Annotated in this window: 52 protein-coding genes (2 of these 52 running past the window's edge); 24 read left to right on the top strand and 28 right to left on the bottom strand. The window is 67.0% G+C overall.

The genetic code is table 11. The features are described from left to right. Positions 1–459 carry the 3' portion of a DMT family transporter gene (locus AC07O0_RS04045; RefSeq protein WP_494620249.1) on the top strand. It extends 384 nt beyond the left edge of the window, so only the last 459 of its 843 coding nucleotides appear in the window; the start codon falls outside the window, past its left edge; the stop codon is at positions 457–459. 108 nt (positions 460–567) lie between these two features. Further along, positions 568–1263, top strand: coding sequence for a DUF930 domain-containing protein (locus AC07O0_RS04040; protein WP_494620247.1), 696 nt, complete (start codon positions 568–570; stop codon positions 1261–1263). A 16-nt stretch (positions 1264–1279) separates the two neighbouring features. On the opposite strand, the gene AC07O0_RS04035 is transcribed toward AC07O0_RS04040, so the two are convergent. Beyond that, the gene (locus AC07O0_RS04035; RefSeq protein ID WP_494620245.1) at positions 1280–1657 is read right to left on the bottom strand and encodes a VOC family protein; all 378 of its coding nucleotides are present in this window, start codon (positions 1655–1657) and stop codon (positions 1280–1282) included. A 17-nt stretch (positions 1658–1674) separates the two neighbouring features. Then, positions 1675–2175, bottom strand: a complete 501-nt coding sequence (locus AC07O0_RS04030) for a hypothetical protein (protein ID WP_494620243.1) — start codon at positions 2173–2175, stop codon at positions 1675–1677. Between the two features lie 87 nt (positions 2176–2262). Here AC07O0_RS04030 and AC07O0_RS04025 point away from each other — a divergent pair, with 87 nt between their 5' ends. After that, entirely contained in the window at positions 2263–3072 is an 810-nt protein-coding gene (locus AC07O0_RS04025; RefSeq protein WP_494620241.1) for a helix-turn-helix domain-containing protein, read from the top strand. Positions 3073–3078: 6 nt separating this feature from the next. Here AC07O0_RS04025 and AC07O0_RS04020 read toward each other — a convergent pair whose 3' ends face one another. The 3 genes from AC07O0_RS04020 to AC07O0_RS04010 all read right to left on the bottom strand — a co-directional run bounded on the left by AC07O0_RS04020 (position 3079) and on the right by AC07O0_RS04010 (position 4564). After that, positions 3079–3498, bottom strand: coding sequence for a DUF1801 domain-containing protein (locus AC07O0_RS04020; protein ID WP_494620239.1), 420 nt, complete (start codon positions 3496–3498; stop codon positions 3079–3081). A 38-nt stretch (positions 3499–3536) separates the two neighbouring features. Then, positions 3537–4022 carry a PaaI family thioesterase gene (locus AC07O0_RS04015; RefSeq protein WP_494620237.1) on the bottom strand — a complete coding sequence of 162 codons (486 nt, stop codon included), beginning with the start codon at positions 4020–4022 and terminating at the stop codon, positions 3537–3539. A 71-nt stretch (positions 4023–4093) separates the two neighbouring features. Further along, positions 4094–4564, bottom strand: a complete 471-nt coding sequence (locus AC07O0_RS04010) for a MarR family winged helix-turn-helix transcriptional regulator (RefSeq protein WP_494620235.1) — start codon at positions 4562–4564, stop codon at positions 4094–4096. A gap of 218 nt (positions 4565–4782) precedes the next feature. Here AC07O0_RS04010 and groES point away from each other — a divergent pair, with 218 nt between their 5' ends. The 5 genes from groES (at position 4783) to AC07O0_RS03985 (ending at position 10564) form a co-directional block, all read left to right on the top strand. Next, positions 4783–5070 carry a co-chaperone GroES gene (groES, locus tag AC07O0_RS04005; RefSeq protein WP_137883337.1) on the top strand — a complete coding sequence of 96 codons (288 nt, stop codon included), beginning with the start codon at positions 4783–4785 and terminating at the stop codon, positions 5068–5070. 47 nt (positions 5071–5117) lie between these two features. Beyond that, positions 5118–6755: a chaperonin GroEL gene (groL, locus tag AC07O0_RS04000; protein WP_494620233.1), complete on the top strand. Its 1638-nt coding sequence runs from the start codon at positions 5118–5120 to the stop codon at positions 6753–6755. A gap of 151 nt (positions 6756–6906) precedes the next feature. Continuing rightward, positions 6907–7821 (top strand): phosphate/phosphite/phosphonate ABC transporter substrate-binding protein, encoded by a 915-nt coding sequence (gene phnD / locus AC07O0_RS03995; protein ID WP_494620231.1) that lies wholly within the window; start codon positions 6907–6909, stop codon positions 7819–7821. 127 nt (positions 7822–7948) lie between these two features. Beyond that, positions 7949–8332 (top strand): DoxX family protein, encoded by a 384-nt coding sequence (locus AC07O0_RS03990; RefSeq protein ID WP_494620229.1) that lies wholly within the window; start codon positions 7949–7951, stop codon positions 8330–8332. Between the two features lie 132 nt (positions 8333–8464). Further along, on the top strand, positions 8465–10564 hold the full coding sequence (locus AC07O0_RS03985) for an SbmA/BacA-like family transporter (RefSeq protein ID WP_494620227.1): 2100 nt from the start codon (positions 8465–8467) through the stop codon (positions 10562–10564). A 225-nt stretch (positions 10565–10789) separates the two neighbouring features. On the opposite strand, the gene AC07O0_RS03980 is transcribed toward AC07O0_RS03985, so the two are convergent. From AC07O0_RS03980 to hisS, 4 genes are all read right to left on the bottom strand, one after another. After that, positions 10790–11275 carry an META domain-containing protein gene (locus AC07O0_RS03980; protein ID WP_494620225.1) on the bottom strand — a complete coding sequence of 162 codons (486 nt, stop codon included), beginning with the start codon at positions 11273–11275 and terminating at the stop codon, positions 10790–10792. Between the two features lie 167 nt (positions 11276–11442). Beyond that, positions 11443–12420: an ATP phosphoribosyltransferase gene (gene hisG / locus AC07O0_RS03975; RefSeq protein ID WP_494620223.1), complete on the bottom strand. Its 978-nt coding sequence runs from the start codon at positions 12418–12420 to the stop codon at positions 11443–11445. Between the two features lie 14 nt (positions 12421–12434). Continuing rightward, complete coding sequence (locus AC07O0_RS03970) at positions 12435–13541, bottom strand: ATP phosphoribosyltransferase regulatory subunit (RefSeq protein ID WP_494620221.1); 1107 nt, start codon at positions 13539–13541, stop codon at positions 12435–12437. A gap of 92 nt (positions 13542–13633) precedes the next feature. Then, positions 13634–15208, bottom strand: coding sequence for a histidine--tRNA ligase (gene hisS, locus AC07O0_RS03965; protein ID WP_494620219.1), 1575 nt, complete (start codon positions 15206–15208; stop codon positions 13634–13636). 260 nt (positions 15209–15468) lie between these two features. Here hisS and AC07O0_RS03960 point away from each other — a divergent pair, with 260 nt between their 5' ends. Continuing rightward, positions 15469–16170, top strand: a complete 702-nt coding sequence (locus AC07O0_RS03960) for a DUF3053 family protein (RefSeq protein ID WP_494620217.1) — start codon at positions 15469–15471, stop codon at positions 16168–16170. A gap of 6 nt (positions 16171–16176) precedes the next feature. Here AC07O0_RS03960 and glcF read toward each other — a convergent pair whose 3' ends face one another. The 4 genes from glcF to AC07O0_RS03940 are packed head-to-tail and all read right to left on the bottom strand — an operon-like array spanning position 16177 to position 20803. Then, positions 16177–17544: a glycolate oxidase subunit GlcF gene (gene glcF / locus AC07O0_RS03955; protein ID WP_494620215.1), complete on the bottom strand. Its 1368-nt coding sequence runs from the start codon at positions 17542–17544 to the stop codon at positions 16177–16179. A gap of 3 nt (positions 17545–17547) precedes the next feature. Further along, the gene (locus AC07O0_RS03950; protein WP_494620213.1) at positions 17548–18183 is read right to left on the bottom strand and encodes a DUF2585 domain-containing protein; all 636 of its coding nucleotides are present in this window, start codon (positions 18181–18183) and stop codon (positions 17548–17550) included. Further along, positions 18183–19370 (bottom strand): FAD-binding protein, encoded by a 1188-nt coding sequence (locus tag AC07O0_RS03945; protein WP_494620656.1) that lies wholly within the window; start codon positions 19368–19370, stop codon positions 18183–18185. Before AC07O0_RS03945 ends, AC07O0_RS03950 begins: the two co-directional genes overlap by 1 nt. After that, positions 19367–20803: an FAD-binding oxidoreductase gene (locus tag AC07O0_RS03940; RefSeq protein WP_494620211.1), complete on the bottom strand. Its 1437-nt coding sequence runs from the start codon at positions 20801–20803 to the stop codon at positions 19367–19369. Before AC07O0_RS03940 ends, AC07O0_RS03945 begins: the two co-directional genes overlap by 4 nt. A 162-nt stretch (positions 20804–20965) precedes the next feature. On the opposite strand from AC07O0_RS03940, the gene AC07O0_RS03935 reads away from it, so the two are divergent. Continuing rightward, positions 20966–21871, top strand: a complete 906-nt coding sequence (locus AC07O0_RS03935) for a LysR family transcriptional regulator (protein ID WP_494620209.1) — start codon at positions 20966–20968, stop codon at positions 21869–21871. A 205-nt stretch (positions 21872–22076) separates the two neighbouring features. Further along, a complete protein-coding gene (locus AC07O0_RS03930; RefSeq protein ID WP_494620207.1) occupies positions 22077–23006 on the top strand; it encodes an SMP-30/gluconolactonase/LRE family protein in 930 nt (309 codons plus the stop codon). A 3-nt stretch (positions 23007–23009) separates the two neighbouring features. Here AC07O0_RS03930 and AC07O0_RS03925 read toward each other — a convergent pair whose 3' ends face one another. The 5 genes from AC07O0_RS03925 to AC07O0_RS03905 all read right to left on the bottom strand — a co-directional run bounded on the left by AC07O0_RS03925 (position 23010) and on the right by AC07O0_RS03905 (position 28339). Then, positions 23010–24080: an AbrB family transcriptional regulator gene (locus tag AC07O0_RS03925; RefSeq protein ID WP_494620205.1), complete on the bottom strand. Its 1071-nt coding sequence runs from the start codon at positions 24078–24080 to the stop codon at positions 23010–23012. Between the two features lie 100 nt (positions 24081–24180). After that, positions 24181–25371 carry a pyridoxal phosphate-dependent aminotransferase gene (locus AC07O0_RS03920; protein ID WP_494620203.1) on the bottom strand — a complete coding sequence of 397 codons (1191 nt, stop codon included), beginning with the start codon at positions 25369–25371 and terminating at the stop codon, positions 24181–24183. A gap of 153 nt (positions 25372–25524) precedes the next feature. Further along, complete coding sequence (gene mscL / locus AC07O0_RS03915; protein ID WP_126113226.1) at positions 25525–25941, bottom strand: large conductance mechanosensitive channel protein MscL; 417 nt, start codon at positions 25939–25941, stop codon at positions 25525–25527. A 230-nt stretch (positions 25942–26171) separates the two neighbouring features. Then, positions 26172–27305, bottom strand: a complete 1134-nt coding sequence (locus tag AC07O0_RS03910; protein ID WP_494620201.1) for an L-dopachrome tautomerase-related protein — start codon at positions 27303–27305, stop codon at positions 26172–26174. A gap of 20 nt (positions 27306–27325) precedes the next feature. Further along, positions 27326–28339 (bottom strand): zinc-binding alcohol dehydrogenase family protein, encoded by a 1014-nt coding sequence (locus tag AC07O0_RS03905; protein WP_494620199.1) that lies wholly within the window; start codon positions 28337–28339, stop codon positions 27326–27328. Positions 28340–28435: 96 nt separating this feature from the next. Between AC07O0_RS03905 and AC07O0_RS03900 the strand changes: the two genes are divergently transcribed. Together AC07O0_RS03900 and AC07O0_RS03895 are read left to right on the top strand one after the other, a co-directional pair. Beyond that, on the top strand, positions 28436–28792 hold the full coding sequence (locus tag AC07O0_RS03900; protein WP_494620197.1) for a winged helix-turn-helix transcriptional regulator: 357 nt from the start codon (positions 28436–28438) through the stop codon (positions 28790–28792). A 77-nt stretch (positions 28793–28869) separates the two neighbouring features. Next, on the top strand, positions 28870–32442 hold the full coding sequence (locus AC07O0_RS03895; protein WP_494620195.1) for a PAS domain-containing hybrid sensor histidine kinase/response regulator: 3573 nt from the start codon (positions 28870–28872) through the stop codon (positions 32440–32442). Positions 32443–32563: 121 nt separating this feature from the next. Here AC07O0_RS03895 and AC07O0_RS03890 read toward each other — a convergent pair whose 3' ends face one another. Further along, on the bottom strand, positions 32564–33127 hold the full coding sequence (locus AC07O0_RS03890; protein ID WP_494620193.1) for a thioesterase family protein: 564 nt from the start codon (positions 33125–33127) through the stop codon (positions 32564–32566). 291 nt (positions 33128–33418) lie between these two features. On the opposite strand from AC07O0_RS03890, the gene AC07O0_RS03885 reads away from it, so the two are divergent. The 4 genes from AC07O0_RS03885 to AC07O0_RS03870 all read left to right on the top strand — a co-directional run bounded on the left by AC07O0_RS03885 (position 33419) and on the right by AC07O0_RS03870 (position 36043). Continuing rightward, entirely contained in the window at positions 33419–33883 is a 465-nt protein-coding gene (locus AC07O0_RS03885) for an Lrp/AsnC family transcriptional regulator (protein ID WP_171019692.1), read from the top strand. Positions 33884–33945: 62 nt separating this feature from the next. Continuing rightward, positions 33946–34203 (top strand): exodeoxyribonuclease VII small subunit, encoded by a 258-nt coding sequence (locus AC07O0_RS03880; protein ID WP_152017142.1) that lies wholly within the window; start codon positions 33946–33948, stop codon positions 34201–34203. A gap of 23 nt (positions 34204–34226) precedes the next feature. After that, a complete protein-coding gene (locus AC07O0_RS03875; RefSeq protein WP_494620191.1) occupies positions 34227–35477 on the top strand; it encodes a YcxB family protein in 1251 nt (416 codons plus the stop codon). After that, entirely contained in the window at positions 35474–36043 is a 570-nt protein-coding gene (locus AC07O0_RS03870) for a hypothetical protein (RefSeq protein ID WP_494620189.1), read from the top strand. Before AC07O0_RS03875 ends, AC07O0_RS03870 begins: the two co-directional genes overlap by 4 nt. Here the strand turns inward: AC07O0_RS03870 and AC07O0_RS03865 are convergent. Continuing rightward, the gene (locus tag AC07O0_RS03865) at positions 36027–36947 is read right to left on the bottom strand and encodes a LysR family transcriptional regulator (protein WP_494620187.1); all 921 of its coding nucleotides are present in this window, start codon (positions 36945–36947) and stop codon (positions 36027–36029) included. The genes AC07O0_RS03870 and AC07O0_RS03865 overlap by 17 nt on opposite strands. An 85-nt stretch (positions 36948–37032) precedes the next feature. Here AC07O0_RS03865 and AC07O0_RS03860 point away from each other — a divergent pair, with 85 nt between their 5' ends. After that, the gene (locus AC07O0_RS03860; RefSeq protein WP_494620185.1) at positions 37033–37581 is read left to right on the top strand and encodes an NAD(P)H-dependent oxidoreductase; all 549 of its coding nucleotides are present in this window, start codon (positions 37033–37035) and stop codon (positions 37579–37581) included. A gap of 20 nt (positions 37582–37601) precedes the next feature. Here the strand turns inward: AC07O0_RS03860 and AC07O0_RS03855 are convergent, their stop codons facing one another. Continuing rightward, complete coding sequence (locus tag AC07O0_RS03855; RefSeq protein WP_494620183.1) at positions 37602–38192, bottom strand: biotin transporter BioY; 591 nt, start codon at positions 38190–38192, stop codon at positions 37602–37604. Between the two features lie 165 nt (positions 38193–38357). Then, positions 38358–39026 carry a GntR family transcriptional regulator gene (locus AC07O0_RS03850; protein WP_494620181.1) on the bottom strand — a complete coding sequence of 223 codons (669 nt, stop codon included), beginning with the start codon at positions 39024–39026 and terminating at the stop codon, positions 38358–38360. A 112-nt stretch (positions 39027–39138) separates the two neighbouring features. Between AC07O0_RS03850 and AC07O0_RS03845 the strand changes: the two genes are divergently transcribed. After that, on the top strand, positions 39139–40059 hold the full coding sequence (locus AC07O0_RS03845; protein WP_494620179.1) for a pirin family protein: 921 nt from the start codon (positions 39139–39141) through the stop codon (positions 40057–40059). Between the two features lie 11 nt (positions 40060–40070). On the opposite strand, the gene AC07O0_RS03840 is transcribed toward AC07O0_RS03845, so the two are convergent. Together AC07O0_RS03840 and AC07O0_RS03835 are read right to left on the bottom strand one after the other, a co-directional pair. Further along, a complete protein-coding gene (locus AC07O0_RS03840; RefSeq protein ID WP_494620177.1) occupies positions 40071–41729 on the bottom strand; it encodes a hypothetical protein in 1659 nt (552 codons plus the stop codon). Between the two features lie 411 nt (positions 41730–42140). After that, on the bottom strand, positions 42141–43358 hold the full coding sequence (locus AC07O0_RS03835) for an MFS transporter (RefSeq protein ID WP_494620175.1): 1218 nt from the start codon (positions 43356–43358) through the stop codon (positions 42141–42143). Between the two features lie 152 nt (positions 43359–43510). Here AC07O0_RS03835 and dxs point away from each other — a divergent pair, with 152 nt between their 5' ends. Both dxs and AC07O0_RS03825 read left to right on the top strand, forming a co-directional pair. Then, complete coding sequence (dxs, locus tag AC07O0_RS03830; RefSeq protein WP_494620173.1) at positions 43511–45421, top strand: 1-deoxy-D-xylulose-5-phosphate synthase; 1911 nt, start codon at positions 43511–43513, stop codon at positions 45419–45421. A 4-nt stretch (positions 45422–45425) separates the two neighbouring features. After that, positions 45426–46172: a TlyA family RNA methyltransferase gene (locus tag AC07O0_RS03825; RefSeq protein WP_494620171.1), complete on the top strand. Its 747-nt coding sequence runs from the start codon at positions 45426–45428 to the stop codon at positions 46170–46172. Here the strand turns inward: AC07O0_RS03825 and AC07O0_RS03820 are convergent. Continuing rightward, positions 46169–46654 carry a hypothetical protein gene (locus tag AC07O0_RS03820; protein WP_494620169.1) on the bottom strand — a complete coding sequence of 162 codons (486 nt, stop codon included), beginning with the start codon at positions 46652–46654 and terminating at the stop codon, positions 46169–46171. The two genes, AC07O0_RS03825 and AC07O0_RS03820, sit on opposite strands and share 4 nt — an antisense overlap. A gap of 88 nt (positions 46655–46742) precedes the next feature. Here AC07O0_RS03820 and AC07O0_RS03815 point away from each other — a divergent pair, with 88 nt between their 5' ends. Then, on the top strand, positions 46743–47501 hold the full coding sequence (locus AC07O0_RS03815; protein WP_494620167.1) for an SOS response-associated peptidase: 759 nt from the start codon (positions 46743–46745) through the stop codon (positions 47499–47501). A gap of 62 nt (positions 47502–47563) precedes the next feature. After that, complete coding sequence (locus AC07O0_RS03810) at positions 47564–49171, top strand: gamma-glutamyltransferase family protein (protein ID WP_494620166.1); 1608 nt, start codon at positions 47564–47566, stop codon at positions 49169–49171. A 38-nt stretch (positions 49172–49209) separates the two neighbouring features. On the opposite strand, the gene AC07O0_RS03805 is transcribed toward AC07O0_RS03810, so the two are convergent. The 3 genes from AC07O0_RS03805 to AC07O0_RS03795 form a co-directional block, all read right to left on the bottom strand. Then, positions 49210–51636 carry a hypothetical protein gene (locus tag AC07O0_RS03805; protein WP_494620164.1) on the bottom strand — a complete coding sequence of 809 codons (2427 nt, stop codon included), beginning with the start codon at positions 51634–51636 and terminating at the stop codon, positions 49210–49212. Between the two features lie 458 nt (positions 51637–52094). Continuing rightward, entirely contained in the window at positions 52095–53501 is a 1407-nt protein-coding gene (locus AC07O0_RS03800; RefSeq protein ID WP_494620162.1) for an FAD-binding oxidoreductase, read from the bottom strand. Positions 53502–53520: 19 nt separating this feature from the next. Continuing rightward, positions 53521–54777, bottom strand: coding sequence for a class I SAM-dependent RNA methyltransferase (locus tag AC07O0_RS03795; RefSeq protein WP_494620160.1), 1257 nt, complete (start codon positions 54775–54777; stop codon positions 53521–53523). Positions 54778–54857: 80 nt separating this feature from the next. On the opposite strand from AC07O0_RS03795, the gene AC07O0_RS03790 reads away from it, so the two are divergent. Then, positions 54858–55894, top strand: the 5' portion of a protein-coding gene (locus tag AC07O0_RS03790; RefSeq protein ID WP_494620159.1) for a cysteine synthase A. The gene runs 7 nt beyond the window's last position; only the first 1037 of its 1044 coding nucleotides appear in the window; the start codon lies at positions 54858–54860; its stop codon lies off the right edge, out of view.

The following is a 55894-nucleotide window of genomic DNA, read 5'->3' as shown; positions in this document are numbered from 1 at the left end:
GCCGGCATGCTGGTGATGGTCTGGCCGCGCTTGCAAGGGGGCGTCACCGGCGCCGAGCTCGGTGTCGCCGCAGCATTGTTCTCGGCGATCTCCTATGCCTTCAACCTGATCCTGCTGCGCCGGATTGCGGTGAAGGAGCATCCGGCGATCATCGTGTTGTTCCAGAATGCCGGACCGGCGCTGTGCCTGGCCTGGCCGGCCTATTTCGTGTTCCAGCCGATGAGCGGCGGCGACCTGCTCGCCTATCTCGGCGCCGGCGCGCTCGGCGTCGCCGGGCACTTGTCGTTGACCTCAGCCTTCGCCCGCGCGCCCGCCTCGCGGCTGGCGCCGATCGAATACACGGCACTGATCTGGGCGAGCCTGCTCGGCTGGTTCGTTTTCAGCGAGGCCCCGCTCTGGACGACCTATGCCGGCGCGCTGCTGATCGTCGCCGGCGCCTTCGCCGTCAGCCGGCGCTGATCCCTGCCGCAAAATCGCCCGGTTGCTCGGACTTGTGCGGAGCAAGACCAAAGGGAAGCGAACGATCGCGCATGCCCAGCTTCCGCTCCAACCGCGATTGATCCGGGCATGCAGCGCCCCGGCACCGCTGTTCGCGTCCTTCGCGAACCCGGCCTTCCTGCCGCGCTCTGCTTCCATATCCTGCTCGGCGTCCTGCTCGCCATCCGGACAGTCAGCAGCTTCGTACCGGCGAACGAGACGAGCGTCGAAGTCGAACTGGTTGGCCCGGAAGCGCTGACGCCACCTGCGCCACCCGTGCCGACTCGGGCGCCCAGCCCTCCGCCGGCAGCCGAGATCGCTGCACCTCCACAATCAGCCCAAGCTCCCCCGCTTCCGGACAAGCCGCCCGCCCTGCCCGTTCCAACACCCGCCGAGCCGCCGGCGATGATCACGGCTCGGACGCTGCATTCCGAGGGCGTGCTGGCCAACCCGCGCAGCCGCGGGACGCGCGAGTCGCTGAAGACGCTCGAGGCGGCCGAGCGCATCGAGCAGCTCTGCAATCTCGAAGCGATGAGCCAGATCCATGCCTGGAAGGCAGAATTCGAGCCGGACCGCGTCGTCGCCTTCGCCATGGCCGGCACGAAGCTGACCAAGGGTGCCCTGGAAGCCGAGGGCGCCGCCTTTCGCAGCCGCAAGCAATGGTACGGGCTGCGCTTTCGTTGCGAGATGGCGGCGAACGGCAAGGTCGCCGGCTTCCAGTTCCGCGTCGGCGAGGCGATCCCGCGCAGCGAATGGGCGGCACATGACCTGCCGCCCGAGCATTAGCTAAGCCGACGCGGGCTCAGGTCGGCTTGCTGCAATAGGCCTCCAGCCGGTAGCCGTCGGGATCGACGACGAAGGCAGCGTAGTAATCGGGGCCGTAGGATTCGCGCAGGCCTGGCTTGCCGTTGTCGGTGCCGCCCGCCGCGAGTGCAGCGGCATGGAAGGCGTCGACGCTAGCGCGTGTCGGCGCGACGAAGCAGAAATGCAGATTGGAGTCGCGGTCGGGCGGCACCGGCGCCGAGACCGCCCCGATCCAGAGCCCGACGCCCCCCTTGCCATAGCCGAGCGAGCCCTCGTCGGCACTGAGGCAGTCGTAGCCGAGCGCGCCGAGCGCTCCGTCATAGAAGCGCTTGGTGCGGCTGATCTCGCGAACACCGATCGAGACATGATCGAACATGATGGTCCTCCTGATCGTCAGGCTTTGATGCGCTTGGCACGGAAATCGGCCTGGACCTGCCAGCTCGCACCCTCGTCGTGCGAGCGGTCGCCGATCCAGTGGAACGAGTCCGGGGTGATCTCGGTGAAGCGCCAGCGGATCGCGGTGCCGTCATCGAGCTTGCCGTGCTGGACGATATCCCTGCCCTCGGCGCGGCCGATCTGGTGCGTGTAGTATTGCTTGAGCGGATCGTTCCAGAGGATGTGCCAGGCGTCCTGGCCGGGGTCGTAGATGCGCAAGGTCGTACCGTGGAAGAAGCCCGGCAGCATCCAGACATCCTGCACGGCGCGGCCGCCTAAGACCCAGCCGAAACGGATCTCGCCCTTGGCCTCGTGGCGCTGGCCGTCATCGGTGTGCATCACCGCCTCCATGGTCCAGGCGCCGACGAACTGGCCGTAGAGGGCGAGCTTGTCCGCGAATTCAGGCGCCGGCCCGGTCGCGATGAGGACATCGGCCAGCGTCGATGGCGCTGCTGTCATGATCTGGTTCCGTTCTTGATCAGAGTGGCGCCCAGCTTGACCCGAAGCGCCGGGCAGCGCTTGGGAAAAACTGCTAAACTCACCAGCATGACCGCGACCGCTCATCTCCTGGCGTCAGGCCCCGGCTGGCGGGTCAGCGACATCGTCTGCACGGCCGGCCCGGACGACCGCGCCTTCGAGGAAGAGCACCCGCAGCACTGCATCGCCATCGTCCGCAGCGGCTCGTTCCGCTACCGCTCGACGCAAGGCAGCGCCGTGCTGGCGCCAGGCTCGCTGCTGCTCGGCAATGGCGGCGCCTGCTTCGAATGCGGCCATGAGCATGCGGCGGGCGACCGCTGCCTCGCCTTCCAGTTCGAGCCGGCCTATCTCGAAGGCATCGTCGCGGCCGTGCCGGGCGCACGTCAGACGGGTTTCGCGCGGGCGCATCTGCCGCCTCTCTCCGCGCTCGCCGGTCTCGTCGCCGAGGCCGAGATCGTCGCGGACTACCCCGAGAGGCTGGAAGAGACCGCGCTGCGGCTCGCCGGCGCCGTGGCGAGCGCGCTGTCAGGCGCAAAGCCCGGGGTCGAGACGCCCGGCGCCCGCGACCAGCAGCGGATCACGCGGGCGCTGCGCCATATCGAGGCGCATTGCGAGGAGCCGCTCTCGATCGACGGACTGGCACGGCAGGCCGCGATGAGCCCCTATCACTTCCTGCGCACCTTCCGGGCGCTGGTCGGGATGACGCCGCATCAATATGTGCTGCGCACACGCCTGCACCGCGCGGCCTTACTGCTGCGCCGGACCAAGCAGCCGGTCGCCGGCATCGCCTTCGATTGCGGCTTCGGCGACCTCTCGACCTTCAACCGGCGCTTCAAGCGGGTGATGGGCGCGAGCCCGAGCGAGTACCGCGGCGCCTGAGCGGCGTCAGCGCTTCGCCCAGCGGTGATAGGTCAAAGCGAGTGCGATGCAGTGCGCCAACGGCTCAGCCGGTGGCTCGCTGCCGACGGCGAAGATCAGTGCGCGGTTGCCGTCATAGCTGAACTGGTCGGGATAGTGACGCCGATACGTATCGATCAGGCTCGTCTGGCAATGGACGTAGAGCGCGTAATGCGTCGCCGAGCCTTTCAGCGCGTCCGCCCGCACGGTCGTCCCGGTCCTCGGCCGCTCGGGCAGCCAGGCGGGCTCACCCCATTTCAGCGTCTCCGTCAGCGCGCCGATCTCAGGGGTCGCGGCTGCAACGTCGAGGATCGTCTGACGCAGGCGCAGCATGGGCAACCGCAGGAGCTCCGGCAGCGACCGGTATTTCGCCTCGACGGCCATGTCGGTGAATGGCGCAAATCTCACGAGCCGCTCCTGCCAACCAGCAGGTGCGGCTGCTCCGATCAGCGCCCCGCTCCCGCCTTCGCACCGAAGATCATGCAGGTCTCCGTCCCGTGCGCCAACAGCTTGCCCTGCGCGTCGACCAGCTTGCCCTCGCTGGTCGCGACCGAGCCGCCGCGATGGATCAGCCTGCCCTCGCAGCGCACCGGCCCGCTGCCGGGCATGACCGGGCGGACATAGTTCAGCTTCATCTCCAGCGTGGTGTAGCCTTCGCCGACCCGCAGCGTCGAATGCACGGCGCAGGCCATGGCGGAATCGAGGATCGTCGCGGTCCAGCCACCATGGATCGTGCCGAGCGGGTTGAAGAAGCGCGGCGAGGGTGTCCCGACGAAGACCACCCTGCCCTCATCGACCTCGGCCAGGTCGAAATCCATCGCATCGGCGAAGGGCGGGCCGGGATGGCGGCCCTCGATCATCCCGCGCAGGAAGGACGCGCCGTCCTCCGCGAGCAGGACATCACGGCTGACGACACCAACCTGGCGGGACATGCGGGAACTCCGATCTTTATCGTGTAGATGCACGATAAAGATCGGATCGCGTCATTCAGGTCAAGCCGCGTTCAGCCGGCTTGAGTTTCGCCCACCTGCCTCGCCGCCCGCCGGATCGCCTTCAGATTGTCGCGCGTCTCGCTCCAGCGCTCCTGGCCGAGTCCGCCCTCGATCCGCTCCTGCGCTGCACGCCAATAGGGGATCGCCGCCTCGATCGCGGCACGGCCCTTCTCCGTCACGGCATAGGTCAACGCCCGGCCCTTGCAGTCGACCGGCTCGATCAGTTGCTCGGCGGCGAGCAGTTGCAGGTTGCGCGTCAGCGAGGTCCGCTCCAGCGCGAAACGGTCGGCGAGCTCGGTGACCGAACGCCAGGCGCCGGTCGAGAGCGCCGAGAGCAGCACGAACTGGGTGATCTTCAGGCCGCTCGGCCGCATCGCCTCGTCATAGGCGCGGGTCACGGCCCGCGCCGTCATGCGCACATGCAGCACCACGCAGGAGCGGGCTATGTCGTCGAGATGGAGATCGGGCGCGGGCGTCGTCATCTCGCCACGATAACCGGTTTAGGCTGCCGCCGCAGCAGCGCTGATCGGCGGCCCGTCGTCGCGTTCACCTTTTGCGCGGCGCTTTCCTTGACTCCGGCAGACCCCACGCCTATCTCCGCGATGTCGATTAGCACTCACCAGGTGAGACTGCTAACAGACCCTTATCGCGGGCCGGTCACGAGCCCGTCCAGAATATGATCCGAGAGGAAGACAGAACCATGAAGTTCCGTCCGCTGCATGACCGCGTTGTGGTCCGTCGCCTTGATGGCGAGGAGAAGACCAAGGGTGGCATCATCATCCCCGACACCGCCAAGGAAAAGCCCCAGGAGGGCGAGGTTGTCGCCGTCGGCGCCGGTGCCCGCGACGATGCCGGCAAGCTGGTTGCGCTCGATGTCAAGAAGGGCGATCGCGTCCTCTTCGGCAAGTGGAGCGGCACCGAGGTCAAGATCGACGGCCAGGATCTCCTGATCATGAAGGAATCCGACATCATGGGCATCGTCGGCTGAGCAGCCTGACGCCCACCCGTCCGTAGAGTTCAATCAGGAGTAGTCTCATGGCTGCCAAAGAAGTTCGCTTTTCCACCGACGCCCGCGACAAGATGCTGCGCGGCGTGGACATCCTCGCCAACGCCGTGAAGGTCACGCTCGGTCCCAAGGGCCGCAACGTCGTGATCGAGAAGTCGTTCGGCGCGCCGCGCATCACCAAGGACGGCGTCACCGTCGCCAAGGAGATCGAGCTCGCCGACAAGTTCGAGAACATGGGCGCTCAGATGGTCCGCGAAGTCGCTTCGCGCCAGAACGACCATGCCGGCGACGGCACCACCACCGCCACCGTGCTCGCCCAGGCGATCGTCCGTGAAGGCGCCAAGTCGGTTGCGGCCGGCATGAACCCGATGGACCTGAAGCGCGGCATCGACCTGGCCGTCGAGGCCATCGTCGCCGACCTCAAGAAGAACTCCAAGAAGGTCACCTCCAACGCGGAAGTCGCGCAGGTCGGCACCATCTCGGCGAACGGCGACGAGTCGGTCGGCAAGATGATCTCGACCGCAATGCAGAAGGTCGGCAACGAGGGTGTCATCACCGTCGAGGAAGCCAAGACCGCCGAGACCGAGCTCGACGTCGTCGAGGGCATGCAGTTCGACCGTGGCTATCTCTCGCCCTACTTCATCACCAACGCCGAGAAGATGGTCGCCGAGCTCGAGGACCCCTACATCCTCATCTTCGAGAAGAAGCTGTCGTCGCTCCAGGCGATGCTGCCGATCCTCGAGGCCGTCGTGCAGACCGGCAAGCCGCTCCTGATCATCGCCGAGGACGTCGAGGGCGAGGCTCTTGCCACGCTCGTCGTCAACAAGCTCCGTGGCGGCCTGAAGGTCGCGGCCGTCAAGGCTCCGGGCTTCGGCGATCGCCGCAAGGCCATGCTCGAGGACATCTCGATCCTGACCGCCGGCCAGATGATCTCGGAAGACCTCGGCATCAAGCTCGAGACCGTGACGCTCAACATGCTCGGCCGCGCCAAGAAGGTGCGCATCGAGAAGGAGAACACCACGATCATCGACGGCGCCGGCAAGAAGAAGGACATCGAGGGCCGCGTTTCGCAGATCAAGGCGCAGATCGAGGAGACCACCTCGGACTACGACCGTGAGAAGCTGCAGGAGCGCCTGGCCAAGCTCGCCGGCGGCGTCGCGGTTATCCGCGTCGGCGGCGCGACCGAGGTCGAGGTCAAGGAGAAGAAGGACCGCGTCGACGATGCCCTGAACGCCACCCGCGCTGCGGTGGAAGAAGGCATCCTTCCCGGTGGCGGCGTTGCACTCCTGCGCGCCCTGTCCTCGGTCAAGGGCATCAAGACCCAGAACGACGACCAGAAGACCGGCGTCGAGATCGTCCGCAAGGCGATCGCGGCCCCGGCCCGCCAGATCGTCGACAACGCCGGCGATGACGGCGCGGTCGTGATCGGCAAGCTGCTGGAGTCGAAGGACTACGCCTGGGGCTACAACGCCCAGACCGGCGAGTACGGCGATCTGGTCAAGGCCGGCATCATCGACCCGACCAAGGTCGTGCGCACGGCGATCCAGGACGCGGCTTCGATCGCCGGCCTGCTGATCACCACCGAGGCGATGATCGCCGAGGCGCCGAAGAAGGACGCCCCGATGCCCCCGATGGGCGGCGGCGGCATGGGCGGCATGGACTTCTGAGGAAGTCCAGCCCTCGCCTTTGCGAACACTACGGAGGCCCGGCTTACGCCGGGCCTTTTTCGTTTGCCGGCGCGTCGCGCAACCGACATCGCTTCGTAACGGCGCTGACGCCGCCTGCTGATCAGATCGGGGTTCCTTGGGAGCCCCGGTCATGATCACCCGCCGCCTGCTGCTCGCCGGCTCCGCTTCGAGCCTCGTCTTGCCCGCCCTCGCTCAGCAGGATTGGCGGCAGGCGATCAAGGAGGTGCGCTTCGGCGTCTCCTCGGCGGAGAACGAGGCGGCCGCGGTCGCGCGAAACCAGCCGGTGGTCGATTACCTTACACAGAAGCTCGGCGTGCCGGTGAAGCTCTACCGGGTCAGCGACTATGCCGGGCTGGTCGAAGCGATGCGCGCCGACCAGCTCGAATTCGCCCGCTTCGGGCCGGCGGTCTATTCGCTCGGCCGGCGCGTCCTCGGCGACAAGCTGCAGCCGCTGTTCCGTGACGTCGATAACAACGGCCAGGAGGGCTATTACTCGGTCGTTGTCGTGCGCGCCGACAGCCCCTATCGCTCGATCGCCGACCTCAAGGGCAAGAGCTTCGCCTTCGCCGATCCGAACTCGACCTCGGGCTTCGCCTTCCCCGCCTATTTCCTGCGCAGGCAGGGCTTCGACCCGCAGGCCCATTTCAGCGGCACCGTCTTCTCCGGCGGCCACGATAATTCGGTGCTGGCGCTGGTCCGGGGCCAGTTCGATGGCGTCGCGACCTATCAGGTCAACGAGAACTCCGGCGTCGTGCAGCGGCTGGTGCTGCGCAACATGGTCCCCGCCGGAGCGACCCGCGTGATCTGGACCTCGCCGCTCATTCCGGCGAGCCCGTTCTCGACGCGCGCGAACCTGCCGCAGGCACTCAAGGATGCGTTCGTCGCAGCGATGATGGCGATGAAGGACGAGGCCCCCGAGGTGTTCAAGACCTTCACCGACGGGCAAGTATCGCGCTACGCGCCCGCCAGGCATGAGGATTATCTCGACGTCATCGCCGTCACCGAGGAGCTGGAAGCGCGGCGCAAGCAGAAGCCGGGCGGCTGAGCCGAATCTGGCAATCGCAGCTTTGCACAAGGAAGAGGCTCCGCAGGCTTGCATCGACTTTGGTTGTAGGCCCTAGATCGCGATAGGTGCGGCATCCTGCCGCGCCCTGCTTTCGGGGGTCCTTTCCATGAACAACCCTGCCCTGGGCGATGCCGCCAAGCTGGTCGGCCGCATCCTGCTCGCCCTGATGTTCGTGCTCGGCGGCTGGTCCAAGATCAACGGCTATGCCGGCACGCAAGCCTATATGGGCTCGGCCGGCGTTCCGGCCATCCTGTTGCCGCTCGTCATCATCGTCGAACTGGTCGGCGGACTGATGATCGTCGTGGGCTACAAGACCCGTCTCGCGGCGCTGGCCCTGTTCGCCTTCACCATCGCCGCCTCGGTGCTGTTCCACATGAACTGGGCCCAGCCGATGCAGCAATTGCTGTTCATGAAGAACCTCGCCGTCGCCGGCGGCTTCCTCGTGCTGTTCGCGGCCGGCGCGGGCGCCTATTCGGTCGACAAGGACTGAAGGCCCATCACAAAACGCTGAAAAAGCGCGGCCCGGCCTTGAGCCGGGCCTTTTTTGTGCGCAGGGCTGATCTACAAAGCTCTCTCCTATGCAGCGCGGCTCCTGCGCTGATTCCCCGACAAGGACGACGCCATGCGCCTGTTGAGTTTCGCCATCGCCGCGCTCGCCGTGATCGCGCTCGTGGTCGGCCAGCAAAGCGGGAGTACGGGCATCCTCGGCCTCGGCGTGATCGGCGTCCTGCTCGCCTTCGCGACGTTCCGGGCGACCGCGATCCCATTCTTCCTGAAGATCTTCTCCGGCATCTTTGGAACTGAATACGTGATCTTCGGCGCCGGCGCGCTGTTGGCCCAACTCGGCCTCTGGCCCACCGCCTGGCAGGCGGCCGCGCCGCCGGCGAGCCTCGGCACGACCGTCGCCGTCTTCGGCATCCTGATCTACCTGGTTTCGTTCGTCCCGGTGGTACAGCGCATCGCCCGCATCGCCTCGCCCTATTTCGAATCGTCCGAGCCGCAGATCGCCAATCTCGGGCCATTCGGCCGCTACCGGATGCGGCTCGGCACCTTCGCTGTCGCGCTCGTTGTCTTTCTGATCGTGCTCAACCAGGCGCAGGTCGGCATCTCACTGCGCATCAACTTCTTCTATCGGGATTTCTACAACGCCCTGCAGGAGAAGAATGCGCCGGCCTTCTGGGAACAGCTCATCAACGTCTTCTGCGTCTGGGCTGCCGTCTCGGTCATCAGCGTGCTGATCGAGACCGTTGCCAACTCGGTGCTGTTGATCCGCTGGCGCGAGTGGATGGCGGCCGAATACAACAAGCGCTGGCTCGGTAATGGCAACCATTACCGCATCTCGCTCGCCGGCACGGCCGACAACCCCGACCAGCGCATCTCGGAAGACACCCGCGCCTTCCTGAATCAGACCTACAGCTTCTCGCTGACGCTGATCACACAGGTCTCAACGCTGGTCTCGTTCTCGATCATCCTCTGGTCGATTCCAGTCGCCATCACCGTTCCCGGCACCGACATCGTCATCCCAGGCTTCATCTTCTGGGCGACGCTGATCTATGCCGCGATTGCGACCTGGATAACTCATCTGATCGGCAAGCCGCTGATCGGGCTAGAGTTCGAACAGGAGCGGCGCGAGGCGAACTTCCGCTTCGCCCTGGCGCGCCTGCGCGAATACTCCGAACAGATCGCGCTGATGCGCGGTGAGACTGCCGAGCGGCGCCATCTCGGCGAGACCTTCGGCGGCATCGTCGACAACTTCTATCGACTGCTCTGGCGCAGGTTGAAACTGACGACCTTCACCCTGTCCTACAACCAGGCCAACGTCGTCATCCCCTTCGTGCTGCTGGCGCCCTATTACTTCGCCGGCGCGATCGCGTTCGGCGTGCTGACGCAGGTGTCCTCGGCCTTCGGCCGGGTCGAGACGGCGATGTCCTTCTTCATCAACAGCTACCAGTCGATCGCCTCCTATCTGGCCTCGATCAACCGCCTGACCACCTTCGAGCAGGCGATCGCCACGGCGGAGGCGCAAGGCGCGGGCGGCGAAGGCGCCGCAATCGACATCGTCGAGCAGCCGGTCAAGGACGCGACGATCGAGACGCTCGCGCTCAACCTGCCGAACGGACAACCGATCGTGCAGGCTTCGAACCTCACACTGCCTGCCGGGCATTCGACGCTGGTCATCGGCCCCTCCGGGTCCGGCAAGTCGACCCTGTTCCGCGCGCTCTCCGGCATCTGGCCGTTCGGCGAGGGCAAGGTCGTGACGCCGGAAGGGCAGCGCATGCTGGTGCTGCCGCAGCGGCCCTATCTGCCGCAGGGCTCCCTGCGTGCCGCGCTCGCCTATCCGTCAGAGCCGGACGCGTTCAGCGACGCCGACATCCATGCGGCAATGGAGAAGGTGAAGCTCGGCCATCTCACCGAGCGGCTCGACGAGATTGATCTCTGGGGCCAGCGCCTCTCGGGCGGCGAGCAGCAGCGTCTCGCGGTGGCGCGCGCCCTGCTGGCCAAGCCCGACTGGCTCTTCCTCGACGAGGCCACTGCCTCGCTCGACGAGAAGCTGGAAGGCGAGATCTACGAGGTGATCCGGCGCGAGCTGCCGCAGACCAGCATCGTCTCGATCGGTCATCGCTCGACGCTGCGCGCCATGCACGACGAGCTGATCGCGATGGAGAAGAATGCCGACGGCACCTTCAGTCCGAAGGCGAAGGCCATGGCGGAGGCTGGGTAAGCGAACAAGGGCTGCTCAGGCTCCACCAAAGGTGCGAGCCTGTAGCCATAGCGTCATGGTCGGGCTTGTCCCGACCATCCACGTCTTCATGTCACAGATCGAACGCGGTGTTCAGGACATGGCTGCTCGCCACAGGGGCGAGCACCACATGGCGGAACAGCGCCCTGGCCCCGAACTCCCAGGCTCAGGCTGCCGGCCTGTCCGGAACGGCAGGAATCTCGCCCGTCAGATCCCGCGGTCGAAGCGGATCTCGCCGCTCGCCGTCTTGATGACGAGGCGGCCCTCGACGATATCCCACTGCCGGGCGGTGCGCAGCGCCATCAGATAGCTGCGCTCGAAATCCGAGGCGCCCTTGTCGCAAGCCATCTTGGTCACTGCGAGCGGGCCTACCGCGAAGCCCTGCTGGCGCAGCGGATAGGCCGAGGCCGAGAAGGTGTTGCAGCCACCGAAGCCGGTGCCGCGCAGATTGGAATCGACCTTCAGCGTGGCGCGATAGCCGGTGACCGGCTTGCCGTTCATCTGCAGGATGGTCCAGGAGGCGTCGAACGGAAAGTTCTTCTCCTGCTGCCGCGGCGGCGGAGCCTCCCCTCCCGGCTGCTCGCCACGAGGTGGCATCTGCTGGCGACGCTGGGCAAGCGCATCAGTCACCAGCATCGGCGACAGGGAGAGAGCGAGGGCGGCCAGGAGGCCAAGGCGCGACTGCGTATTCAACTGGTCCAGACCCCGATTGGAAAGAGCGCGACGGAGAACCGACGCTTTCCACTGCACCGATCGCGGTGGCGAGCGCAAGTCTCGATCGCACCGCTTTTGGTACGACTTGCACCGAAATCGCTTCGCCTTGGCTGGTTACCCGGACATTGCGTCGGGAATCCGGCGCGTCAGATGCGCGCCAGCAGCCGCTCGAGCAACGGATTGGAGCGGCGGAAGACATAGTCGAGCGTGCGCACGGTGATGTCGTCCGCCCCCGCCTTGCCCAGTTCCTCGACCAGCGGGAACACCGCCTTGCGCGGGCAATGCAGCGTGACGACGCCGTCACCACCGGCTGCGCCGAATGGCAGTCGCGCACCGAGCCGATGCGCGATCTCGCCCAGCCGCTGCGGCGAGACGGCGTTGAGCACGGCGCGAACCTCACGCAGCGAGCGCGCTTCCTCCTCGGCCGCGATGCGCGACAAGATCGCTGCGGCGGCATCCCGAGCCTGTTCGCTCCAGGGCGCACGCACGGAGGCGACGAGGTTGGCCTCCGAGGCCAGGATCACGCCGTCGTCGAGTACCTTGAGCGCATTGGCGGAGAGCGTCGCGCCGGTGGTGGTGATATCGACGACGATCTCGGCGGTGCCAGCGGCGGGAGCCCCCTCGGTCGCCCCCAGGCTCTCGACGATGCGATAATCGGCGAGGCCGTGGCTGGCGAAGAAACGCCGCGTCAGGTTCACGTATTTGGTGGCGACGCGCAGCTTGCGGCCGTGACGGGCGCGCATGGTCGCCGCGACGTCGTCGAGATCGGCCATGGTGCGCACATCGATCCAGGCCTGCGGCACGGCGACGACGACATTGGCCTGGCCGAAGCCGAGCGGCGCCAGCAGCACCATGCTGGCATCGGCGTCGGCGACTTGCTCGCGCACCAGATCCTCGCCGGTGATGCCGAGATGGGCGGCGCCGGAGGAAAGCTGCGCGACGATCTCGGAGGCCGAGAGATAGGCGACCTCGGCCCCGCCGAGTCCGGCGATCTGGGCGCGGTACTCGCGTTGGCCGCGTGCCTGCACGAACGAGAGCCCGGCACGGCCGAAGAAGGCGGTGGCGTTCTCCTGCAGCCGCCCCTTGGAGGGCACGGCGAGAACCAGCGGCGCGTCGTTCGTCATTGTCTCCGCCCCACTCATGCCTTGCCTCCCGCCAGGCGGTCGAGCCAGAGCGAGGCGCCGACGGCCGGCACCGGCGCAGGCGCACCGAGGCGCTGCAGCACGCCGTCATAGCGGCCGCCGCCGGCGATCGGCTTCAGATCCGGCCGGGCCGGATCGTGCAATTCGAAGATGAAGCCGGTGTAGTAGTCGAGATTGCGGGCGAACCCCGCGGAGAAGGAGATACTGGCGACATCGACGCCGCGCGCGGCGAGGAAGCCGGTGCGCTCGTCGAAGGCGTCGAGCGCGGCAGCAAGGTCGAGCTCAGCCTCGCCGGCGAGCTTGCGCCAGGCGGCGGAGGCACCGTCCGGATCACCACCGATCGCCAGCGCATGCGCGATCACGCCGCTCGCCTCGCCATTGACCGGGTTGTCGCGCTCGGCGGCCCGGGCCAGGAAGCGCTCGGCGATGTCGCCGGCCGAGCGGCCGCCGACCGTCGAGATGCCGGCGATCGAGAGCACGTCCTCGACGAAGGCGCGGGCCGCCTTGGGGTCCTGGCCTTCCAGCGCCTTGAGCAGCCCGGCGTGAGCGTGCTCGACCTCGTTGACCGGCGGCTCGAGCGCGGCGACGGCATCGGCGCCCTTGCCCTGCGCGACCGCGCGCATCAGCCGGCGGCGCGCGGCCTGCGGCACGCCGAGCCGGTCGAGCAGCGTGGTGAGGAGCGCGACGTCGCCCATCAGCAGGCGCGGCCGGGTCAGGCCGAGTGCCGCGGCGGATTCGACGGTCAGCGCCATGATCTCGGCATCGGCGGCAGCGAAATCGGTGCGGCCGAAAGATTCCAAGCCCGCCTGCGCGAATTCGCTCGGCTCGTTTGCGCCGCGCATGCGGAAGACCGGGCCGGCATAGGCGTAGGACGCCGGCTCGCTGGCATGGGCTGCGATATGCGCCAGCGCGACGGGGATGGTGTATTCGGGCCGCAGGCACCATTCGCGCCCGTCATCGTCCTGCGTCAGGAAGATGCGGCGGCGGATATCCTCGCCGGAGAGATCGAGGAAGGGCTCGACCGGCTGCAGGATCGCCGGCTCGGCGCGCCGATAGCCCTCGCGCTCGAACGGCGCGATCACGGTCTCGAGCTTTGAGCGCATGGCCGGCACTTTACAAAAACCCTGTTGCGGCGCCGTACTAGCAGGGACGCCCGCGATTTTCGACGGTTTTTAGGGAATTGGGTGAACGGGAATCAGGCGTAGCGCCCGAGCACCCGCTTCACCCCGTCGACCAGCTCGCCCGCCGGCACGGAGAACTGTGCCTGCGCCTGCCGTTCCTTGTGCTCGGCGGAGTCCTTCACGTCGCGGCCCGCTGCGGCGAGCTCGGCGCCGAGGATCAGGTCCTTGATCACCACCGTGTCGGCCTCGCGCTCGGAGGAGCCCTGGATCACCGCGCAGGCGGCGCCGCGGCGGTCGGCATATTTCATCTGGGCGTTGAAGCCGGACGAGCCGAGATAGAGATCGGCCCGGCAGAGCGCCCTGCCCTCGCCATCCTTGGCCTGCCGGAGCTGTGCGACAAAGGCTTGGTAGGCCGGCATGAACTCCGGCGACTTGTTATCCATCGCGGTGACGACGACGAGCGGCAGCTCGTTCCTGGCATCGACGATCGGCGACTTCACCGCCTTCAGCGCCGAATAGAGCCGGGAGACGCCGATCGAGAAGCCGGTCGCCGGCACCGGCTCGGGCCGGAAGCGGCCGACCAGCCCGTCATAGCGCCCGCCGCCTGCGACCGAGCCGAAGCGCACGACCTGCCCGTCCTCATTGGTGACCGGGAAGGTCAGCTCCACCTCGTAGACCGGGCCGGTGTAGTATTCGAGGCCGCGGACGATCGACGGGTCGATGATGACGCGGCCGAGATACCCCGCCGCGGTGACAAGCTCCCTGATCTGTTCGAGTTCCTCGATCCCGGCCACGCCGTTCTCGGCGCCTTCGACCAGCTTGCGCAGTTCCGCGACGGCCTCGGCAGACAACTCGGCCGACTTGGCGCTGTCGGAGGCTGTCGACTTGCCGAGATCAGCCAGCCGCTGGCCGACGGCGAGATAGCGCAGGATCGTATCCGCCTGTGCATCGGACAGGCCCGCGCCCTTGGTGAAATCGCCGCTCTCGTCCTTGCGCCCATCGCGCAGGAGCTTGCCGACCTCTTCGAGCGGGAACTTGTCGGCCTTGTCGATCGCACGCAGCACCGTCAAACGCGTGCCCTGTTCGATGCCGGCTGCATCCATCACGCCGTCGAGCACCTTGCGGTTGTTGACCTTGACGACATAGTCGCCGCGCTTGATGCCGAGCTTCTCCATGGTGTCGGCGGCGAGCATGCAAATCTCGGCATCGCCGGCGACCGTGCCTGAGCCGACGATGTCGGCGTCGAACTGCATGAACTGGCGGAAGCGCCCCGGCCCGGGCTTCTCGTTGCGGAAGACGTAGCCGACGCGATAGCTGCGATAGGGCTTTGGCAGCGCGTCGAAATTCTCGGCGACATAGCGGGCGAGCGGCGCGGTCAGGTCATAGCGCAGCGAGAGCCACTGCTCGTCATCGTCCTGGAAGGAGAAGACGCCCTCGTTCGGGCGGTCCTGGTCCGGCAGGAATTTTCCCAGCGCGTCGGTGTATTCGACGAAGGGTGTCTCGACCGGGTCGAAGCCATAGAGCGAGAAGCTCTCGCGGATCACGGCGAGCATGCGCTCGGTGGCGGCGACATCGGCCGGGCCGCGATCGACGAAACCGCGCGGCTGGCGGGCCTTCAGCTTGGCAGGGGCGGACTTGTCGGCGGACATGATGGGAGCTCGGTAAGTAAACGCTTATTGATGTTCGAGCGGGTTAGACCGGACGGCCGCCAGGGGCAAGCGCAGCGGCCGCAATCCGGCTAGCCGTGGCCATAATCGCGCACTACAGACCGCTCGCCGGTCGGCTTGCCTCGGAACCCGACCGGCGAGCAGTCTCTGATACTAAAGTCAGAGGCGGATTCAGCGATCGGATTGATGCAATCTTATCGGATCCGGCTCTAGTCTCCGGCCGCGGCGCGAGGAATGGATGGATGCGGGTCGGATTGCGCAACCTGCTGGCATGCCTGTTCGCGGCACTGCTGCTCGCGGCCTGCGGGCCGAGCGAGCCCGACCAGCGCAAGGCCTTCATCGGCTTCCTGCAGGCCGAGATCCTGGCGCGCCCGGGCGTGCGCCTGCCGCGCCCTGATGCCGAGAAGCAGAAATCCTTCGGCGACTATGCCGGCCACTATGCGGTGATCCTGCGCTTCCATGAGCGCATGAATGCGACGGTCGGCAAGCCGATGCAGGAAGCGACCGCCAAGGCCGCACCGCGCTCGATCGAGGACGTGGTCGCGCGCAAGAGCGAGATCGCGGCGGTACGCGCCGGCTTCACCCAAATCCGCCAGGCGCTCGACGCTGCGCTCGCTGCTGCCGAGAGCGAGCGCGCAGCCTTGAAGCAGCCGGAGGACCTCGCCAAGGTCTATGCCAGCGCCTACCAGAAGCTGGTGACCGAGCCGGCCGCGACCGTCCGCGAGGTCTTTCCGGTGACGGACGAGACCTTCGCCGCGATCCTTGCTCTCGCCGATCTGATCGAAGCCAACAAGGCGGCGGTCCGGGTGAGTGGTTCGCAGGTCGATGTGCGCAACCCGGCGCTGCGCAACCGGGTGCAGGCGGCGATCACCGCGATGAACGCCAAGCAGTCGGCGATGACAGCCGCCCAGCAGAAGCTCCGGCAGATGGTCTACGGAAACTGAACGGGCCTATTCCGCCGCGACGACGCCAGCCGGAACCTCCTCCCCGATCCCGGCCTTCGCCAGCCTTGCAGGCAGCGGGCCGCCGGTCGCCCAGTCGAGCAGTTCGGCGGTGTGCAGGATCGGCGTCGCCGCGCCGCGATCGGCGAAACCCTTCGCGATCTGGGTGATGCAGCCGATATTGCCGGTGGCGACGAGATCCGGCTTGGTGCGCTGGATGTTGCCGACCTTGCGCTCGCGCAATTGTCCGGCGATCTCCGGCTGGAGGATGTTGTAGACGCCGGCCGAGCCGCAGCAGATATGCCCCTCCGGCACCTCCTTCACCCGGAAGCCGGCGCGCGCCAGCAGGCGCTTGGGCCCATCCTTGAGCTGCTGGCCATGCTGCATCGAGCAGGCCGAATGATAGGCGACGGTGAGGTCGAAGCTTCGGGTCGGGGTCAGCTCCAGCGTCTCGACGAACTCGGTCACGTCCTTGGCCAAGGCAGCGACCTTCGCCGCCCTCTCGGCATAGGCCTCATCGGCCCGGAACATGAAGCCGTAATCCTTGATCGTGGTGCCGCAGCCCGAGGCCGTGATCAGGATGGCGTCGAGCCCCTCGCCCTCGATCTCCGCCATCCAGGCGTCGATATTGGCGCGGGCGAAGGCGAGCGCGTCATGCTCGCGGCCCATATGGTGGACGAGCGCGCCGCAGCAGCCTTCGCCCTTGGGCAGCACCACCTCGACGCCGTGGCGGGTGAGCAGGCGGATCGTCGCCTCGTTGATGCCGGGATCGAGCACCGGCTGGGCGCAGCCGGAGAGAATGGCGACGCGCTTGCGCCGTCCGCCCTGCGCCGGGAAGGAGGCCGGCCCCTCCATCGCCGAGCGGTCCGGCAGGCTCCAGGGCGCCAGCGCCAACATCGCCTTCAGCCGCGCGCCGATGACGGGCAGCGTCCCGAGCGCCCCCGCGAGCGGCTTGCCGAGCCGAGCGGCGAGCATGGCGAGGCGGAAGCGGTCGGGATAGGGCAGGATCGCCGAGAGAATAACCCGCAGCGTCCGGTCGGCAACCGGCCGCTCATAGGTTTCCTCGATATGAGCGCGGGCATGGTCGACCAGGTGCATGTAGTGCACGCCCGAGGGGCAGGTCGTCATGCAGGAGAGGCAGGAGAGGCAGCGGTCGACATGCTTGACCACGTCCGGGCTCGCCGGCTTGCCGCTCTCCAGCATGTCCTTGATCTGGTAGATGCGCCCGCGCGGGGAATCGAGCTCGTCGCCGAGCAGGAGATAGGTCGGGCAGGTCGCGGTGCAGAAGCCGCAATGCACGCAGGTGCGCAGGATCTTCTCGGAGGCCGGCAGGCGCGGATCGGAGGCGAGGAGTTCGGGCGTGAAATTGGTCTGCATCGCTCAGGCTCCGCCCTGCCAGGCTTTGATCCAGTCCATCGGCCAGAGCAGCATGATGACGTTGAGGGTGAGGTTGTCGCGGATCAGCCAGCCGACGACCAGCTCCATCGCCAGCGCGCCCGACACCGTGATCCAGACCGGCGCGAACCAGGCGAACAGGAAGCCGAGCGCCATGGCGAGGATGTCGCTCACCGAATTCAGGACGCTGTCGCCGTAATAATCGAGCGAGATCGTGGCCGTGCGGTAGTGGTTGATCACCGCATCGGTGTTCTCGGTGATCTCCCAGGCGCTCTCCAGCACGATGGCGAGCAGCAGGGCGAGGCCGACGGAGAGCGGCAGGCCGGTGACCCGCCGGATCAGCCAGAACAGGCCGTAGAACAGGAAGCCGTGGATGATGTGCGAGAAGGTGTACCAGTCGGCGATGTGCTGGGAGTTCTCGGAGGACATCACCGTGCCCTGCCAGAACTTGATCGTCCCGCATTTGCAGATCGGCTCGCGGCCCATCCAGAGCAGGATCGCCGCCGCGCCTGCGGTCAACAACACGGCCAGCACCGCGATGGCTCCGGGGCCGAGGCGGCCGGGCGCCCAGCGCGTTCGCGCCGAGGACGCAGTGGAAGAAAGCGATTCAGCGAGCGCCATCAGATCCCCGCATACATCCGGCCGGGCTCGAACACGCCCTCCGGATCGAAGCTCTTCTTGATGCCGGCGCTCACCCGCATCAGCGGCTTGGACAGCGGCTCGAAGACGGGAACCGCAGCCCGTACCGCATCGGGCGCCCGGACCAGCGTCGCATGGCCGCCGAGCGGCTTCAGCGCTGCGCGGATCGCGGCTGCTCCGGCATCTCCATCGGCAGGCACAGCGAGCCAGACGAGGCCGCCGCCCCAATCATAGAACCAGCGCGCGCCTGGCACGGTTCGCGCGATCGCGGCAGTCGCCTTCGGCCCGTTGCCTGGCGCGAGAGAGAGCCGCCAGACGGCCTCCCGCGTGCCGGCAAAGAAGGCGGCATCGCGCACTTCGCGCCAGAGCGCGTCGGAGGGGCGCCCCTCGATCAGCTCGGGCCGGCCATGGGCCTTGAGCAGGCGGGCAAGCTCCGCGGCGCGATAGCTGATCGAGGCGGAAAAATTCTCCAGCCTGAGCAAGGTGCGCGCCTGCTCGGCGCCGATCCCGGCCGGCAGATGCGCCGCCGCCATTGGCTCGAAGGGCGAGCCGAGCGCGCCCGAGAGCAGCGCCACCGCCGCCTCGTCGGCGAGGTCTTCCCAGATCAGCGTCACCACGCGCTCTGGCCGCGGGAGCACGCGGAACGTCACCTCGGTCAGGAAGCCGAGCGTGCCGAAGCTGCCGGAGACGAGCTTCACCAGGTCGAGGCCGGTGACGTTCTTCATCACCCGCCCGCCCGATTTCACCAGCTCGCCGCGGCCATTGATCAGCTTGATGCCGATCAGCGAGTCGCGGGCGGCGCCGGCATTGATCCGGCGCGGGCCGGAGATATTTCCGGCCGCGATGGCGCCTATCGTCGGCTCGCCCTCGCTGCCGAACAAAGCGCGGTGGTCCATCGGCTCGAAGGGCAGCATCTGGCCTCGGTTCGCCAGCGTCTCTTCGATCAGCTTCAGCGGCGTGCCGGCTTTGGCGCCGATCACCATCTCGGCCGGCTCGTAGAGGGTGATGCCGGCGAGCCCAGCGCTGGAGATGGTGCTGACGGCGTTGTCCGGCCGGCCGAGCCCCGTGCGCGTGCCGCCGCCACGGATGGCGAGCGGAACACGCGCCTCGACGATCGATGCGACGACGGCGCAGGCCTGCGCCTCTGTGGTGGGGGTGTGGAGCATCAGGCTGCGATCCGCCCTTCCAGCGGAAACACCTTCGCCGGGTTCATCAGCCAGCGCGGATCGAACACCGCCCTGACCCGCTGCTGCTGGTGCAAATCGGCTTCGTTGAACTGCACGCTCATCAGGTCGCGCTTCTCGATGCCGACGCCGTGCTCACCGGTCAGGCAGCCGCCGACCTCGACGCACAGCTTGAGGATGTCGTTGCCGGCATCCTCCGCCTTCTGCGCCTCGACCGCGTCGTTGCAATTGTAGAGGATCAGCGGGTGCAGATTGCCGTCGCCGGCATGGAAGACATTGGCGACGCGCAGGCCATAGCCCTTGATGATCTCGTCCATGCGCTCGAGCACGAAGGGCAATTGCCCGGTCGGGATCGTGCCGTCCATGCAGATATAGTCGGCGATACGGCCGGTCGCGCCGAAGGCGGATTTGCGACCCTTCCAGATCGCCGCCGTCTCCATCGCTGACTTGCTCTCCTTGACCGTGCCGACGCCGTGCTCCCGGGCGATCGCGACGATGCGGGCGAGCTGGGCGTCCATCTCGGCCTCCGAGCCCTCGACCTCGATGATCAGCAGCGCGCCGCAATCCATCGGATAGCCGGCATGGGCGAAAGCCTCGCAGATCTCGATCGCCGGCTTGTCCATGAACTCCATCGCCACCGGGATGATGCCGGCGCCGATGATCGCGGCGACGGCAGCACCCGCCTCGACGCTGGTCGGGAAGCCGAACAGCACCGGCCGCGCGCCTTCCGCCTGGCGCAGGATGCGCACCGTCGCTTCGGTGACGATGCCGAGCTGGCCTTCCGAGCCGACGATCAGGCCGAGCAGGTCGTAGCCGGGAGAATCAAGATGGCCGCCACCGATCTCGACGATGCTCCCATCCAGCATCACCAGCGTGACGCCGAGCACATTGTTGGTGGTGACTCCGTATTTCAGGCAATGCGCGCCGCCGGAGTTCATGCCGATATTGCCGCCGATCGAGCAGGCGAGCTGCGAGGACGGGTCAGGTGCATAGAAGAAGCCATCGGCCGAGACGGCGCCGGTGACGGCGAGGTTGGTGACGCCGGCCTGCACCTTGGCCGTGCGATCGGCGTAGTCGATCTCGAGGATGCGGTTCATCTTGGAGACGCCGATCACCACCGCATCCTCCTGCGGGATCGCCCCGCCGGCGAGCGAGGTGCCGGCGCCGCGCGGCACGACCGGCACGCCCTGTTCGGAACAGTAGCGCAGCACCGCCGCGACCTCCTGCGTGGTCGAGGGCAGCACCACGGCCAGCGGCATGCGGCGATAGGCGGTCAGCGCATCAGTCTCGTAGGGACGCCGCTCGTCCTCGGAGGTGATCAGCGCATCCGGTGCAACCAGCGGCGCGAGACCGGCGAGGATGGCGTCGCGGCGGGCGAGGATGCCGGCATCGGGCGCCGGAAAAGCGATCGCACTCATGGCCAATCCTCCACTCACCTTGTCCCACGCGCGCCCCGCCGGACGGTAGCGCCCGGCATGCACACCTACCCCGAGTCCCATGCGACTCTAGAATACTTCCACATGCGACGCAGCGCGAGTAACGTGCATGATTATTTCCAAAACGGAAAAGATGGTGGGCGCATGGACCGGTTCGGCGACCTCGACGTCTTCGCCCATGTCGTCACGGCGAGGAGCATGTCCGCTGCCGCCCGCGAGCTCAGCCTCTCGCCGGCCGTCATTTCCAAGCGCATCCGCCGCCTGGAGGACCGGCTCGGCGTCCGCCTGCTCCAGCGCACCACGCGCCAGCTGTCGCTGACCGAGGCCGGCCAGGGCTTCTACGAGCGGGTGGTGTCGATCCTCGGCTCGATCGAGGAAGCCGAGGCCTGGGTCGCCAGCGGCGCCGGCCAGGCACGCGGAACCTTGCGCGTCTCGGCGCCGACCTCGTTCGGGCGCATGCATGTCGCACCGCATCTCAAACCCTTCCTCGACGCCAACCCTGCGGTGAATGTCGAGCTGATCCTGAGCGACGGGTTCGTCGACATCATCGCGGAGGGTTTCGATCTCGCGGTGCGGATCGCCGACCTGCGCGATTCCAGCCTGGTGGCGAAGCGGCTGGCGCCGAACCATCGCGTGCTCTGTGCAACGCCTGACTATCTGTCCGCCCATGGGACGCCCGAGACGATCGAGGACCTGTCGCGCCACACGCTCGTCGCCCACAATGCCGACCAGTGGCGGCTCGACGGACCGGAAGGGCAGGTCACTGTCCGGCTCAACGGGCCGCTGCGGACCAATTCCAGCGAGGTGGTGCGTGAGGCCCTGCTCGCCGGCGTCGGCATCGCCCTGCGCTCGACCTGGGATGTCGGGCCGGAGCTGAAATCGGGCGCGCTCACCAGGGTGCTGCCGGCCTATTCGGTCGGCAAGCGTGTCGCTGTCTATGCGGTCTACCCGAGCCGCCGGCACATGGAACAGAAGGTGCGCGCCTTCGTCGATTATCTGGCAGAGCTCTATGGGGCGACGCCTTACTGGGACGAGGGGTTGGCGCTGTAGAGTTTAAAGTTGGCGTCATGCTCGGGCGAAGACTCGAGCATCTCAGACCGGAAGAGGCCCGATCGACGCCTTCTCGTCACGAGATTCTCGGGTCCGCGCTTCGCTTCGCCCGAGAATGACGCCCGGACATGCTCCCCTTGTGTCTCCCGCGATTGCCTCTGCCATTCCAATCGTCGATCCTCCCGCGCCACCAGGGAGGACAGGCATGACATTCGGCTTCATCGAGGGCTTTCGCGTCGAGGTGCTCGACCCGCGCTTCCATCGGATCGTGCCCGGCTCGGCCCGGATGGAGCGGCTGTGGACCGGGGCGCGCTGGTCGGAAGGCCCGGCCTGGTTCCCGGCACACCAGACGCTGGTCTGGTCGGACATCCCGAACGACCGGATGCTGCGCTACGACGCGCTCACCGGCCAGGTCGGCACCTTCCGTCAGCCGGCGCGCAATTCGAACGGCAACACCGTCGACCGGCAGGGAAGGCTCGTGACCTGCGAGCATGGCGGGCGGCAGGTGACACGCACCGAGCATGACGGCTCGGTCACCGTGCTGGCGAGCCATTACCAGGGCAAGCGGCTGAACTCACCCAACGACGTGGTGGTGAGGTCGGACGGCTCGATCTGGTTCACCGATCCCGATTACGGCATCCTGACCGACTATGAGGGCGACAAGGCCGAAAGCGAGATCGGCCGCTGCAATGTCTATCGCATCGATCCGCAGAGTGGCGACGTCACCATCGTCGCCGACGATTTCGTCAAGCCGAACGGGCTCGCCTTCTCGCCCGACGAGAGCGCGCTCTACATCGCCGACACCGGCGCGAGCCATGACCCGCAGAACGGGCCGCGCCATATCCGCAAGCTCGCGGTGACCGGCGACGGCAGGACGCTCGGCGCTTCCTCGGTCTTCGCGACCTGCACCAACGGGCTGTTCGACGGCTTCCGCTTCGACGTTGCCGGGCGGCTCTGGAGCAGCGCCGCCGACGGCATCCATGTCTACGATCCGGACGGCACGCTGATCGGCAAGGTTCTGGTGCCGGAGGTGGTGGCCAATCTCTGCTTCGGTGGGCCGAAGCGCAACCGCCTGTTCATCTGCGGCACGACCTCGCTCTATTCGCTGATGACCCACACAAACGGCGTGGCCTGAGGTTCAGCTCTCGCCGCTCGGCTTCTCGGGCTTCACCCAGCCGACGAGGAAGGGCATCAGCAGCCCGAGCAGCATGAAGCGCACCAGATGGTGCGCGCCGACATAGAGCGGATCGAGCCCCATGGCGAAGGCGAGCATCGCCATGGCCTCGAGCCCGCCCGGCGCGAAGGCGGCCATGGCACTGGCATAGGGCACGCCGGCAAGCCAGGCCGCCGGCCAGGCGAAGGCGAAGGCGACTGCCATCGAAACGACGAAGCCGCCGATCGCGAGCGGGAACAGCGCCGCGATCTCGTTGCGCTTGAGATTGGAGACACGCCCGCCCATGGCGGCGCCGAGCATCACCATCACCGCGATCGCGATCTCCGGCGGCATGGTGCCGTGAACGAGGCCGGTGCCGTGCAGCACGGCGCTCGCCAGGGTCGCGCCGAGGATGAAGGGCGCGGTGATGCCGATCCGCTCGAAGACCAGCCCGGTGACGAGACCGCTGCCGAGCAGCAGCGCCATATCGCCGACGCTCGCGATTGCGACCGGAGGCGGCAGAGCGAGCGGCCCGCCGCTACTCAACTTCATGATGCTGGGCAGGACCGCGACCAGGACGAGGATGCGGAAGAGCTGGATCGCGGCGATGCGGCCGATATTGGCGCCCTTGTCCTGCGCCACCGAGATCACGGCCGAGAGCGCGCCGGGCGCGGCCGCGAGCAGCGAGTCGATCCAGCTCCAGCGTGCGACGAAGCGCAGATAGGCGCCCGTCGCCAGCATGATCGCGAGGAGGCCGACCACGAGGACCAGCAGCGAGCCGGGATAACGCGCCGTCGCGGCGAGCGCTTCGGGCGTCGCCGCCGAGCCGATCAGCGCGCCCGACATCACCATGGTCGAATCGAACCAGGGACGGCGCAGATCAGGCAGCGGCCGGGTGATCCCGAGGATCGAAACCAGCAGCATCGAGCCGGAAAGCCAGGCGGCCGGCACGTCGAGCAAGGCGAAGAGCGTGCCACCGACCGCCGCGCAGGCGATCACCGCCGCTTCGCGCGACAGGGTTCGCAGATGATAGGGGACGTAGCTCGGAACAGGCATGAGGCTCGTGATGCGCCATGACTGCGCACCGCGGCATCAATGCCGGCCGCCAGTCCTCAGGTCAAACGCCCCGCGCGCATTCGGGGCATGACACTGGCGGTCAGCCCGTCAGCGCCTTCTGCAGCCGAGCCACCGCCTCGACGAGGTCCGAGGCCTTGCGGGCGAAGCAGAAGCGCAGACCAGTCTCGCCCCCGGGGCCGAAGGCGGTGCCCGGCGCCAGGCCGACATTGGCCGTGTCGACCAGTTCGATCGCGAGCTTGCGGGAATCGGTCCAGCCATCGACGCTGAAGAACTGGTAGAAGGCGCCGTCGGGTGCCTGCAAGTTGACGCGATTGGTCGCCTTCAGCCCCTCGGCGACGATACGGCGCCCTTCGGTGGCGCGGGCGATCTGCTCGGCGACGAAGGGCTCGCCCTCCTCCAGCGCCGCGATGGCGGCACGCTGGACGAAGACCGGCGAGCCGGAGGTCGAATACTGGATCAGGTTCTCGACGATCTGGCCGAAGGCCGGCGGGACCTCGATCCAGCCGACGCGCCAGCCGGTCATCGCCCAGTTCTTCGAGAAGGTCTGGACGAAGAGGACGCGGTCCTCCTGCTCCATCACATCATGGAAGGAAGCAGCGCGCGGCGAGCCGTCATAGACGAAGCGGGCATAGATCTCGTCGGCGATGATCCAGATGCCGTATTTGCGGGCGATGGCGAGGATGGCGGCGAGCTCGTCACGCGTCGCCGTCCAGCCGGTCGGGTTGGCCGGCGAGTTGATGACGAAGGCGCGGGTGCGCGGCGAGATCGCGGCTTCCAGCTTTTCGAGGTCGAGCGTGAAGCGCCCGTCCTTGAACTCCATCGGTACACAGACCGGATTGGCGCCGGCGACGCCCATGGCAGCAGCGAAATTCGGCCAGGCCGGAGTCGGGATGATCAATTCGTCGCCGACGCCCGCGATCAGCCGGACCGCGATCTGAACCGACTGCATGCCCGAGCCGGTGACGTAGAAACGGTCCATATTGAAAGGACGGCCATAGAGCGCGGTGTGGTAGCGCGCCAATGCCTCGCGCAGCTCCGGAATGCCGCGCTGCCAGGTGTAGAAGGTCTCGCCATCGGCCAGCGACTTGTTGGCGGCGCGGACGATGAATTCGGGCGTCGGCAAGTCGCCCTCACCGACCCAGAGCGGGATCAGCCCGGGTTTGAGCCGGCCGTGATTGACGACCTCGACGATACCGCTCTCGGGCGCATTGCGTGCCTCGGGGCGCAGGTCCGCGATCAGGCTGGTGCCGGCCGGTGCGTGCATGTTCATGGGCGATCCTTCGGGCGATCCGTCGCGAGAAACATGCAGGCCAATCTAACGCAGAAAGCGTCGCGGCGGCATGAATTGACGAGATCGACCCGATCGGTCGCGGTGATGGATCGCGGAGCGCGCTCGGAGGTTCCGGCGCGCCCCGGGAAGACGTCAGGCCTTCTGCTTCAGCAGGTCGCGGATCTCGCCGAGCAGCACGACGTCCTGCGCAGGCGGCGCGGGCTCGGCGGGCTTGGCCGCTTCCTTGCGCTTGAGGCGGTTGATCCCCTTGACGACCATGAACAGCACGAAGGCGATGATCATGAAATTGACGGCGATGGTGAGGAAGCTGCCATAGGCGAGGACGGCGCCCTGCTTCTTGGCATCGACGAGGACCGGTGCGGTGACGGCGCTGTTGAGGCCGATGAAGTAATTGGAGAAGTCGACGCTGCCGATCGCGCCGATCAGCGGCATGATGATGTCGCCGACAAGCGATTCGACGATCTTGCCGAAAGCCGCGCCGATGATCACGCCGATGGCGAGATCGACGACATTACCCTTCAGGGCAAATTCCTTGAATTCCTTGATCATAGCGCGCCTTTCCGAATGCCTGGCCAGTCTTCGGCATCACGCTGCGCAATGCCGCCCCCGCGGCAAGCTAGATCATCTGCGGCGGCAGAGGAAACCGCTTTCGGGCCGTTTTCCTCGGCCTTTCACCGGGTAAACACCGGTTTCAGGCTCCGAATATCCTAATGCCAAGTCGAGATGACAACGAACGCTGCGGCAGGGATTCCAGCCCTGCCGCAGCGTTCGTTTTCCCTTCAGTGCCCGATTCGGCCCGGCGCCAAGGGCTTGAAGCGGAAGATGTAATAGGGTGGCTTGTTGAGGCCCTTGCCATCGTTGAACACGGCGGCCTGGGCGAGCTGTGCGGCCGAGACATACATGAAACCGTCGGGCGAATAGCTGACGCCATCGGGCCAGTGCAGTCCCTCGTGCGCGGCGAAACGCCGGTACTGGCGGCCATCGGCGGGGATGACGCCGACCGCCTTCGCCTCCACCTCGGTGAGGTAGAGATTGCCCCTGGCGTCGAGCGAAAAGCCGCCATTGTTCGGCTTGGCCGCGTAGCGCTCGACCTTGCCGCTGAGCCCGGCATCGCTGAGACGCTCATCGTTCAGGTCGGGGATGCGCAGGCGATAGACGCTCGTGCCATTGAGCGGCGCGAAATAGAGCCAGGTAAAATCCTTATCAGCCGCGATGCCGTCGGCGCCGACCTTGATCACGGCGGGCTTGCCGTCCTTGCCAGGCACGGTGAGATCCTTGCCTTCGACCGTGATCGGCCGATTTTCCGGCAGCGTGCTGGCATGGCCTTGGAGCACACGGCGCGCCGCGCCGGTGTCCATGTCGACCACGACCAGCGCCGCCTTGCTGCCGTCGCCGCCCGGTCCGATGCCTTCGTCGGCGATGTAGAACTTGCGGTTCTTCAGGTCGACGACGAAGTCGTTGTGCTGCGATTCCGGTAGCGAAGCCGGGGCCGGGATATAGTAGATCCGGTGCAGCCGGTTGCGCTTCACGTCCCAGCCGACGATCTTGGGCGTCAGCGGCGTACGCTGCCCCATATCCATCAGCCAGATGATGCCGTTCTCGTCGCCGCGCAGGCCGAGCACGCTGTCGAGATAGCGGTCGGTACCCGGCCGAGGCGTGTTCCAGCTCGCATCCGGGAACGGCTTGAACGACTTGCGATCCGGGTTGAGCTCGGCGACGCGGATGTCCGGCGCGAAGAACGGGTGGTGGCTGAAGATCACCCGCTTGTCCGGCGTGAAGGTGATGTTGCCGACCGCCTGGGGTAATTCGGCGAAGATTTCGGCCTTCACCGGTTCAGCCGGCTGCTGGGCTCGCGCAGCATGGGGTGCCACGAGGAATCCGGCCGCGATCGCAACCTTGACGACAACGCGCATTGTTCTTTCCTCCCCTTCTTTCAGAAGCCTTCAAGGACGATCTTGCCCTTGGCCTTGCCGCTTTCGAGCAGGGCATGGGCGCGCTTGAGATTGGTGGCGTCGATCCTGCCGAAATGCTCGCCGAGCGTGGTCCTGAGCTTGCCGGCATCGACCATGGCGCTGACCTCGTTGAGCAGCACATGCTGGGCCTCGATGTCGGCAGTGCCGAAGAGCGAGCGCGTGAACATCAGCTCCCAGTGCAGCGAGACGCTCTTGCGTTTGAGCTTCATCACATCGATCGGTTCGGGATCGTCGATCAGGCCGAAGCGGCCCTGCGGCGCGATCAGCTCGACGATCTCGTCGAAATGCCGGTCGGTCTGGGTGGTTGAGAAGACGAAGGCTGGCGCGCCGATGCCGAGTGCGGCGACCTGGGCGGCCAGCGGCCTGGTGTGGTCGACGACATGGTCGGCGCCGAGCTCCCTGACCCAGGCCTGTGTTTCCGGCCGCGAGGCGGTCGCGATCACCGTGACGTCGCTGAGCTGCCTGGCGAGCTGGATCGCGATCGAACCAACGCCACCGGCGCCGCCGATGATGAGGAGCGCATTCGCCACTCCCGGCACCGGCTTGCGGATGTCGAGCCGGTCGAACAGCATCTCCCAGGCGGTGATCGCGGTCAGCGGCAGCGCCGCGGCTTCCGCGACCGAAAGCGAAGCCGGCCGGCGCCCGACGATACGCTCGTCGACCAGATGATATTCGGCATTGGTGCCCGAGCGGCCGATCGCGCCGGCGTAGAAGACCTTGTCGCCCGGCTTGAACAGTCTCGCCTCGGGGCCAGCCGCCTCGACGATGCCGGCAGCGTCCCAGCCGAGGACCTTCACGCTGCCCGGCTCGGGCTGCGAGCGCCAGCGCATCTTGGTGTCGACCGGATTGACCGAGACCGCCTCGACCCGAACCAGCAGGTCGCGGCCGGCCGCCGCCGGCTTGGCGAGCGTGAGATCGAGCAGCGCTTCGGCATGCTCGATCGGATGGGATGCGCGGTAGCCAACGGCCTTCATCGGAATATCTCCTGTTGAAGGCCGAGAAATACTGATAGGCTCCTGAGCTGCAATACGCACAAATCGGACCAGTAGTATCACAATGGATACTGTCGGATGCTGAAGACGAAGAAACGCTACGACTGCGCCGCCGGCTGCCCGGTCGAGGCGACGCTCGACCTGATCGACGGCAAGTGGAAGGGCGTGATCATCTATCACCTGCTCTCGGGCACGCTGCGCTTCAACGAGATCCGCCGGAAGCTGCCGAGCGCGACGCAGCGCATGCTCACCCGGCAATTGCGCGAGCTGGAAGAGTGCGGGCTCGTGACCCGCACCGTCTATGCGCAGGTTCCGCCGCGCGTCGACTACGCCCTCACGGACGAAGGCCGCTCGCTCGAAGAGATCGTCCGCGCCATGCATGCCTGGGGAGCGCGGCGGCTGGAACGGCTGACGCAGGTCCAGACAGCAGCCTGAAACCGGCCTAAAGACCGATGGCGGCAATGGCGCGGCGGCGATAGGTTTGCCGGCGATCGCCGTTGCAAGGAGGTGCGATGCTTCCGGCCTGGTCCGTCGTCCTGAGCGCGCTCGGCTATCTCTGCGTGCTGTTCGCGATCGCCCATCTCGCGGACACAGCCGGCCGCCGCCTGATGACCGGGCGGGCGCGCACGACGATCTATGCGCTGGCGCTCGGAGTCTACTGCACCTCCTGGACCTTTTACGGCTCGGTCGGCTTCGCCAACCGGGCCGGTCTCGACTTCCTCGGCATCTATGTCGGCCCGGCGCTGGTGATCGGGCTTGGGCACCGCTTCGTCGCCCGCATCGTCAGCATCGCCAAGTCGCAGAACATCACCTCGGTCGCCGACTTCGTCGGCGCGCGCTACGGCAAGAGCGAGCGCGTCGCGGCGCTGGTCTGCATCGTCGCGGTGATCGGCGCCCTGCCCTATATCGCCCTGCAACTGAAGGCGGTGGCGAACTCGCTCTCGGTGTTCTTCGCCGCCGCCGGCGGGCCGCCGCCGATGACCGACGTGCCGGTGCTGAGCGACCTCGCCTTCCTGGTCGCGTTGGTGCTGGCCGGTTTCGCCTGCGCCTTCGGCACCCGCCATATCGACGCAACCGAGCACCAGGACGGGCTGGTGCTGGCGATCGCTGTCGAGTCGCTGATCAAGCTTATCGCCTTCCTGGCGCTCGGCGTCTTCGTCGTCTACGGCCTGTTCGACGGCGCTGGCGACCTCTTCGCCCAGGCGACAAGAGCGGCAGGCGACAGGCCGCCGATCTGGGAGCGGACGTCAAGCTGGCCGATGTTCCTGACGCTGACGGCGCTGTCCTCCTGCGCCGCGCTCTTGCTGGCGCGGCAGTTCCACATGGCGATCGTCGAGAACCGCGATGTCCGCGACGTGCGCCGCGCCGCCTGGATGTTCCCGCTCTACCTCGTGCTGATCAACCTGTTCGTGCTGCCCTTGGCGGCGGCCGGCGAAGTCCTGCTGCCGGGGACGGCGGTCGACCGCGACATGACCGTGTTGTTACTGCCGCTGGAGAAACAGGCCGGCCTCATTGCCCTGTTCGTCTTCATCGGCGGGCTCTCGGCCGGCACCGCGATGGTGATCGTCGCCTCGGTTGCGCTCGCGATCATGATCTCGAACCACCTCGTCACGCCGCTGCTGCTGCGCGGGCGCGGCGTCAGCGTCGATCCCGAGCGTGCGGCCGCGATGATCGAGCGCAAAGGCCGCAGCGGTCCAACCGGCGGTGATCTCGGCTCGCAGGTGGTGCATATCCGGCGCCTCGCCATCGTCGCGGTGATCCTGCTCGGCTACGCCTATTACCGCGCCGCGGGCGAGGCGGCGCTGGTCTCGATCGGCCTGCTCTCATTCGCCGCCACCGCGCAGATCGCGCCGGCCTTCTTCGGCGGGCTGATCTGGCGGCGCGGCACGGCGCTCGGCGCCGCGGCCGGCCTGTCGGCGGGCCTGCTGACCTGGCTCTACACGCTGCTGATGCCGAGCCTGGCCAACCCCGGCGGCTACTGGGCCGGGATCGTCGAGTACGGACCGCTCGGCATCGCCGCCTTGCGGCCGGAAGCCCTGTTCGGCCTGTCACTGCCGGCGCTGCCGCACGGCGTGCTCTGGAGCCTCGGCATCAACCTCGTCTGCTATCTCGGCTTCTCGCTGGTGCGGCCGGCAAGCGCGATGGAGCGGCTGCAGGCCAACGCCTTCGTCGAGTCGGACCGGGCGACCATGGCCCAGTCGTTCTCGCTCTGGCGCTCCAGCGTCACCGAGGCTGAGCTTCAATCGACGATCGGCCGCTATCTCGGCCAGGAGCGGACGCAGCGCGCCTTCGAGGGCTTTGCCCATTCACGCGGCGAGGTCCTGAACGGGACGCGCGAGGCCGACATCCACATGCTCCGCTTCGGCGAGCACCTGCTCTCCTCGGCGATCGGCGCCGCGTCGTCGCGCCTCGTGCTGTCGCTGCTACTGAAACGGCGCAACCTCTCGACCGAAGCCGCCTTCAAGCTGCTCGACGATGCCTCGGCCGCATTGCAGTACAATCGCGATATTCTTCAAAATGGCCTCGACCATGCCGGCCAGGGCATCACCGTGCTCGACCGGGATCTTCGCCTGCTCGCCTGGAACAAGGCCTTCATCCAGCTCTACGACCTGCCGCCCTCGCTGGTGCGCTTCGGTACCGGGCTCGACGAGATCGTGCGCTACAACGCCCAGCGCGGCGCCTATGGCGCCGGCCCGCAGGACGAGTTGATGGCGGCGCGGCTGGAGAGCTTTATCAATGATCGCGAGCCCGTCCGGCTCAGGCTCTACCCGTCCAAGAACGTGATCGAGATCCGCTCGAATCCGCTACCCGATGGCGGCATTGTCACCACCTATACCGACATCACCGACTCGGTCGCCGCCGAGGAGGAACTGGAGCGGACCAACGAGACGCTGGAAAAGCGCGTCGCCGAGCGCACCGAGGAAATCCGGCACGTCAACACCGAATTGCAGCGCGCCAAGGCCGAGGCCGACGAGGCCAATGCCTCGAAGACGCGTTTCCTCGCCGCCGCCAGCCACGATATTTTGCAGCCTTTGAATGCCGCTCGGCTCTACGCCTCCGCCCTGGTCGAGCGCGACCGCAGCAGCGCCCAACCCGACCTCGCCGAGAACATCGACGCCTCGCTCGACGCGGTCGAGGAGATCCTGACCGCGTTGCTCGAGATCTCCCGGCTCGACGGCGGCGCGCTCAAGCCCGAGATCAGCGCCTTCCGCCTCGACGAATTGATGCGCCAGCTGCAGCGCGAATTCGAGCCGAGCGCCCAGGAGAAGGGCCTCAACCTCATCTTTGCCGCGACCTCGACGACCGTCCGCTCCGACCGCCGCCTGCTGCGCCGGCTGCTGCAGAACCTGATCTCGAACGCGATCAAGTATACGCCGAGCGGCAAGGTGCTGGTCGGCTGCCGCAGGCGTAACGGGCAGGTCGCGATCGAGGTGCTCGATACCGGGCTCGGCATCCCCGCGAGCAAGCAGAAGACCGTGTTCCGCGAGTTCCAGCGTCTCGACCAGGGCGCCAAGGTGGCGCGTGGCCTCGGCCTCGGCCTGTCCATCGTCGAACGCATCGCGCGTACCCTCGACCACAAGCTCGTGCTCGCCTCGACACCGGGACGCGGGACGCGCTTCTCGATCCTGGTGCCGCGGGCTGCGCCGCTGCCGGCGATGGCGACGACGCAGGCCGCGCGCGGTACGCCGTCGAGCAGCCAGCTCGCAGGTCTCAAGCTGCTCGCTATCGACAATGAGCCGACGATCCTCGACGGCATGCGGCTTCTGCTCGGCGGCTGGGGCTGCAAGGTCGAGACCGCGCGCGATCTCGACGAAGCCTCCGCTGTGATCGCCGCCAGCGGCCCGCCGGATGTGCTGATCGCCGACTACCATCTCGATCATGGCGAGAACGGCATCGCGCTGATCTCGACGCTGCGGCAGAGCGTTGGCGGCCTGCCGGCAATCCTGCTGACCGCCGACCGCTCACCCGAAGTGCGGGAAGAAGCTGGGGCGCTCGACATCCATGTGCTGAACAAGCCGCTGAAGCCGGGCGCGCTGCGGGCGCTGCTGGCGCAATGGCGCGCGACAAGGCTGGCGGCGGAGTGAGGAAGCACGTCCTGCTCGGGCTTGACCCGAGCATCTCAGGCCGAATGAGGCTCTGGTCAGTGCCCCTGTCGTCCTGAGATTCTCGGGTCTGCGCTTCGCTCCGCCCGAGAATGACGGCGCATCACGCTTCCATCGCCGTCCCAGCCTGCCGCAACGCCTCCTCGGCCGCCAGGAAGGCTGCGACCTCGTGGCTCGGCTCCGGGCTTTCCACCGCGACGCCCATCTCAGCGAACAGGCGGGCTGCCGGCACATAGGCCCGGCCCTTTCGGTCGTAGAGCGCAGCCCGGACGAGCGCGACCGCGGCGACGATCTCGCTGCCGTCGCGCCCTTCAGTCAGGATGCGGTGCTGGATCACGACCCAGCCCTCGCTCCAGCAGAGCAGCCGCGTCTCCAGCCTGAGCGCCCGGAACAGGCGGACCTCGCGGCGGAAGCGGATCGTGCCGCAATTGACCACCGGCACCCAGCCATGGCGCAGGATCGCGCGCCACAGGCCGCTGCGCAGCATCAGATCGGCGCGACCGAGATCCATCAGCCCCCAATAGCGGGCATTGTTCATGTGCAGGCTGGTGTCGAGATCGTGGAACCAGACCCGGAAGGGCAGGATCGAGGCCTCGAAGGGCGGTTTCAGCTTCGGCTGGAAGGGCCGCGTCAGCAGCAGCCAGATGAGGCGGAACCAGAGATTCATGGCGGCGTCCCGGAATGGAATAGTTTAGTTGTAAACATTTTTGCGCGCGCGGCCAGAGCCGCTGCCACGACGCTTTCAGCGGCAAGCCCTTTCGCCTTGGATTAGCCTTCTCGCATCTGCATGTTGCGCTGCACGATCATGCGGCGCAGTCCCCTGCAACAGCGCCGCCATGCGGACAATGCGGGCTCGCGCGCAAGATCATGCTTGCCAAGCGCGCTTTTTGCGCAGAAACATCTGCGCTTTCCGGTGACTGCACCAGATGCCGCCGGCCCACGGGACGATGCTCCAGCGATGCAGATCGAACTCGATTCCCGCGACAGGACGATCCTGCGCATCCTTCAGAAGGATGGCCGGATCACCAATTCGGACCTGGCCGAGAAGGTGCATCTCTCGCCTTCCGCCTGCCTGCGGCGCGTGCGCCAGCTCGAGGAGAGCGGGCTGATCCGCGGCTATGTGATGATGCTCGACGAGCGCATCGCCGGCTTCCCCGGCACCGCCTTCGTCTTCGTCACGCTCGACCAGCAGGGCCGCGCCTCGCTGGAGAGTTTCGAGAAGGCCGTACAGGACCTGCCCGAGATCCTCGAATGCCACCTGCTCGCCGGCGCGCACGATTACCTGATGCGGGTAATCTACCGCGACAGCGCCGATTTCGAGCGCATCCACACCGACATCATCACGCAACTGCCGGGCGTCACCCGGGTGCAATCGACGCTGACGCTGCGCACGATCAAGAAGACTTCGTCGCTACCGATGTGACCATCGGGGTTGCGGCGAACGGGGCCAGAGTCGATAACGAGCCCCCAACAGGAATCGCGCCCGTGACCGACGCCAAGACCAATGCCGATGTCGCCGGCCTGCCTTTCGAGGCGGCCCTGAAGGAGCTTGAGGCGATCGTCGCCCGGCTCGAGCGCGGCGATGTCGCGCTGGAAGAATCGATCGACATCTACACCCGCGGCGAGGCGCTGAAGGCGCGCTGCGACGCACTGCTGAAGCAGGCCGAGGCGCGGATCGAGAAGATTACGCTCGGCGCCGACGGCAAGCCGACCGGCACCCAGCCCCTCGACGTCGGAAACTAGGAACGCAGCCGGCGCGCCGCGAGATGCGGACCACGCCCTCCATAGCGAGCAAGCCGGTCACGGCCCCGCCGCCGCTCGAGCTGGCGATCTCGCTGACCGGCGAGGACCGCGTCGCCGGCGCGATGCATCTCTACCGCGACCTGATCGCGACGCGCCGCCGGAATGTCCTGGTCTTCACCGGCATCGCACTGCTCCTGATCGCGGTCGGGCAGCTCTCGACCTCCTGGGGCGGACGGGGGCGCGGCGACTTCGCCCTGATGGGGCGCAACTTCCTCGACGCGCTCACCGGCCCGACCGGCATTCTCCTCGCGACCTTCGCTGCGGCGGGTGGCATCGCCTATGCCCTCTTCGGCGCCTCGACTCGCCATCGCCTGCGACGCTGGTATCGGAACGAGGGCCTCACAACCGCGACGCCCTGCAGCTACCGCCTGCACGAAGGCGGTCTCGACAGCAGCGAGCCGTATCATCGCAGCCATATTCCGGCCGCGCGCCTGCGCCGCCTGGCCGAAGGTGGCGACCACTTTTTCATCGAGATCGAAGGGGTCGACGATCTCGTCGCGCTGCCGAAGCGAGACCTGTCGACCGAACAGCAGGCGCACCTTCAGGATTGGGCGCGGTTCTGTGTCGGGCAAGCTGCCACCATCAATCCAGGTGCACCAGAACAACCGATTTCGGCCACAAACCAAGCGTCTCTCGATCTGCGCTTCCATCTGACACCAGAGGACCGGACCGCCGCGATCATCCGCCAGCAGGGGCGCTTCTGGCCGCGCAGCCGCCTGCTGCGCCGGACTGCGTTCGGCCTCGTCTTCGCCGTGCTGCTGGTGCCGGCGGCGATGCTGTTCCTGTGGAGCATCGACCCTGATCGCGTACCCTTCGAATTCGCACTGCCGCTCTTCGCCGAGATGGCGGTGAAGACGTTCTGGCCGATCACCACAGGGCTCTGCGGCCTGGTTCTGCTCGGCTACTTCGCGACACCATTGTTCATGCGCCTCAATGCCAAGAGCCTCGGCAAGACCCTGCATCGGCGGGCCAGCGACGACGAGATCCGGGTCCTGGCCTCGCCAGAGGGCGCCATGAGCCGACAGCGCGGCCTCGAGAATCGCTATGATTGGGAGGCGTTCACTGGCATCGAGCGGCGCGGCGATCACATCTTCCTCGTCCTGCGCCATGGCGACCCGTTGCTGCTGCCCGCCCGCGTCCTCAGTTCCGACCAGATGCAGCTATTCGATCGACTGGCGGCCACGCATATCGGCCGCTCCGGAGGAATTGCATGACGGGGCTACGCCAGTTCGCGCTCTGCACTGCCCTGATAGGCAGCGCGCTGCTGGCTGGCCGGGCGAATGCGGAGCCGCTTCCCCTGCCGGATGGCCTCATGCTCGAGCTGCCGGATGGCTGGCGCATCGACGGACCGCCCGAGGGTACGACCGGCAAGGACGGGCGCACCCGCGTTCAGCTCGTCTGCGAGACAGAGACCTGCAAGCGCACGCAGGAGACCTGCACCGTGATGACGCGGGTCCAGCCCGTCGCCGGTGCCGATGACGAAGCCCGGCTGGCCTCGCTCTACGCTGCGCCGACCGACCGCTATTTCCGCATCCGCGCCGTACTGCGCAGTACCAGCAAGGATGCGCAGGTGCTGCAGCCCTTGGCGCGTGCCGCGCTAGGTTCGCGCGACTGGTGGGCAATCGAGACCGACGCCCGCCACAACTACAAATCCGGGCTGTTCGCCGAGACCGTGATCGACGGGCGCTATCTCGGCGTGATCTGCAAGACCTGCGAGACCGGCAGCGAGCGCCATCAGGCCGGCCGCGCCATCATGGCGAGCATCAGGCCGGCGGACTGATCGCTGCCGCTTCGCCGAGGACGGCTTCGATCAGGCGCGCGACGTGCTGCACCGCCGGATCGCGCTCGCTGCGCCGATGCCAGGCCAGATGCAAGGGGAACCCCTCGACCGCGACCGGCGGCTCAAAGGTAACGAAGCGCGCGGCCTCCTCCGGCGGCAAGGTCCGGCTCGGCAGGAGCGCGATCAGCTCCGAAGCCAGCAACAGCGGCGGCACGCTGAGGAAGCTCGGTACGACCAGGCCGATATGGCGCTTGCGCCCGAGCCGGGCCAGCGCCTCGTCGAGTGGGCCATGCGTCTCGCCTCGGCCGGAAACCAGCACATGCGGAAAGGCGAGCCAGCGGTCGAGATCGAAGCCGGCTCGCGCCGGGTGATCCCGGCGCATCGCCACGACATAGCGCTCGCGCAGCAGTTCCCGGCGAGTGAAGTCGGCGTCGATCGTCGGGAAAACGGAGATGGCGAGATCGGCGCGCCCCTGCGCCAGCGCCTCCAACGTCGCCTGCGCGCCCTGCCAGGGCAGGATGGCGAGAGTCAGGCCCGGCGCGGTCTGCATCAGCTGCGCATAGATCCGGCCGGTTAGCAGCGCGGGCGGCAGCTCGGCCGTCATCACCCTGACGGTCTGCGTCAGGCTCTTCAGATCGGGCTCCGGCGCATCGAGCAACTCGGTGAGCTGGGCAAGGATGTCGCGCAGCGGCTGCCGTAGCGTCTGGGCCTTCGCGGTAAGGCGCATCCGCCCCCTGCCCCGCAACAATAGCGGATCGCCTAAGAGGTGACGGCAGCGTTCGAGCGCGCTGGAGGCTGCCGGCTGCGACAGGCCGATCCGCTCGGCCGCGCGCGAGACATGCGCCTCGTCGAGCAGGGCGTCGAGCACGACGAGGAGGTTGAGGTCGATCGCCCGTAAATTCATGAAATCGATGATACGATATATCGATCATCCATTGGAGTAATTTCTTGGACCACCGCATCCTCCTCTCGAACCGAAGGAGGTCGCCATGACGCAGACGCTGATCCTGCTCTTCCACCCCGATTATCAGAGCTCGCGCGCCAACCGGGCGCTGGCGCAGGCCGCCGGCAGCCGGCCCGGCACCAGCGTGGTCGACATGCAGGCGCTCTATCCAGACGGGCGTATCGACGGTGATGTGGAGGTCGCCCGGCTGCTTTCCGCCGAGCGCATCGTCCTGCAGTTCCCGGTGCAGTGGTATTCGACGCCGCCGCTGCTCAAAGCCTGGCAGGACGCGGTGCTGACCCGGATGTTCTACATCCACTATGAGGCGGAAGGCGCAAAGCTCGCCGGCCGGCCGCTCCTGATCGCGGCGACCGCCGGCAACATCCCCGAGGCCTATGCGCCGAGCGGCGCCAATCTGTTCTCGCTGCGCGACCTGCTGAAGCCATTGCAGGCGACGGCGCATCGCTGCGCCCTCACCTGGCAGGAGCCGTTCCTGATCTACAATGCGCGCCGGGCCGATGCCGAGGCGCTGGAGGCCGCCGCCGACCACTACCTCACGCGGCTCGCCCGGCTCGAAACCCGGCAGGCCGCCTGACCTGCCGGGCGAGCGTCAGCTCACGCCTGTTCGGTGTTGCTCGTGCGGCGCACCAGCGCCATCAGGATCGCGGCGCCGAGGCCCGACTTGACCAGCGAGCCGAGCAGGAAGGGCACGACGCCGGCGAGCATCGCCTTCTCGGCGCCGATCAGCGTCGCCAGCCAGAGCCCGCCGAACGCCAGGCAAAGCGCATGGCCGAGCAGCATCGAGACGAAGGCGAAGGCGGGGCGGCTGCCGTTCCAGCCGCGCTCGGCCAACCAACCCACGAGGGCGGCGACGAGCGGGAAGGAGACGAGATAGCCCGCGGTCGGTCCCATGAAGGGCGCGAGACCACCATTGCCATTAGCGAGCACGGGCAGGCCGACCGCCGCCTCGCCGAGCCAGGCGAGGATGGTGAGCGCGCCGAGCCGCCAGCCATAGAGCGCGCCGATCAGGATCACCGCCAGCGTCTGCATGGTCATCGGCACCGGCAGCATCGGCACGCTGATCTGCGAGGCGATCGCCAGGACCAGCGTGCCGAGCAGCACGGCAGCGCCCTGAACATGGGCAGGACGCGCCTGCAGGCCGAGCGGGCTGAAGCGGGTGGGCGTGGCGTAGCTGAGGTCGCTCATGGCTTCGTCTCCATCGTTTCCATAATTATAGATAATTTTGTTGCCTGATCTATCTTAGAGTTCACAGACGCGCGGGGATTGCAAGAGCGCCATGCGCGATCATCCGCGAGCGCATCGACGCACAACCGCGCCGCCGCTGTGCGTCGCCGGCCGATAGCCCCAGCTTCAGCCCTGGATGGCGAAGACGTCCCGCGTCCCGCCAGCGGCCGTGCGCACCGGCTTGGAGCCGATCCACTGGACATGACGGGCAAGGATGGCCGCGGCCTCATCCACCTGTCCGGCACGCAGCGCCGCCAGGATGGCGCGGTGGTCGTGGTCGGTTCGCGCCTCCCAGTCCGAGCGCCAGGCCGAGAACAGGAAACGGGCGCTGGCAGCATGAAGATCGTCGATCGTCGCCAGCAGGCGCGGCATGGCGCAAGGCGTCACGATCAGTCGGTGGAAGCGCCGATTCGCCTCCTCCCAAGCGCGGACATCGGGCGAGTTGTCGCCGGCGCGGGTCGCCTCCTCGGCTTCGTCGAGGATGGCGCGCGTCAGATGCGGGCCGGCATGGCGCAGTGCCAGCACCTCCAGCGCCGCACGCATCTCGGCGACCTCGCGGACCTCGCGCAGGTCGAAGGCGGCGACGCGCACGCCGCGCCGCGGCTCGCTGACCGCGAGCCCCTGCGCCTCCAACCGCTGGAAGGCCTCGCGCACCGGCACATGGCTGGCGCCGAACTCGGCCGCGACATGGTCCTGCCGCAACCGTGCGCCGGGCTCGATCTGCCCGGAAATGATCCGCTCGGCTAGGACGCGGCTGATGCGAACCGGCAGGGTTTCTGATTTTTCACTGGCCATGAATTATCGATAATTTCTCCCAGCGCGCGCGTCGAGCCCACTGCAGCCGGTTGTACCCTTGCCGTGTGCGGCGCGTGGGGCCAGTCTTCTGTGCTCACAGGAGGACATCGCCATGTCGCAGCTGCCCGATCATGATCCGATCGCGGGCGACACCCGCTCCTGCGAGGCGCTCGAACAGGTGATCATGCCGCGCGCGCATGATCTCGGCGGCTTTTCGGTCCGCCGCGCTTTGCCCTCGATCGGGCGCAAGATGGTCGGCCCCTTCATCTTCTTCGACCAGATGGGCCCGGCCGAGTTCCTGCTCGGCGAGGGCATCGATGTGCGCCCGCATCCGCATATCGGGCTTTCGACCGTCACCTATCTCTTCGACGGCGAGATCATGCATCGCGATTCGCTCGGCACGGCCCTGCCGATCCGCCCCGGGGCGGTCAATCTGATGACGGCCGGCCGCGGCATCGTCCATTCCGAGCGCACCGCGCCGGAGGAGCGGCTGAAGGCGCCCAAGCTCTACGGCATCCAGACCTGGCTCGCCCTGCCGAAGACGCATGAAGAGATCGCGCCGGAGTTCATCCACCATGCCGCGCCTGAGCTGCCGCGCATCGTCGGCGAGGGAAAACGCGTCAGCCTGATCATGGGCTCGGCCTTTGGCGAGACCTCGCCGGTGAAGTTCCCCTGGGACACGCTCTATGCCGAGGCCGTGCTGGCGCCGGGCGCGATCCTGCCGCTCGACCCCGACTATCACGAGCGCGCCGTCTACATCGTCACCGGCAAGATCGACATCGCCGGCGACGAGTTCGGCGCCGGCCAGCTCCTGATCTTCAAGCCAGGCGACCGGATCTCGATCCTCGCCGTCGACCAGAGCCGATTGATGCTGATCGGCGGCGAGCCGATGGACGGCCCGCGCCATATCTGGTGGAACTTCGTCTCCTCCTCGAAGGAGCGGATCGACCAGGCCAAGCAGGAATGGAAGACCGGCAGCTTCGACACCGTCCCCGGCGACGAGGAAGAGTTCATCCCGCTGCCGGAGCGCTGAAGCCCGCGGAGTCAGCTGTAAAGATGGGCATTCTCCTGCTTCAGCTGGCGGGCGATATGCTTCCAAATCTGCCTGAGCCGATGGACGTGGAGATCGTCGAGCATGACCGAGACGAGCGCCTTGGTCGTGCCGATGAACGCCTGCCGGTCGTTCAATACAACGGGCCAGTCGACCAGGTGGTCCCCCAACCGGAAACTTGCTCTCAGGCGGCTATCGCGGTCGGTGTCGCGCAGCAGAATCCTGCCGATCATGACAATAAGATTTCCATCCACCTCTGGCGGCAACTCACGCACCGGCTGCTGGGGCGTGTTGGCCGCGGCCGGATCCGCAGGAACGGTCGGCGGCGGAGCCATAAGCCCGCTAGGTTGAACCGCCCGCTCGAGGTCGAAGATCGTTCGGATATTCAAGGTTTTGAGCAGAAGGAAGCGATCGGGTCCGACCACGGTACAGAGCTGCGCCTGGGCGACCCAGTCGATCGTCGTATAGATGCCATACGGGCTCTCGATATGCAGCATAATCGGGTTTGAGGCCGCCAGATTCTGCACGTCGAAGATGTTTGCCTCTTCCAAGCGGAATGCGATGAAGTGATCGACGCCGTCCAACACGGTTGGAGGGATTTGCTTCGTATGCACATCGAGCTCGTTGTAACGTCCCTTGAAGGCGAGGCCGCTCTTGTTGAGCACATATTGAATGGCGGCATCGGGTATGAAGCCGAAGGCGAAGGCCACGATCAGCCACAGCGTGCTGACGCCCTTGGCCGGATTGCCGGATGGGCAGAGATTCTCTTGCGGGCAGACACCCGCCTGAGCAGCCGCGGGGGCCGCCGCTGGCGGCACCGACTCGCTTCCTGCTCCGCCAGGCGCAGGGGCAGGTGCAGCCGGCTTTTGCGGAACGGTTCTCTCGATGCCAATTCCACGCGCTATGTCCTGCGCCCCACGCCAAACCGCGTCGCCGGACGGAACGACGCGATAGATCACAACCGCAAGGAGCATTGCCAGCAGCACATGCGCAAAGGCGCGCAGGAATGTGATTGGTGACAGGTCGAAGACTGCGACAGCGCGCAGGAGCAGACGCAGCGTGTAAAAATAGGCGCCGGCGAAGGCCATACAGGCGACGGTCAGAACGTTGACATGCCAAGCCTGGTACAGGCGGGAATCGCCGAGATCGGCACCGCTGAGCCCTCCGACCGCGAGCAGGCTAGGCCAGAGCCAAGCGCCGACGAGAGACGGCTTGCCAACGTGCATGATCTCGACGACGGGCGCGAACAAGAGGAACACGCCGAACCAGCATAGAACCATATAGGGCACCGCGCAGAGCAGCAGCATCCAGTCCGCATGCAGCATCATCGGGAAGCGCGGCACATCGGCCAATGTAGGCTCGACGCCGTCCTTGAGATCGAGGTCGGCGAAGTACTTCCCCTTAACGAACTCGAACGAGACATTGGCTGAGACGAGCGCGCCGTCGGGCTCGATCTTCGCCGCAACGGGTTGCACAGGTTGCCCCAGCTGCATCGCTCCACTCGGAACGACGGAGACCGTCTTCGCGTCGAGCGAACCGAATTGGAAACTCCTGGCGAAAAGATCGATCAGCTTGATTCGGCTCAGCCGAACCTGATGCCGTATTGCGATGATCGTGATCGGAGTCACTATAGCCAGGAAATAAGCGGCCATGATTGGAAATATAATTTGAGGTTGCCCGTCTAACCAACTATAACTAAAATTACCAACTATCGCCATGATAATAATAAAGCCAATCACTCCGAATATACCGTAAAAATTGTACCACATCACGCCCCTCGTGATTTACAAACAGCTTCGCGGTGCAGCAGATTTTCTATGGCTCAGGCGTAGAGTACGAGAGTATCCGGCTTCCCGCCGATAAACCGAACGCCTGTCGGAGCGTCGTGACGAAGAGCGCGAATTTGCCGGAAGCGAGCTTGAGCTTGTGGCTTCGACCCTCATCACGCTCCTCCCGTTGTCGACGCCACACGTAAGGCGCGCATGGGAGATTTCATGCAATCAGTGACTAAGGGTCATGTCAATATAGATTGAAATCTAAAACCTACTATTACTATAATTCCGTCACCTCCCCGGCTCGAATTCCATCGTCGGCATCACCTTCAGCCGCGGCATCTGCGAGGCCAGGATCGCCAGCGTCGACAGGGCGAACAGGCCGACCGGCAGCCACATCGCCGCCTCGACGCCGAGCCATTCGCCGGCGAGGCCGCCGGCCAGCGCCCCGAGCGGGCGCATGCCGTACATGGCAGTGGTGATCGTCGCGCTGACACGGCCGAGCAGGGGCTGCGGCGTCACCGCCTGGCGCAAGGTCGTCTGGGTGATGAACCAGAGGATCGGGCCGAAGCCGAACAGGAAGAAGGCGAGTGCCAGCGCCGGCCAGCCCAGCGCCGGTGGGGCGAGCGCCAATGCGCCGGCTCCGAAGAGCGAGACCGCCGGGCCGAAGACGAGCAGGAAGCCGGTCGGCAGGCGCGCGATCAGCCAGGCGCCGCTGAGCGCGGCCGCAATCGCACCAGCGCCATAGACGGACGACGCCAGACCGACGGTCGCGGGGTCGAGCGCCAGCACGCGCAGCGCATAGGGCGCCAGCAGCGCCATGAAGGCGAAGAAAGCGAGGTTCCAGCCAATGGCGCAGAGCGCGATCGGCCTGAGATAGGGGTGGCGCGCGACGAAAGCCCCGCCCTCGGCGATGGCACGGTGCAGGGGCTGGCGCGGCTGCGGGGGGGGCCGCTCGGCCGGCAGACGGGCTGCAGCCATGATCACGACGACACCGCAGGCGGCGCAGAGGCCAAGCCCGAGCCAGCCCGAAGCCTGCGCCACCGCCCAGCCGGCGATCAGCGGCGCGATCAGGCTGAGGGCGGCACGGCCGAGCTCGAGGCGGCTGTTGGCTCGCGGCAATTCGGCGAGCGTCACCACCTTCGGCATCAGCACGAAGATCGAGAGCGCGATGGTGACCGGCCCCGCCGCTGCGATGAAGGTCGAGAGCGCGAGCGCCGGCCCGATCGCACCGCTGACGAGCAGGAGCGCACCAAGGCCCGAGCCCACCGCCATCAGGATGCCGCCGACGAGAATCAGCGTGCGCGGTGCCATGCGGTCGGCGAGTACGCCGGCCGGCAGCGAGATCAAGAGCCAGGCGGCCGATTGCGCGGCGACGAGCAGGCCGACGAAACGCGGGCTCGCACCGCCTTGCGTCGCGGCGAGCGTGATCGTGTCGAGCGCGAGCTTGTCGGCGAACTGCGCCGTGACGCCCGCCAGCAGCAGGGCGATGAAAAAGGGCGAGGTCATGCGAGGTGTCCAGCGAAGAGGATGGCCCGATTTTCCAGATCGAGCCGGCTGCTCCCACCCGTTTCCTGTCTACCTGCGACGACGCACCGGTTTGCCAGCACCGCCGCGAAGGACTATCTCGGGGGCACGATCCAGCAAGCTTTGGCCAGCCCTTGCCTCGCCCCAACACTCCCCTTCTCGACCAGGTGCCCGATCCGGCGGCGTTGCGCCGGCTCGACGATGCGCAGTTGCGCCAGCTCGCCGACGAGCTCAGGGCCGAGACGATCGACGCCGTTTCGGTCACCGGCGGCCATCTCGGCGCCGGTCTCGGCGTGGTCGAGCTCACCGTCGCCCTGCACCATGTCTTCGACACGCCGCGCGACCGGGTGATCTGGGATGTCGGCCACCAGGCCTATCCGCACAAGATCCTGACCGGCCGCCGCGCCGAGATCCGCACATTGCGCCAGCCGGGCGGGCTCTCGGGCTTCACCAAGCGTTCGGAAAGCGAATACGACCCGTTCGGCGCCGCCCATTCCTCGACCTCGATCTCGGCCGGGCTCGGCATGGCGGTCGGGCGCGACCTCGCAGGCGGGCGCAACAACGTTATCGCCGTGATCGGCGACGGCGCCATGTCGGCCGGCATGGCCTATGAGGCGATGAACAATGCCGGCGCCACGGGCTCGCGGCTGATCGTCATCCTCAACGACAACGACATGTCGATCGCTCCGCCGGTCGGCGCGATGTCGGCCTATCTCGCCCGCCTCGTCTCCGGGCGGACCTATCGTTCGCTGCGCGAGATCGCGAAATATCTCGCCGAGAGGCTGCCGCGCTTCTTCCACGAGAAGGCGAAGCGGACCGAGGAATATGCCCGCGGTTTCTGGACTGGCGGCACGCTGTTCGAGGAGCTCGGCTTCTACTATGTCGGCCCGATCGACGGCCACAATCTCGACCATCTGCTGCCGGTGCTGCGCAATGTCCGCGACGCCGAGACCGGGCCGATCCTGGTCCATGTCGTGACGCAGAAAGGCAAGGGCTATGCCCCGGCCGAGGCCAGCGCCGACAAATACCATGGCGTCGTCAAGTTCGATCCGGTCACCGGCCTGCAGGCGAAGGCCCCGGCGAATGCGCCGAGCTACACCAATGTCTTCGCCAATGCCCTGGTCAAGGCGGCGCGCGAGGATGAGAAGATCGTCGCGGTGACCGCCGCCATGCCGTCAGGCACCGGGCTCGATGCCTTCGGCAAGGAATTCCCCGGCCGCACCTTCGATGTCGGCATCGCCGAGCAGCATGCGGTGACCTTCGCGGCCGGTCTCGCCACCGAGGGCTTCAAGCCGTTCTGCGCGATCTATTCGACCTTCCTGCAGCGCGCCTATGACCAGGTCGTGCACGACGTCGCCATCCAGAAGCTGCCGGTGCGCTTCGCGCTAGACCGGGCCGGACTGGTCGGCGCTGACGGCGCGACCCATGCGGGGGCCTTCGACGTCGCCTATCTCGCCTGCCTGCCCGACATGGTAGTGATGGCGGCAGCCGACGAGGCCGAGCTGACCCATATGGTCGCGACCGCCGCCGCCTATGATGACGGCCCGATCGCCTTCCGCTATCCGCGCGGCGAGGGCGTCGGCGTCGAGATGCCGCAGCATGGCGTGCCGCTCGAAATCGGCAAGGGGCGCATCGTCAGGGAAGGCACGCAGGTCGCGCTGCTCTCGCTCGGCACGCGCCTCGCCGAATGCCTCACGGCGGCCGAGCAGCTCGGCCAGCGCGGACTTTCGACCACCGTCGCCGATGCCCGCTTCGCCAAGCCGCTGGACGAGGACATGATCCTGCGTCTCGCCAGGGAGCACGAGGTGCTGATCACGGTCGAGGAAGGCTCGGTCGGCGGCTTCGGCAGCCATGTCCTGCAGTTGCTGGCGCGCGAAGGCGTGCTCGATCGCGGGCTGAAGATCCGCAGCCTCGTGCTGCCAGACATCTTCCAGGACCACAACAAGCCCGAGGTCATGTATGCCGAGGCCGGGCTCGACGCCGCCGGGATCGTGCGTACGGTCGAGACCGCACTCGGCCCCGCCAGCGCCATCCGCCGCGCCTGACCCCGTGACCGCCGGCCTGCCACGCCGGGTCCGCGCCGACCTGCTGCTGGTCGAGCGCGGCCTGTTCGAAAGCCGGGCGCGGGCACAGGCGGCCATCGCCGCCGGCTTGGTCCGCGCCGACGGCGTCGTGCTGCGCAAGGCCTCGGAAACGGTTCCCGACACGGCGTCTATCGAAGCGCAGGCAGCGCATCCTTACGTCTCGCGCGGCGGGGTGAAGCTCGCCGCAGCGCTCGACGCCTTCGGCTTCGATCCGAAAGGGCTGACCTGCCTCGATGTCGGCGCCTCGACCGGCGGCTTCAGCGACGTCCTGCTCCGGCGCGGGGCGGCGCATATCTACGCCGTCGATGTCGGCCAGGCGCAGTTGCATGACAGCCTGCGCGGCCATTCCCGTCTGACCAGCCTGGAGAGCCAGGACATCCGCACGCTCGATCCCGGCCTGTTCGCCGAAGCGCCGGCGCTCGCCGTGATCGATGTCAGCTTCATCTCGCTGAAGCTGGTGCTGCCGGCGGTGGCGGAGCGGCTGGCTCCCAAAGCCCGGTTGGTCGCGCTGGTGAAGCCGCAATTCGAGACCAGGCGCTCGGCGCTGAAGAAGGGCGTGCTGCGCGACGAGGCACTCCAGCAGGAGATCTGCACGGAGATCGCGGAGGTGACCACCAGCCTCGGCTTCGTCGTCAGCGGGCTGATCCCCTCGCCGATCGAGGGCGGCGACGGCAACCGCGAATTCCTGCTCGGCAGCGAGCGGGCCACCTAACCCGCCATCACGGCATCGATGTCGGCCTGCACGGCTCCGGCATCGATATAGGCCGCCTCGCCCCGGCCGTTGGCGTTGATGAAGGCGGTGGCGCGCGCGATCAGGCGGCGCAAGGACAGGGAGGCCACATCGACGATCAGCGTCGGGTCCTCTTCCATCGGCATCTCGTCGAGCAGCGCCGTCGCTGCGTAGATCAGGCGCTCCATGGCGGCACAGAGTGCCTCGAAACTTTCCACCTCGCGACTTCCGAGCGCGCGATAGGCCGCCATGGCATCACTGGCGCAGCGCAGCGACGACGCCTCGAAATGCTCGATATAGCTGACCGCGCACCAGGCCTTGAGGTCGCCGACGATTTCGCGGTCGGCCGGCACCATCTCCAGCAGCATCAGCGCCTCGCTGTGCCGGTTCAGATAGTCGGTCGAGAGCTGCGGCGCGAATCCGCCTGCCGCGGTCGGTGATGTCTCGGTCGCGGAAGCAGACATGAAGAGGCCCCGGAAGCGCCGCGACTATGCTGTGCCAACCGCAAACAAAGTCTTGCTCCGGTCACGATAAGACGGAACACATCCGAGGATGTGTGGTCGCTATGCCGTTACCTTGCCGCCGGAGGCGATGCGCGAGGCTTTCGCCTATCGCGAGCAGCCGAATTTCCCGCCGCGTTACAATATCGCGCCGACGCAGCCGGTACCGGTGGTGCGTCTCGACGAGGGCCGGCGCCAGTTCATCCTGATGCGCTGGGGCTTCATCCCGGGCTGGGTCAAGGATCCCAAGGACTACCCTTTGGTCATCAATGTCCGCAGCGAGAGCGCCAGCGAGAAGCCGTCCTTCCGCGCCGCTCTCACCCGCAGGCGCTGCCTGATGCCGGCGGACGGGTTCTACGAATGGCACCGCCTCGGCGAAGGCCGCCAGCAGGAGAACAGGCCCTATCTCTTCCGCAAGCCGGATCAGGGCTTCTTCGCCTTCGCGGCGTTGTGGGAGACTTGGCACAGCCCCGATGGCTCCGAGATCGACACGGTCGCGATCGTCACCGGCCCGGCGAACGGGCAGATGGCGGCGATCCATCATCGCTCGCCGGTCATCCTGCCGCCCGAAGCGTTCGACGCCTGGCTCGATCCTTCGGCGGAGCCTGCGACCGTGCAGAGCCTGATGCGCCCGCCGCCCGACGATTTCTTCGAGATGTTCCGGCTCGGTGCCCGCGTCAACAAGGTCGCCAATGACGGGCCGGAGGTACAGGAGCCGTTCGACCCTGCTTCGGAACCGGCGCCCGCTCCCAAGCCCGCCATGCGTTCCCGTCGGGGCGGCCCCGACGATGCACAGGGCAGCCTGTTCTAGCGCTGGCCATAGCGGCGCGCTTACTCTGGTCCCAAACGAGACCAATAGAGGGAACGCACGAGATGGATGGCCGCCGCCCGACGATGAGCTCCCTGCACGGCATGGTCGCCGCCGCCCACCCATTGGCGGCGCAGGCCGGCGCCCGCATCCTCAGTCAGGGCGGCAACGTCTTCGACGCGGTCGGCGCGGTCGCAGCGGCGCTCAATGTGGTCGAGCCGTTCATGTCGAGCCTCGCCGGCATGGGCTCGGCGACAATGTGGGTCGCGGCCGAGAAACGTGTGCGCGTGCTCGATTTCGTGCCGCGTGTACCGGAGAGCTTCCCGCTCGAACGGTTCAGCCAGCGCTCCGACCTCGAGCGCGGCGCGCTTGCCGTCGCTCCGCCCGGCAATCTCGCCGGCTGGTGCGAGCTCAACCGCGCTTATGGCCGCCTCTCGCTGGCGCAAATCTTCGCGCCGGCGATCGCGCTCGCCGAAGACGGCTTCCCGATCGCCGAATTCGGTGTGATCGAGTTCAACGAGCAGGCGCCATTGCTGCGCGAACGGCCGGAACTCTACGAGCATTGGGCGCGCAACTATCTGCGCGATGGCGGGACAAGCGTCGCGCTCGGGCAGATCCTGCGCCAGCCGGAGCTGGCGACGACCTTGCGCGATATCGCCGCCAAGGGGCCGGGCCATCTCTACCAAGGCCCGCTCGGCGAGACGATCACCAACCATCTCAAGGCGCAGGGCGGCACCCTGACCATGGCCGATCTCGCAAGGATCGCCCCGCAATGGCGCGAGCCGCTCGCCGCTGCCTATCGCGACCGGCAGGTGCATGTGCCGCCGCCGGCCTGCGAAGGCTTCCAGTTCCTTTTGACCCTGCGCATCCTCGACGGCTTCGATCTCGGCAGACTGGAGCGCAACGGCACCGAGCATCTCGATATCGTCTACCGCGCCATCCGCCTTGCTGCCGGCGTCCGGATCGCCCACAACAACCCAAAGCCCGAGAAGCTCGCCGAAATCCTGTCCGATGCCTTCGTCGAGCGGCTGCGGGTGCGGCTTCGTGACGGCAAGCCGATCGACGGCCCGACCGAGCAATGGATGCCGCAGGCGCCAGATGGCGAAGACCCGGGCCATACGACGTCCTTCTCGATCGCCGATCGCGACGGCAATCTGATCTGCGTGACACAGAGCATCGGCAGTCCGTTCGGCAGCGGCGTCGTCGTGCCCGGCACCGGGATCTGCCTCAACAACTTCCTCTATTGGGCCGACGTCCAACCGGGCAGCCCGAATCGCTCGCTGCCCGGCTCGGAACTGCCGATGTGCATGTCCCCCACGCTCTCGACCAAGGACGGCGCGCCGGTGCTCGCGCTCGGCACGCCCGGCAGCTACGGCATCCTGCAGACGCAGGTGCAGGCCATGGTCCAGCATGTCGATTTCGGACTGCCGCTGCAGGACGCGATCGAGGCGCCGCGCGCCCGGCTCTGGGACGGCCGCGAAGTCGAGGTCGAGAACCGGCTGGCATCGGCGACGATCGCAGCGCTGGCGGAGCGCGGGCACGGCATCTTCGCCAATGAGGGCGGCTGGACGATGCGCGTCGGCGGCATGCAGGCGGTGTCGCGCGATCCGGCGACCGGCCGGCTCACCGGCGCCTGCGACCCGCGCCGCGACGGCTATGTCGCGACGCCGTGAAGCCAGGCCACCGGGGCCATAACGTCAGCTAGCCGCGATCATTGCGGCGCAGGCGGGACCGGCGCGTTGAACCAATGCTCGATCCAGATGCCGTTGTGATTGTCGTGCGGGACGATCTTGGCCAGCGTCTTGAACGGGCTGTTGGCCTGCTTCGCTTCGGGCGAACGATCGAACCGGAAGACCTCCTGCATATAGGGCTGGAAGGTCGTATGCGAGATATCGTTCGACAAGTAATACGTCCACATCACATGCGACGCGTCGGACTTGTTCTCGGTCAGGACGTCCGGTGAGGAGTAGCTCGTAGACTTGCTCCAGGTACCGGAGACACTCATCCCGCCGGTCGCCGTGCCGCCGAAGAAGCCGAGATTGCCGCCGACAGTCAGGCTCGTGCTGCTCGTGGTTGTGGTCTGGCCTTCGGTGGTCTGCGGGCTGCTTACGATCACGACCGGGGTCACGCCCGACTGCTCGGTCCAGACGTTGAAATCGTACCAGTCCATGGTCGCGGCTGGATAGCCGCCGCAGCTGAACACCGCCTGATGTGCCAGATAGTAATAGTCCCAGAGCTTGTTGTCGTTGTCGAGGCAAGACACGGGGATGGCGATGTTGGTGACCGTATAGGTTGTGGGCTCGCCTTGGCCGTCGACCGTATGTGACTGCGTGAACACGTCGCAGACGTTCTGCACCTCCTTGATGAAATCGACCGGGTCGACCGAGGCACCAAGCAACCTTGCCCGTACAGCAGGGGCGGGTTTGGTGTCCTCGGTCAGACTCCGGGTTTCGGCGTCTCGCAACGCCGCCATCAGCTGGCCGGCCTGATGGGTGTTGCCGGCCTCCGAGTCGTCGCGCTCCCAGCCCGCGTTCTGCGCCGGCGTGGCGCCGAGCGCGGGTGCGGCGACGAGAGTTCTGGTGGCGACGGATGCGGGCGCCTCGACCTGCCGCATCGGCACGGCGAGCGTCGTCTGGCGAAAACCGCCGTTGCGGTCGCGCTGGATCATCCAGGCATCGATGATCTCGATAGGATCGGCACAGGGACAGGGCTGTGCGGAGCCGTGCAGGAACGAGAACGTCGCGGCGATGACGTCCGTGCTTGCCGGGTGCAGGAGAGTGACGGACTTGCCGGCGTCGTAGGCCTGCTTAAGGCGCGCCGTCTCGGCGTCGCCGAGCGATGACAGGCCGTCGCTGTCGAGGACGAAATGTTGTGGGTCAGCTGCCACGGCAGGCGAGACTGCAGGCAGGTAATCCGACAGCCTGCCGCTGAGCGCCCCGAAGCGAGCAACCGACAATGCAGCCGCGGTTTCGGCCGGCGGCATGACGGCCGGCCCCACGGCGTCGAGCTCACCTGGTCCTTCGCCATTGCCGAATGGAGAGTCTGCCGGGTTTTCCTTGGATGGATCGGCCACGGTACCGGTGGGATCGAGCAGGTTGGCCGTGCCCGCGTCCGTCTTAGCAGCGGTTGCCGCGATCTCCGTGTCATTGGCCTGGACCGGGATCGAGCGCTCTTCGGTGAGCACCGCTTTGACGCCCTTGTCGACCTCGATGGTCTCGGCAGCGTTTCTCTGCAGCGCCAGCATAGTCTGCTCGGCTGCCGCCGGGCTGATGCCGGAGACCAGCGTCACGCCCGAACGCAGCACATCGGCCATCGAGCCTCCATCGTTCAGCGACCGGTAGAGACTTGCGATGAACGGATATTTCTCGATCGCAGCCGGGGTATACGAGGCGGTGAGGTCGTCGGCCAGCGGAGCGCCATCGAAGAAGCGATTGTGGATCGCATCGACGATGATGACCTGGCTCCCTTCCGCGCCGGGCCTGACGACCGGGCTCCCGCCAGCGGCCGGCACCAGCAGGATGTCCGGCTTCATCGGGAACACCTTTTCGGTGAAATCCTTGCAGATCGCGAAGCCGATGGTCACGGGTCCGCCACGGCGCCCGGTGACATCGGCGACCGACAGAACCGCCGGTTCCGGCGTCCCGACCGGCTGAACCGTCATCCGATCGCCGACCCAGCCGTCGATCTTGCTGTCGTAGTATTTGCCGTACTCGAGAATTTGCGCTGCTGCGACCGCACCGCTCATGATGGCGAGTCCGCGATTTTCGCCGATCCTGAGCCCTTGTTGGGGGCCTTCGCTAATCACCCCGCCGGTGTCGATCGCAGCCGTCGTGTTGAGGAGGTAGCCCGCGGGAAGTTCCTTGGCGAGCCCCGTATATCCCTCCCTGATCGCCTGCCAGACATCCGCCGTTATCGGGTTGCTCGCGTCGTAGGCACGGATGCGCGGCGCCGTTGGATCGTCGTTCGTCCGGACGTCCTTCCAGTAGCCGTTCCAGGCGAATTCGGGCTGCGAGATGATGGTCAGCCGCGTCGGATTGTTGGTCCGCAGCACGCCGCTCTTGTAGATGTAGTCCCTGATCGTGCCGACATTCTTGACAACATCCAGACGAGTCGCCGGGCGCATCACCGGCGGCAGCAACAGCGACCGATAGGTCGAATAGCCGCGCGTGGCAGCGGCGAGGCCGGTGGCTCGATTCCGCAGGAGGGTGCCGATCCGACTCCCGAGCGTGCCGAACAGACCGCCTAGCGCCTCTGCATGAAGATCGCTCTCTGAATCCGACATGACATCCCCCCGGTTGTCTGAGATGCGTCGCCGGCCGCCGAGTCGGTCGACGGTCCCAGCGAGCGTGAAGCTTTTCCCCCGGCGACCTGCTCAGCGCGCGCGACAGCATGCGGGCGCACGGCGAGGCGGCCCGTTGCTTCACTGCGATGTCAGATGACTACCTTGGCTCGCGCAAAGTCACTGGCCGTCGCCAGCCGCCGGCGAACGACAAAGCGCAACCATAGAGCGATTTCGCCACGCCGATCGTCTAAAAGTTTTAGCTCTTTTAAGACGTCAGCTCCATGACATCTCGCGCGCAGGATGTGAACGGCTGTTCACAGCACCGAGCCGGGATTGAGCACGCCCTTGGGATCGAGCGCGGCCTTCACCGTCCGCATCAAATCCAGCTCGACGGGATCCTTGACGCCCGGCAGCAGCGAGCGCTTGAGGCGGCCGATGCCGTGCTCGGCCGAGATCGAGCCCTTGAGCTCGGTGACGATGGCGTGGACCGCCTCGTTCATCGCGCCCCAGCCGGCGAGATAGGCGGCCTTGTCGGCGCCAACCGGCTGGCTGACGTTGAAGTGGATGTTGCCGTCGCCGAGATGGCCGAAGGGCACTGGCCGGCAGCCCGGCACCATCTCCTCGACCTTGGCGATGGCGCGCTTCAGGAACTCCGGCATGGCATGGAGCGGCACGGAGACGTCGTGCTTGATCGAGCCGCCCTCGTGTGTCTGCACCTCCGAGAGCATCTCGCGCAGCTTCCAGAGATCGGCGCGTTGGCTGAGCGAGCCGGCGAGCACGGCATCGGTGACTAGCCCCTCCTCCAGCGCCTCGCCGAGGAAGGCCTCGACCGCCTCGCTCAGCCCCGTCTCGGCCTGGGCGCAGACCTCCATCAGCACATACCAGGGCGAGGACTCGGAGAGCGGATCGCGGGCGCCGCTGGCGTGGCGGACGACGAAGTCGAGGCCGATGCGCGGCATGATCTCGAAAGTGGTGAGCGTGCCGCCGGCGCTGGCCTTGGCCTTGTTCAGCAGTGCGAGCGCCGCTTCCGGATCAGGCACGGCGAGGAAGGCGGTGGCGCGAGCCGCCGGCAGCGGGAAGAGCTTCAGCACCGCGGCGGTGATGATGCCGAGCGTGCCTTCCGAGCCGATGAAGAGGTTCTTGAGGTCGTAGCCTGTGTTGTCCTTGCGGAGCTGGCGCAGGCCGTTCCAGACGCGGCCATCGGCGAGGACGACTTCGAGGCCGAGGCAGAGCTCGCGGGCATTGCCATAGGCGATCACCGCCGTGCCGCCGGCATTGGCCGAGAGATTGCCGCCGACCGTGCAGGAGCCCTCCGAGGCGAGCGAGAGCGGAAAGAGCCGCCCGGCGGCCTCGGCCGCCTCCTGCGCCCTCTGCAGGATGACACCGGCCTCGACGGTCATGGTATCGCCGGAGACATCGACCGAGCGGACCTTGTCGAGCCGCTGCAGCGACAGGATGATCTCCTTGCCCTCGGCGACCGGGACCTGGCCGCCGACCATGCCGGTATTGCCGCCTTGCGGCACGATCGTCGCGCCGGTCTCGCTCGCCCATTTCATCACGGCCGAAACTTCGGCGGTCGAGCCCGGCCGCACCACGGCCCGCGCCTTGCCGTGGAAGAGACCGCGCGGCTCCTTGAGATAGGGCACCATCGCGTCGGCGTCGGTGATGACGTTCTTCGCGCCGACGATGCCGGCCAGAGCTTCGATAACGGGCGCGCTCATTCTGCCTCCGGAGACTTGATCACTTGCGGCCGGCAGCCTTGCGGAAGACGCCGACGAGTTCGATGTGGGCGGAATAGCGGAACTGGTCGACCGGCGTCACGCGCTCCAGCGCATAGCCGCCTGCGACCAAAAGCGCCGCGTCCCGGGCGAAGCTGCCGACATCGCAGGAGACGTAAGCCACCAGCGGGACCTTGGAGGCCGCCAGGCGCTTCACCTGCGCCTCCGCGCCGGCCCGCGGCGGGTCGAGCACGACGGCGTCGAAGCCATTGAGCTCATGCTCCAGCAGCGGCCGGCGGAAGAGATCGCGCGCCTCGGCCGCGATCGGCTTCAAGCCTTGCGTATGATTGGCGGCACGGCTCAGCGCCTGGATCGCGGCCTTGTCGCTTTCGAAGGCGGAGACCTGCGCCTTTTCGGCGAGCCGGACACTGAACGGGCCGCAGCCGGCGAAGAGATCGGCAACGCGCTTCGCCTTCGGGATCGCTTCGAGTACCAGGCGCGACAGCGCCGCCTCGCCCTCGGCCGTCGCCTGCAGGAAGCCGCCGGGCGCGGGCGTCACCGCTGCCTTGCCCATCAGCTGGAAGGGCGCGCGCCGTTCGACGATGACCTCGCCATGCATTGAGAGGCGGGCGAGGTCGAGCCGCTCGGCCGCCTCGGTGAGCTGCCGGCGCAGGCTGTCACCGGCTGGTCCATGGCCGCGGATGTCGACGTCGAGCCCGGCTTGCGAGGCGGTGACCTGGATATCGAGCGGCTTGTTCGAGGCGCGCAGGCGATTGGCGAGGAGCTGCGCCACGACCGGTGCCCGGGCCAGTCCCGGCGCCAGCACGGGGCAGGTTTCGACCTCGATCAGGTCGTGGCTCTTCGCCGCCATGAAGCCGACGCGCATGCCATCCTCGCCGCGACGGGCGTGGAAGGTGACGCGCCGGCGACCCTCGCCATGGGCATCGACCAGCGGCGCCACCTCGCTTTCGAGCCCAGCACGAGACAGCGCCGTCACCACCTGCTGGCGCTTCCATTCGGCATAGAGAGCCTCGCCCATATGCTGCGCGGCGCAGCCGCCGCAGCGGGTGAAGAGCGGGCAGATCGCGGCGATGCGAGAGGTAGAGGGCGTCAGGATCTCGACGACCTGCGCCCGATCGCCGTCGCGCACGGCCCGCACGCTTTCGCCCGGCAGCGCGAAGGGCACGAAGACCTGACCGTCCGCCGTCTCGGCGACGCCGTCGCCGCGCTGGCCGAGCCGCGCGATCGTCAGCGTTTCATTCATGGCGAGGGCGGACATAGGGCGCTGGGCTCGTGACGTGATTACGGGTTTGGCCTATCAGGTGACGGCAAGCAGGGAAATGGCTGGAGTTGCCTAATATGACTATCCGCAACGGCGTCGTCGAAGCGATCGGCAACACCCCCCTGATCAAACTGAAGCGCGCTTCGCAGGAAACCGGTTGCGAGATCCTCGGCAAGGCCGAGTTCATGAATCCCGGCCAGTCGGTCAAGGACCGCGCCGCGCTCGCCATCATTCGCGATGCCGAACAGAGCGGCGCGCTCCGGCCCGGCGGCGTCATCGTCGAGGGTACGGCCGGCAATACCGGCATCGGCCTCGCGCTCGTCGGCAATGCGCTCGGCTACCGCTCGGTGATCGTCATCCCGGAGACGCAGAGCCAGGAAAAGAAGGACATGCTGCGGCTCGCCGGCGCGACCCTGGTCGAGGTGCCGGCCGTCGGCTACGTCAACCCGAACAACTATGTGAAGGTCTCCGGCCGCCTCGCCGAGGAACTGGCCAGAACCGAGCCCAACGGCGCGATCTGGGCCAACCAGTTCGACAATGTCGCCAACCGCCAGGGCCACATCGAGACCACCGGTCCGGAGATCTGGCAGCAGACCGACGGCAAGGTCGACGGCTTCGTCAGCGCCGTCGGCACCGGCGGCACGCTCGCCGGCGTCGCCATCGCACTGAAGGGCTTCAATCCGAAGATCCGCATCGCCCTCGCCGATCCGATGGGCGCAGCGCTCTACGCCTACTACACCACCGGCGAACTCAAGGCCGAAGGCTCCTCGATCACCGAGGGCATCGGCCAGGGCCGGATCACCAGGAATATCGAGGGCGCCCCGATCGACGTCGCCTTCCAGATTCCGGACGAGGAAGCGATCCCGCTCTGCTTCCAGCTGCTGGAGGAAGAGGGCCTGTGTCTCGGCGGCTCCTCCGGCATCAATGTCGCCGGCGCGATCCGGCTGGCGAAGGAGATGGGCCCCGGCCACACGATCGTGACCATCCTCTGCGACTACGGCACGCGCTATCAGTCGAAGCTGTTCAATCCGGAGTTCCTACGCTCGAAGAATCTGCCGGTGCCCAGCTGGCTCGAACGCGATGGCGGGCTGAAGGACGTACTCGCCAAGGTGAT

The organism is Allobosea sp. GW821-FHT10B12 (assembly GCF_059415545.1).
This window is presented reverse-complemented; position numbering and strand designations above follow the sequence as displayed.

Coding starts and splice junctions, on each gene's coding strand:
- AC07O0_RS03870 (WP_494620189.1), top strand. CDS start 35,474: ATGACGGGGCTACGCCAGTTCGCGCTCTGCACTGCCCTGATAGGCAGC.
- AC07O0_RS03895 (WP_494620195.1), top strand. CDS start 28,870: ATGCTTCCGGCCTGGTCCGTCGTCCTGAGCGCGCTCGGCTATCTCTGC.
- mscL (WP_126113226.1), bottom strand. CDS start 25,941: ATGATCAAGGAATTCAAGGAATTTGCCCTGAAGGGTAATGTCGTCGAT.
- AC07O0_RS03860 (WP_494620185.1), top strand. CDS start 37,033: ATGACGCAGACGCTGATCCTGCTCTTCCACCCCGATTATCAGAGCTCG.
- AC07O0_RS04010 (WP_494620235.1), bottom strand. CDS start 4,564: ATGACGACGCCCGCGCCCGATCTCCATCTCGACGACATAGCCCGCTCC.
- AC07O0_RS03900 (WP_494620197.1), top strand. CDS start 28,436: ATGCTGAAGACGAAGAAACGCTACGACTGCGCCGCCGGCTGCCCGGTC.
- AC07O0_RS03890 (WP_494620193.1), bottom strand. CDS start 33,127: ATGAATCTCTGGTTCCGCCTCATCTGGCTGCTGCTGACGCGGCCCTTC.
- AC07O0_RS03970 (WP_494620221.1), bottom strand. CDS start 13,541: ATGCGCTCAAAGCTCGAGACCGTGATCGCGCCGTTCGAGCGCGAGGGC.
- AC07O0_RS03910 (WP_494620201.1), bottom strand. CDS start 27,305: ATGCGCGTTGTCGTCAAGGTTGCGATCGCGGCCGGATTCCTCGTGGCA.
- AC07O0_RS03925 (WP_494620205.1), bottom strand. CDS start 24,080: ATGCCTGTTCCGAGCTACGTCCCCTATCATCTGCGAACCCTGTCGCGC.
- AC07O0_RS03850 (WP_494620181.1), bottom strand. CDS start 39,026: ATGGCCAGTGAAAAATCAGAAACCCTGCCGGTTCGCATCAGCCGCGTC.
- AC07O0_RS03875 (WP_494620191.1), top strand. CDS start 34,227: ATGCGGACCACGCCCTCCATAGCGAGCAAGCCGGTCACGGCCCCGCCG.
- groL (WP_494620233.1), top strand. CDS start 5,118: ATGGCTGCCAAAGAAGTTCGCTTTTCCACCGACGCCCGCGACAAGATG.
- AC07O0_RS03990 (WP_494620229.1), top strand. CDS start 7,949: ATGAACAACCCTGCCCTGGGCGATGCCGCCAAGCTGGTCGGCCGCATC.
- AC07O0_RS03845 (WP_494620179.1), top strand. CDS start 39,139: ATGTCGCAGCTGCCCGATCATGATCCGATCGCGGGCGACACCCGCTCC.
- groES (WP_137883337.1), top strand. CDS start 4,783: ATGAAGTTCCGTCCGCTGCATGACCGCGTTGTGGTCCGTCGCCTTGAT.
- hisS (WP_494620219.1), bottom strand. CDS start 15,208: ATGTCCGCCGACAAGTCCGCCCCTGCCAAGCTGAAGGCCCGCCAGCCG.
- AC07O0_RS04025 (WP_494620241.1), top strand. CDS start 2,263: ATGACCGCGACCGCTCATCTCCTGGCGTCAGGCCCCGGCTGGCGGGTC.
- AC07O0_RS03935 (WP_494620209.1), top strand. CDS start 20,966: ATGGACCGGTTCGGCGACCTCGACGTCTTCGCCCATGTCGTCACGGCG.
- AC07O0_RS04040 (WP_494620247.1), top strand. CDS start 568: ATGCAGCGCCCCGGCACCGCTGTTCGCGTCCTTCGCGAACCCGGCCTT.
- AC07O0_RS03865 (WP_494620187.1), bottom strand. CDS start 36,947: ATGAATTTACGGGCGATCGACCTCAACCTCCTCGTCGTGCTCGACGCC.
- glcF (WP_494620215.1), bottom strand. CDS start 17,544: ATGCAGACCAATTTCACGCCCGAACTCCTCGCCTCCGATCCGCGCCTG.
- AC07O0_RS03815 (WP_494620167.1), top strand. CDS start 46,743: ATGTGTGGTCGCTATGCCGTTACCTTGCCGCCGGAGGCGATGCGCGAG.
- AC07O0_RS03930 (WP_494620207.1), top strand. CDS start 22,077: ATGACATTCGGCTTCATCGAGGGCTTTCGCGTCGAGGTGCTCGACCCG.
- AC07O0_RS03985 (WP_494620227.1), top strand. CDS start 8,465: ATGCGCCTGTTGAGTTTCGCCATCGCCGCGCTCGCCGTGATCGCGCTC.
- AC07O0_RS04035 (WP_494620245.1), bottom strand. CDS start 1,657: ATGTTCGATCATGTCTCGATCGGTGTTCGCGAGATCAGCCGCACCAAG.
- AC07O0_RS03840 (WP_494620177.1), bottom strand. CDS start 41,729: ATGGCCGCTTATTTCCTGGCTATAGTGACTCCGATCACGATCATCGCA.
- AC07O0_RS03820 (WP_494620169.1), bottom strand. CDS start 46,654: ATGTCTGCTTCCGCGACCGAGACATCACCGACCGCGGCAGGCGGATTC.
- phnD (WP_494620231.1), top strand. CDS start 6,907: ATGATCACCCGCCGCCTGCTGCTCGCCGGCTCCGCTTCGAGCCTCGTC.
- AC07O0_RS03950 (WP_494620213.1), bottom strand. CDS start 18,183: ATGGCGCTCGCTGAATCGCTTTCTTCCACTGCGTCCTCGGCGCGAACG.
- AC07O0_RS03855 (WP_494620183.1), bottom strand. CDS start 38,192: ATGAGCGACCTCAGCTACGCCACGCCCACCCGCTTCAGCCCGCTCGGC.
- AC07O0_RS04015 (WP_494620237.1), bottom strand. CDS start 4,022: ATGTCCCGCCAGGTTGGTGTCGTCAGCCGTGATGTCCTGCTCGCGGAG.
- AC07O0_RS03800 (WP_494620162.1), bottom strand. CDS start 53,501: ATGAGCGCGCCCGTTATCGAAGCTCTGGCCGGCATCGTCGGCGCGAAG.
- AC07O0_RS03835 (WP_494620175.1), bottom strand. CDS start 43,358: ATGACCTCGCCCTTTTTCATCGCCCTGCTGCTGGCGGGCGTCACGGCG.
- AC07O0_RS03940 (WP_494620211.1), bottom strand. CDS start 20,803: ATGAGTGCGATCGCTTTTCCGGCGCCCGATGCCGGCATCCTCGCCCGC.
- hisG (WP_494620223.1), bottom strand. CDS start 12,420: ATGACGAACGACGCGCCGCTGGTTCTCGCCGTGCCCTCCAAGGGGCGG.
- AC07O0_RS03885 (WP_171019692.1), top strand. CDS start 33,419: ATGCAGATCGAACTCGATTCCCGCGACAGGACGATCCTGCGCATCCTT.
- AC07O0_RS03810 (WP_494620166.1), top strand. CDS start 47,564: ATGGATGGCCGCCGCCCGACGATGAGCTCCCTGCACGGCATGGTCGCC.
- AC07O0_RS03795 (WP_494620160.1), bottom strand. CDS start 54,777: ATGTCCGCCCTCGCCATGAATGAAACGCTGACGATCGCGCGGCTCGGC.
- AC07O0_RS04030 (WP_494620243.1), bottom strand. CDS start 2,175: ATGACAGCAGCGCCATCGACGCTGGCCGATGTCCTCATCGCGACCGGG.
- AC07O0_RS03920 (WP_494620203.1), bottom strand. CDS start 25,371: ATGAACATGCACGCACCGGCCGGCACCAGCCTGATCGCGGACCTGCGC.
- AC07O0_RS03960 (WP_494620217.1), top strand. CDS start 15,469: ATGCGGGTCGGATTGCGCAACCTGCTGGCATGCCTGTTCGCGGCACTG.
- AC07O0_RS03905 (WP_494620199.1), bottom strand. CDS start 28,339: ATGAAGGCCGTTGGCTACCGCGCATCCCATCCGATCGAGCATGCCGAA.